The organism is Paraburkholderia eburnea, from assembly GCF_002917095.1.
GTDB lineage: Bacteria > Pseudomonadota > Gammaproteobacteria > Burkholderiales > Burkholderiaceae > Paraburkholderia > Paraburkholderia eburnea.
This window is the reverse complement of the sequence record NZ_PQGA01000008.1, coordinates 1-56,244: the sequence shown is the minus strand read 5'-3', so window position 1 is coordinate 56,244 and position 56,244 is coordinate 1. Positions and strand designations below refer to the sequence as shown.

Here is a 56,244-nt window from a genome sequence, read left to right as displayed (position 1 = left end):
TCTGGGCGCGCTGTTCTGGCTTGCTCAGGCTGCTACGCCTGCGTTCGTGAGGCAGAGGGGCGGGCGGTTGCTGGTGACGTCGTCGGTGACGGGGCCGCGTGTGGCTTATCCAGGGCTTGCGCATTATGCGGCTTCGAAGGCCGGTGTTAACGGGTTTATTCGTGCTGCTGCGCTGGAACTTGCGCCTCATCGCATTACCGTTAATGGCGTGGAGCCGGGGATGATCAGGACGCCCGCTATGGATAATCTTGGGGACGCAGCGCTGAATGCGCGGATTGCTGATGCGGTGCCGCTTGGAAGGTTGGGGGAGCCTGATGATATCGCTGCTGCTATGCTTTATCTTGCTTCGGCGGGGGCGGGTTATGTTACCGGGCAAACTATTGTCGTCGATGGTGGGGCTACTTTGCCTGAGGCTTCGGCAGCTTTTTTGGTTTGATTTAGGGTGGTTTTGCGTTTCCTTGTTTTCGTGTCGGTATGCAAGCGTTGCCCCTGTGCGGGGCGGCACCTACTTTCTTTGCGGCGGCAAAGAAAGTAGGCAAAGAAAGCCGCTCAAACCGCCAGTGCTTCGCGGTACACCACTCGCCTTATAGCGGAGTGGTGACTGGGCAGCGCCCGCATCACGCGCCGTACAACAGAGTGGAGACGCCCGCCCATCCGGGGGCGCTGCGCGCCCCGTGGGGCATAACAAAAAAACCGTGGTTTGCGGGTGTTCGCATTCTCTGAAAGGTTAGAAGTACTGTTGGTTTCCCATGCAGACCCGACCGCTGCGCGCGAAGCGAGCAGCGGGATGAATGAGTCCTTTGTCACTTCGTTGGGTGGTGCGGGATGCGAGCAATGCCCAGTCACCACTCCGCAAGAAGGTTAGTGGTGGACTGCGTCACATTGGCGGTGTGAGCGGCTTTCTTTGCCTACTTTCTTTGCCGCCGCAAAGAAAGTAGGTGCCGCCCCGCACAGGGGCAACACTGGCATACCGACACGATCACAAGGAAACGCCAAAGCAGCAAATCACGCGTTTAAACGCGTTCAAAAGCCAAAGTAGGCACATCAACAACAGAAGACCCACCATCGGCCACAATCGCCGCCCCCGTCACGATACTCGCGGCAGGCGAAGCAAGAAACCCACAAACCTGAGCGATCTCATCAGCACTCGCAGCCCGCCTCAAAGGCACATCAGCGCAAACACGCGCATAGGCCTCATCGAGCGTATCGCCATGGCGAGCAATGAGCGGCAGCATCTCCTCATCGGCCATCGGCGTACGAACCCAGCCAGGACAAACCGCATTCACCCGCACGCCCTGCGGCCCATAATCACGCGCAAGCGAACGCATAAGCCCTATCAACGCATGCTTGGCCGTGGTGTACCCACAAACCTCAGGCCCAGCGGCGAGCGACGCTATCGACGCGACGAGCACAATCGAGCCGCGCCGCTCGATCAATTGCGGCAAGCACGCGCGCGCGCTCACGAAAGCCGTATCCACATTCGCGCGCATCGCAGCAGCCCATGCATCATCGCCGGTTTGCAGCGCGCTGCCCGCACCCAGTCCACCCGCGCAGGCGATCAGACTGGCGACGCCACCTTCAGCCTCCAGCGCCGCAATAAACCGCTCCCAGTCAGCCGCGCTGGCCGCATCGCCTTCCAGCACGATGCCGCCTGTTTGCGCCGCAACGCGTTCGAGCGACGCGCGTCGGCGTCCGATCAGCGCGACGCGTGCGCCTTGCGCGGCGAAGTGCCTGGCGCAAGCCTCGCCGATGCCGGTACCCGCACCGGTAATGACGACGCAGCCCTGAGCGGGCGGGAAGGGAAATGTCATGTCGATGGCTCCTGAAATGGTTGCACCACATAGGTGTGCGGGGAGTCTAGGCGGCATGGCATCAGGCGGCCTATCGGGCAAAAGGATGACAAGGCGTGAATGGCCACGCTGCACATTTGCCAATTAGCGCTCACACCCCGCCACACAGCCTGTCTAGCATCGTCGATACACACCGTCCGAAATGAACCACGGAGACCGCTCATGCCCAGGGATGACTGCCGCGCCGCCGCGCTGCAAACAGCCGTCGCCACGCTCGCGAAGCTGGTGCGCCCCGGTGCGACCGTGTTCTACCGGATCGGCGCCAATCATCAACCTTCGGGCTTCGAGCTTTTCGGCCTCGCGCAGACTATGCATCGCACCTGGCTGCAGCGCTATCTCGTGCTGGACCCCATGCACCCGTCGCGCTACCTGCGCCAGCATCGCAATGTCCTCACGCTCACGGGCGAGTTGCCCGAGCCGCTGCGTGGCGAGTCGGTGTACTGGAGGCGCTTCCTGGAGCCGCATCGCGTGGTCGACGTCATGGAGGTGCTGCTGCGCGAAGAAGGCCGTGCCGTTGCGGCGTTTTCGCTATTGCGCTTCGCGCCCGATGCGCCGTTCGCGCAGCACGAAATCGACCACGCCGGTGCGTTGCAGCCTTTGCTCGAACTCGCGCTCGCACCGGTGCTGCGCAGCGAAAGCGTCATGCACGTCACCGCGACGGGTGACGCCTGCGCGCCGCGCCTTACGCACCGGGAGGAACAGATCGCGCGTCTCGTGCGCGACGGGCTCTCGAACAAGGCCATTGCGCGCGATCTGGCGCTTTCGCAGCCCACCGTCAAGACGCATCTGCTGCGTATGTTCCGCAAGCTGGGCGTGTCGAGCCGCACGGAGCTGATCGGCGCGCTGTTCCTTTGACATGCCATCGAACGAGGACTGCACGATGAACGCCCGCGCGCCCCTGCTGGACGACGATATCCCCGCTACGTATGAAGAAAGTGGCCTGCTGCTCTACGCGGTAGCAGCGGTAGCCGTCGAAGCCGATAACGAACAGGGCTGGTTTCGCCGCTGCGCGCACACGGGCGCGGCCGTGATCTCACGCGAGGAGGACGTGCCCGACGTGCTCCTGCGCCTGCCCGACTGCTGGAACATCGCCGACGCCGCGCGCTGTCGCGGTCTGCACGACGACCCCGACATCGTCGCCGTCGATCCGCGTTTCAGGCACGGCGCCGATGACACGGCCTTCGCCATCGTCGCGCACGACGACGGCCAGCGCCATGTGCTGCTGATGCAGGTCAACGCCGCCGAAGCCGTGCTGATGGCCGAGCGCCCGTTTCGCGAGCGCGATGGTTTCGAGCGCTGCGTGTGGCCATAGAAATAGCGCCATGAATTTGCGGTAAATGTGCAGTGAACGTTTACCCGCAAGCCATGGCGATCTGCCAATTTGCGCTAACGCCTGCTCGCGCGCGCCCCTAAAGTCGGCATCAGATGCCCGCGCCCGCCTGTGCCGTTGCGGCTCTGTGCGGGTTGATTGCCCACTGTGTGACAAGCGAGAGATTGAAATATGAGTAGCGATGCGAAGGTCAGGATCAACGACAGCGTGCGCGCGTTCATCGCGCGCGAACATGGCCTCTTCATCAACGGCGGCCCGCAGCCCGCGCAGGGCGCGAAGCGTCTCGACGTGTTCGATCCGTCCACGGGCGAGGTGATCGCCACCGTCCCCGACGCCGACGCCGCCGATGTCGAGCGCGCGGTCACCAACGCGCGCGAGGCGTTCGACGCGCGTGTCTGGAGCGGCCTGCGTCCCGCCGAGCGCGAGCGCATCCTGCTGCATCTCGCCGACCTGATCGAAGCCAACGCCGAGGATCTCGCGCAGCTCGAAACGCTGGAGCAGGGCAAGTCGATCAACATTTCGCGCGCGATCGAAGTGGGCGCGACGCTCGAATATGTGCGCTATATGGCCGGCTGGGCCACCAAGATTACGGGCGAGACGCTCGACGTGTCGATTCCGTTCCCGCCGGGCGCGCGTTACACGGCATACACGCGCAAGGAGCCGGTGGGCGTGGTCGCGGGCATCGTGCCGTGGAATTTCCCGCTCATGATCGCCGTGTGGAAGCTGATTCCGGCGCTCGCGGCAGGCTGCACGATCGTCATCAAGCCGTCACCCGAAACGCCACTCACGGCGCTGCGCCTGGCGGAAATCGCCGTGGAGGCGGGCATCCCGCCGGGCGTATTCAACGTCGTCACGGGCGGGCGCGAATGCGGCGCGGCATTGGCCTCGCATCCGCGCATCGCGAAGATTTCGTTCACGGGCTCGACGCCTACCGGCAAGCTGATCGGCACGGCAGCGGTGCAGAACATGACGCGCTTCTCGCTCGAACTGGGCGGCAAGAATCCGGCCGTGATGCTGGCGGATGTCGATGTCGATCAGGCCGTGCAGGGCGCGCTGGCAGGCGGCTTCCTGAATCAGGGGCAGGTGTGCGCGGCCGCTTCGCGCATCTATATCCATCGCAGCAAGTATCGGCAGATCGCCGACGGTCTCGCCGATGTCGCGCGCTCGATGACGCTCGGCGCCGGACTCGACCCCAACGCGCAGATCAACCCGCTGGTGTCCGCACAGCATCGCGAGCGCGTGGAGCAGCACATTGCGCGCGCGCATGCCGACGGCCTGCGTTTTCTCGCCGGCGGCACGCGCGTCGATCGACCGGGCTACTACGTCAATCCCGCTGTGATCGACAACGTGCCGCACGACGCCGCGCTCGTGCGCGACGAGGTATTCGGCCCGGTGCTCGCGCTGATCCCCTTCGATGATCCCGCCGAGGCGCTGCGCCAGGCCAACGATTCGCCCTACGGTCTTGCCGCGAGTCTGTGGAGCAATGACCTGCGCGCGGTCATGAACCTCGTGCCGCGCATCGAGGCGGGCACGGTCTGGGTCAACTGCCACGTGCCGCTCGATCCGTCAATGCCGTTCGGCGGCTACAAGCAATCGGGCATCGGCCGCGAGTTCGGCAAGTACGCGGTCGAAGGTTTCACCGAAACCAAATCCATCTGCATCGCGCACTAAGTGTGCAGATATAGTGTGCAAATCGAGGAAGACATCATGAACAAGCCCACTTCCGCTTTCTGGCATCCGATGATCCACCCCGCCGAGATGCAGCAGCGCACGCCGATCCGCATCGTGCGCGGCGACGGCTGCTTCGTGTTCGACGAGCACGGCAAGCAGCTTGTCGACGGCGTGGCGGGACTTTGGAACGTCAACATCGGCCACAACCGCCGCGAGGTCAAAGAGGCCATCACGGCGCAACTCGACGAGCTTGAATACTTCCAGTTGTTCGACGGCATTTCGCACCCGCGCGCCGAAGAGCTTTCGCGCCTCCTGATCGAGATGCTCGAACCGGAAGGCATGACGCGCGTGATGTATAGCTCGGGCGGCTCGGACGCCGTCGAGTCGGCGCTCAAGCTCGCGCGCCAATACTGGAAGGTCGAAGGTCAGGCCGATCGCACCAAGTTCATCTCGCTCAAACAGGGCTATCACGGCACGCATTTCGGCGGCGCGTCGGTCAACGGCAACACCGTGTTCCGTCGCAACTACGAGCCGAATCTGCCGGGTTGCTTCCATGTGGAAACGCCGTGGCTCTATCGCAATCCGTTCACGCAGGACCCGCAGGAACTGGGCCGTATCTGCGCTGAAATGCTCGAACGCGAGATCCTGTTCCAGAGTCCCGACACCGTGGCCGCTTTCATCGCCGAGCCGGTGCAGGGCGCGGGCGGCGTGATCGTGCCGCCGGAGAACTACTGGCCGCTGATCCGCGAAGTCTGCGATAAATATGGAGTCCTGCTGATTGCAGACGAGATCGTGACCGGGTTTGGCCGCACGGGCAGCATGTTCGGCAGTCGCGGCTGGGGCGTGAAGCCGGACATCATGTGCTTTGCGAAGGGCATTTCGTCGGGCTATATTCCGCTGGGCGCAACGGCCTTCAACGCGCGCATCGAGCAGGCTTTCATGAAGAACGCCGATTTCACGGGCGCGCTGATGCACGGCTATACCTACGCGGGCCATCCCGTGGCGTGCGCGGCCGCGCTTGCCAACCTCAAGATCGTCGCCGATGAAAACCTGCCGGCCAATGCAGCGGCCCAGGGCAAGCATCTGCTCGAAGCGCTGCAACCGTTCGCGAAGCGTTATGCCGCGGTGGGCGACGTGCGCGGCAAGGGCTTGATGGTCGCGCTCGATCTGGTGAAAGACAAGGCCACGCGCGAGCCGATCGATCCCACCGACGGCTACGCCAATCGCGTGGCTGAAGTCGCCCGCGAGCATGGCGCGCTGGTGCGGCCAGTCGGCACGAAGATCATCCTCTCGCCGCCGCTCGTGATCGAGACCGCGCAGATCGACGCTATCGTTCAGGCGCTGGCGGCGGGCTTCGAGCGGGCCTGATTCCGGCATCTGCTTCAGGTAAAGCCGCCCCCGAGTCGATTTAATTCGTCGATTTAAATTCATCGATTAAGATGCTGTTGATTCATGCAGGAGACAGCAGATGGATTTCAGGGTCAGCGCGCTTGCCGACGTGCATGATCATTCGCTCGCCGTGAACGGCTGGGAGCAGGTCTATCGTCAGATGACGCCGGGCCGCTTTGAGAGCCGCGTCGTACAGGCCACGTCGAGCGAATTTCATTTTTTCCGCGAGCAGACCAACCGCCGTGTCGTACAGGCGGGCGTCTCGCCTGCGGGCTTTGCCTCGCTCGCCGTGCCGCTCTACGCGCCTGTCGTGGGCACTTTCCAGGGCCAGAAGGTCGATGGCTACGCGCTCATGCAACTTGGCCCAGGCGAGGAATTCCGTTTCTATACGCCCGAGGCCATGCACTACGTGGGCGTGAGCCTGCCCGCCGAGACGATGTTCGAACTCGTCGCCGTGACCATCGGCGAAGAGGCCGCGCTCCAGTTACGCCGCAACGTGGTGCAGTTTCCGGGCGACGCTGCGCAGGTACTGCGTCTGCGCCTTGCCCCTTTTCTCGACGCCAGCGAGCGCGCCGCGTTTGCGGATTGCGCCTCGAATTCAGGCTCGAATGCCGCTTCCGTCAAACGCTTCCAGGACGAAGTGCTGAGCGTGCTGCTCGGCCTGCTCGAAAGCGCGACGGGCCTGCCCTCGCGCGACGTCACGCACGCCACCTATAGCGACATCGTCAAGCGTTGCGAACGTATCACCGAAGACAACACCCAGGAATCGCTCACCGTGCTCGATTTGTGCCGTATGTTGCGTTGCAGCCGCCGCACGCTACAGACGAGCTTCCAGCGCGTGGCGAACGTCACGCCGGTGGAGTATCTGCGCTCGATCCGTCTGAACGCCGTGCATCGCCTGCTGCGCTCGACCAGTGCGGATGAACTGCTGATCGGCGACGCCGCCGCGCGCTGGGGCTTCACGCACCTGAGCTATTTCGCGCGCGAGTATCGCGATCTGTTCGGCGAATTGCCTTCGCAGACGGTGCGCAAGGGCTGATTCTTTTCTCGGCGGTTTTTCGTTCCGCTTACATCGGCGCCGGTTGCGCGCACGATTCTTCTCCCGACTAACCCTGGTTCCGGCCCCGCGCCGCGCGGCTTGCCGATTTGTGCTGCCGGTCGGCAATTTTGGCTCTCTACAGTGGTTCCCGTCACCCGGCGCGTCATGCGCGCCGTGGCACGATTACTACTCATCGGAGCGAGATACATGAACGTCGCGGCAGAACCCACGCCCTCGACCGAACTACGCAAAGGCGCCCTTGGTTTGGGCTTCATCGTCTTTTTCGTCATTTCCGCCGCCGGGCCGCTCGTGGCCATCGCGGGCGGCTTTCCCATCGGCATCATGCTCGGCAACGGCGCGGGCACGCCGGCGCTGCTCGTCGCCACCGTCCTGATCCTGCTACTGTTCGCGGCGGGCTATACCGCGATGTCGCGCCACGTCACCAATGCCGGCGGCTTCTACGCGTTCACGGCGCGCGGGCTGGGCGGCACGGCCGGCGGCGCGGCTGCACTGCTCGCGCTGCTGGGCTACAACACGATGCAGATCGGCCTGTATGGCATGTTCGGCGCGGTGTCCTCGGGCTTTCTGCAGACTCACTTCGGCCTGAACGCGCCGTGGTGGGGGTGCTCGCTCGCCGCGATGGCGAGTATCGCCGTGCTTGGCTACCGGCAGATCGACCTGTCTGCCAAGGTGCTTTCGCTGCTCGTGCTGGGCGAGTACGTGGTCGTGCTGATCCTCGATCTCGCGATTCTCAGGAGCGGCGGCGCGCATGGCGTGAACGCCGTGTCGTTCACGCCGCGCGTGTTTATGGGCGGCACGCCCGCGCTCGGTTTCCTGTTCTGCTTCGCGAGCTTCATCGGCTTCGAGGCGACGACGATCTACAGCGAGGAAGCCAAAGACCCGCAGCGCACGGTGCCGCTCGCGACGTATATCTCAGTACTGCTGATTGGTGGGTTCTACGCGTTTTCGGTCTGGTGCATGGTGATTGGTGCGGGCGCGGACGATATCGTCAAAACGCTTAATGCGTTGCAGGATCCGACCACTTTCCTCTACACGCTTTCCGATCACTACGCGAACAGTACGCTCACCGCGGCAATGAGCGTGCTGTTCATCACGAGCGTCTACGCCGGTCTGCTCGCGTTCCACAATTCGGCGGCGCGTTATTTCTTCGCGAGCGGCCGTGAAGGATTGCTGCCGAAGTCGCTCGGCCACACACATGCTGTGCATTGCAGCCCGCATCGCGGATCGTTGTGGCAATCGGCGATCGCAGCCGTGGTGGTGCTGGTGTTTATCGTCGCTCATGCCGATCCGGTGCTGACGCTGTTCTCGTGGCTCACCAATGTCGCGACGCTGTGCATCATCGCGTTGATGACGCTGGCGTCGGCGGCGGTGTTCGTGTTCTTCCGGCGTCAGCGCGTGCGGGAGGAAGGCTCGCTGCGCGTCGTGTGGTTCCCGGTGATTTCGGGTGTCGCGCTGGCCGTGGTGCTCATGCTGGCGATCGCCAACTTTCCGCTGCTCACGGGTGCGGGCGCGACGCTCTCCTATGCGTTGACCGCGCTGCTGCCGGTGTTCGCCGTGATCGGCGTCTATCTTGCGCGCCGACTGAAACAGCGCGATCCCGTCGCTTACGCGCGGCTCGGCAATTCGAGGCTGTAGCACGCGCTTGTCGCTCTGTGTTGTGATGCGCGGCCCGTCGATGACGGGCCGCGCGGCGTTTACGGCATGGCAATTGCATCCGTTGGATTCTGTAACACTCAACGGCATTTGGCGGCATTCGATGGAACCAGCGATGCTTGGCGCTTCAACGATCGGCAACATTTTTTGGAGTCGCGCCGTGCAGCAACGTGACGCAGGCAGGCGCGCGTGGCCGACGGCAGTGTCAAAAAATGTGGGCCGCCGTATCGAATTCAGGGTCGCAGCGATACACTCGCGAAAACCTGTCGGCCAGCTACTGCCCGTCAGGTCTAGCTCGCGTATGCCGCAACAGCCATTCGAGGAAAATATGCCGGCTTTCATCGTTAAATACACCCATCGCCACGTGAACACCGCGACCGACATCGGTTCCGCGATCCGGGTCGACGCCGTTTCGGGCGACGCCGCCATCGATCAGGCCTGGGTTCTTCTCAAGCAGCGTCATCCCGGCGAATACATCGTGGTGACGGCGGCCATCAGGAAGTAGCTGCGTCCACGTGCGGCCGTGGAGGGTCAGTAAATTCCGAATTCGTGACACCGTGCGCGCAACCGCGTGAAGCATGTTGTACCGTCAAGGACACACGGGTTTCGATCGCCGGTCTCCTTGATCGGCGATCAGGAAGAAACCCGTCGTGCTCGCCGCCAGGGTTCGCAAGCGCTCGCAGCGTGCGTTCCCCAGCGGCGGATCGAAACGCTCGCCAACACGGTGGCCAATATGAAAACAATCCACTCTTTTCCCGCGCTCATCGCCGCCTTTTGCGTCACTGTCGCCAGCGCGCAACCGTTGCCGACCAGCGCGCAAAGCCCGGCGCAGCAGCAGGCCGCGTTGGCCAACCCCGCATCGGTCAACTGCATCCGCAACGGCGGCACCCTGCAGATCGTCCAGACGGCCGAAGGGCAGTCGGGTCTCTGCAAACTGCCGAACGGCCGGCAATGCGAAGAGTGGGCCTTGCTGCGCGGCGAATGCCAGTCGGCCGGACAATGAGCGCGCCGGCCGTGGAGCGCAACTACGTTAGCGACGCCGAGGTGCTCGCCCACGCGCTGTGCGCGCAAATCGATCACGCGGCTTCCATGCCGAAGGCGCAAACCTGGGTCGTGCATCTGCCCAACGTCGATCCGGACGCGACGCTGCTGTTGCGCTTTTCGCCGCCCGAGGCGGCGGGGAGGATCGTGGTGGAGAGCGTGCTTGCGCTCAATGGCGCGCCGGTGCGGGTTTCAGACTACCTCAGCGTCGATACCCTGCGCGCGTGCCGTTACCGGCGCTCGATTTCGCTGTCGCTGTCAAAGAAGGCGAGTCGTCTTGCGGAGGAAATCAAGGGGCGCCTGATGCCGGGCTACGTCGACGTGCTCGAACGGATTCGCGCCCAGCGTGGACACCAGGGGTCGGCTTATCCGTCGCGTGGGGCATATGCCCAGGGCGGCGTCGGTGGCTACGACATCGCCCAGCCCGCGCACGGCTTCACCATGCCCACGCTGCTTGCGAGCATCGGCCTGCACAGCCCGGAATGGGAGGGGCATCGCTGGGTGGTGCTGCCGCGCCTCGTGACGGGCGGGCCGCAGATCGAAGTGAAAGTCAACAGCGAGCAGCCCGGTACCGTGCATCTGTCGATCAGCGAACTACCGCTCGAACGCGCCAAGGCCGTGCTGCAACTGATCTGCGATGTGCGGTGAATGCAGGCGTGAGCGCTGCGGTGTCCTTGCTGAATGGATCGCAAACATCGTCCCGTCGCTCATGTGACAGGCATGTTTCAGGGCATTTCAGGATGGTATTTTTTCATGCTCGGGCATACTTCGCCTGACGAGGCAAAGACGGCGCAGCGTCGCCGCCTCGGCAACCAGCAACCCCCATAGGAGTCACGCAAATGAGTATCTTTGGCGATATCGTCAACAAGCTGTTTCACAAGGCCAAACCTGACCAGACGCCGCCGGCCGTCGAGCCGACGCCGGACCCCGCTGCCGCCCAGGCCGCTGCGCCCGACGCTGCGCCGGCTCCCGCGCCGCTGACCGACGTCGATGTTGCCGCCGTGATGGACCAGCTCGTGTCCGAAAGCGGCCAGACCCTGAACTGGCGCGTGTCGATCGTCGATACGATGAAGGCGCTCGGCGTGGACAGCAGCCTCGATCACCGCAAGCAACTCGCGCAGGAACTCAAGTACTCGGGCGACGTGAACGACTCCGCAAGCATGAACATCTGGCTGCACAAACAGGTGATGGCAGCGCTGGCCGCGAACGGCGGCAAGCTGCCGGCTGACCTGGCGGGCTGATTCGATTGACGCTCCGGTTTGCCCCTGATTGGGGCGCGCCCGGCGTGTGAAGGTAGCAAAGGCGAGCCGTGGGAGAGATTCCTGCGGCTCGCTTTTTTATGGTTCATCGGCGCTATCGGTACCGTGGTGCGTGGCGCGGACGCCTGCCGCGCCGCAAGGCTGAGGATGGACTGGTTCCACGCGGTCTTGCCGCCGCCCGCGCGCACGGTTGCTCATCACGTCGGACGGTTCCGGGCGAGTTTGCGCCGCCGTCGGCGACGCTGTCGGGAAATTAGTCCGGCCGCGGCGAATTGGCATCCACGTACACCCACGCCGACACGCCCGAAGCGAGCGTGACGCGATCGCGCCGGTAAGCCGCGACTTCATATGCGTCGGCCTGCGCGAGTTCTTCCGGCGTGATCGCAAACACCGCGCCACTGACACGATCGGCGGGATTGCCCGTCCACGCGACGACAGGGTGATGAGTCTTGCCGCTCGTCGCGACGACCTGCGGGTCCTCGATCTTCAGCATCGTGAGGGAGAAGCCGGGCATGTCGTCGGTCTGAGCGTCGAGCTTGCGGCCGAAGGTGGCGATCTGCACCTGTTCGAGCTGCAGGGTGCCATAGGAAAAAAGGCGCTCGGAGAATTGGGGATCGGTGGTCATGGTGCTTGAAGGGGCGAGGGGAGACGAGAGGAAGCGTGAAGCGCGGAATCGATCGTCATTATAGGGGCCGTTGTTTGCGAGCGCCGACGGGACGGCAACCGATAAAATACCGCTTGAGAATCCGCAAACAATGGAGACGCAACCCTCATGGAAGCTCCGCATCATCGACTCGACATCGTCCCCGACGCGCAACGCGAACATCATGTTCCGGGCAACGTCATGGCCCGTTTGCCCGCGCAGGGCGTGTCGGTCTTCACGGTGGACGACGACGCATCCGATACCGCCCAGTTCAGCGAGCGCTATGGCTTCGGTCTCGAAGACTGTGCGAATACGCTGGTGCTGCGCTATAAACGCGACGGCGCGGAGCATCATGCCGCCGTGGTGACACTCGGCTCGCGGCGCCTCGACGTCAACGGCGCGGTGAAAGCGCGGCTGGGCGCGCAACGTCTGTCGTTCGCGAAGCGCGAGCAGGCAGTCGAACTCACGGGCATGGAGTTCGGCGGCATCACGGCGTTCGGCGTGCCCGATGACTGGGTCGTGCTGGTCGATGCCGCTGTGATGACGCGCGAGCGCATCGTGATGGGTGCCGGTGTGCGGGCCGCCAAGCTGTTGCTGGCGCCCGCGCTGCTGGGGCAGTTGCCCAATGTCGATATCGCGCCGCTCGTTTTCGACGAAGAGGTCGTTGATAAGGAATGCTGATTAAGCGAAGTCGCTGGAGAGACGTTGGGAACAGGGTGCTTACAGGGCGTGCCGCGCCACGCGGTCGATTGCATCGACGATGGCCTGCGGCGCGTCGCGCTGCATGAAGTGTTCGCTCTGCGGCACGTGGATGAGTTCGGCGCGCGACGACAAGGCGAGGAAGCTCGCCTGCATGTTTTCCCATTGACGTTGCAGGTCGCCGCGTCGGTGTGCGGCGAAGAAAGGCGAGTGGCCGAACGAGTCCGCCGCGAGCACGGCCATGGGCAGATCGCCGAGCGTGCCGGGCGTGCCGATAGCTCGCGCTGCGCGAAAACTCGCGGGAAAGTCGATGCCTTCGGGCGTGGTGCGCGCATCGCGCCAGCCTTCACGCCAGAGCGCGCGCATCGACGTGAGCGCATGGGAATCGTCGGGCGCGGGCTCGACGAATGCCTGGCCGAACGCATCGAACTGCTCGTCATGCATGGCTTCGACGAGCACGAGGCCGCAGGTCTGCGTGCGAAAACGCCGGGCGAACAGCCGCATGAGCAGGCCGCCATACGAATGGCCGACCAGCAGCCAGGGCGCGGGCATCCGCGCGGCGTTCAACAGTTTGGCGAGATCGTCGACCATCGCGGCGGCGTCGCGTGGTCCGCTGGCGGGTTCGCTTGCGCCGCGTCCTGCGCGGTCGTAGCGAAACACGCGAAACCGCGCATCGATGGCGGCCTGCACGGGCTGCCAGTCGGCGCTTTCGGCGCCCAGCCCCGTTTCGAGCACGACGGTGGGCGAGCCGCTGCCCGACGACCACCAGGCAAGACGCCTGTCGTCGATATCGGCGAAATTCGGCGGGGAAACGGGGGCGGGGAATTGACCGGGCATGGCGCGCAGGACGTGGGCGGAAGCAACAGGGCCACTATAACCGCGTGGCCCTGCGCTTGCCGCGCGCGGGATTTACAGCGCGCGCAGCCCTTCGATATCGACGATGCGGATCAGCTTGCCCTGTGCGTCGATCAGATTGCGCTTCTGGAAACGCGACAGAATGCGGCTCACGGTTTCGAGCGTGATGCCCAGATAGCTGCCCATATCTTCTCGCGACATGCGCAGATGGAATTCGGCGTGCGAGTAGCCGCGCTGCCAGTTGCGCTCCGACACGTCGAGCAGGAAGTTCGCCACACGCTCCTCGGCGGACAGCGAACCCAGCACCATCATCTGCGAGGCTTCGCGGTTGAGCTGGTCGCCCATCAGGCGGTGCAGGCGATCCTGCATCGTCACGGTCTCGCGGCACAGGTTCTTGAGCGCGGTGTAGGGCAGCGTGCAGATCGAGCTGTCCTCCAGTGCGACGGCGCTGAACGCGTGGATATCGGTGGCGATGCCGTCGAGGCCGAGCGCCTCGCCCGCCAGTTGCAGCCCGGTGATCTGTTCGCGGCCATCGCGATGCACGATCAGCGTCTTGAGCGAACCGGAGCGCACGGCGTAGAGGTTGTCGAAGTGGTCGCCCGCGCGATAGAGCGCTTCGCCGCGGCGCACCTTGCGCACGCTGCAGATCAGGGCTTCGAGCTTGGGCACATCGTCGGAGGCGAGTCCTTGCGGCATGCAGAGATGGCGCATGGCGCAGGCGGAGCAGCGTGCCGCCGTCTGCCGGGCCGGCGCTGGTGCGAGGCTGGCCGGGTTGACGTGGCGCACGACGACTGGGGATACCGCGGTAGGGGACAGCATCGAAACACTCCTCTGATCGGTTCCGGATTATTGTCCCCTTACTGAGAAGGGTTATATAGGCGACAAAATGACGCGCATCGGGAGCCGTGTTGTTCGAGCCTTGTCAGACGGCGCTGTGCACGATCGTGCTAGTGCCTTCGTGCGTCGAAAACAACATTCGTAGCGCACCGGCAAGATCCTTCGCCGAAACTTCAGGCCGCTTCCGGCCACGGCAGGTCGGGCGAGGCCCAGTCCAGCTCGACTGCCAGCAGCACTTGCTGGTTGTCCACCTCGATCGCAATCGACGCAATCACGCACAGGCAACTCGTCAGCGGCGAGAGCATCGGGCCGGAGTAGACCGCCTGGCCGTTGTTGCGCGCCGCCCTCCAGAAGAACGCGCGATGATCCCAGCGTCCGCCGGCCGCGTCGCTGCCGTTGTGCAGGCTCAAGGGCGGCTCGGTGCGCGCCGCGCCGCGCGCCTCGAACAGCGTCGGCCGCCCGGTGGGGCCGAGCGCGAAGGCGCGCACGCATTGCGGCCCGGCCATCAGCCTCGCGAGCGATTCGCCGTACGGCACGCCCGCTTGCACCTGGCGGCTGGCTTCGGCGAGACCGGCGAGCCACGGACGGATCGCGCAATCGAAGCGGCTCATACGCGCCGCGCGGGCTTCGGCGGCGAGGTCGAAGGCGTGGTCGATGCGCGTGGGCGTGGTGTTGGCGGGCGCGAGCGACGCGTTGGGGCGCCCAAGCAGGAAGCCCTGGGCGATGTCGACCTTGGCTTCGACGGCCAGTACCAGTTCCTCGGTCGTCTCGACGCCCTCGACCACGACGACGATATCCGACTGATGCAGCAGCGTGACCAGATCGCGCAGCAAGGGGCGCCCCGAGCGGCGATTGCGTGCGCGGATCAGTTCGCCGTCGAGCTTCACGAGATCGGGCTGAATGCGCAGCAGGCGGTCGAGATTCGAATAGCGCGCGCCGAAGTCGTCGACGGCGATCAGGAAGCCGCAGTCGCGATAGCGGTTGGCCGCCAGCGACAGCGCATCCGGGCCCGCATCGTCGGATTCGAGCAGTTCCAGCACGATGTCGCCGGGCGCGAGGCCCGCCGCGTCGACCATGCCGGCGAGTTCGGCCTCGTAGCCGGGACAGATGAAGGTGGACGGCAGGATGTTGAGGAACAGGCGCGCGCCGTCGGGCAAGCGCCCCGCGGCGCTGTGCAGATGGCAGCGATGCGCGAGCACGTCCAGCTCGCGCAACTCGTCAGCCGACAGGCCGCCGAACAGCACGACGGGCGGCACCAGGCCGCCCTGGTCGTCCTCGCCGCGCAGCAGGGCTTCGACGCCGATGAGTTTTTCGCGCGGCAGACTCCAGAGCGGCTGGAAATGCGACACCAGCGTGACGTTGCGCCAGCGCATGCGCGGCATCTGGACGGGCGTGCTGATCTGCTGGACGGCGTTATTGGCGTCGTTGGCGTCATGTGCGGCCGTGTTGCGCACGGCCACCAGCGACGCGCCGCGTTCGAAGGCCACCTGATTGCGCCCGGCCTGCCTGGCGCGGAACAGCGCCTCGTCCGCGCGTTCGAGCAGCGCCGCGAGATCGTCCTCGCTGTCCTCGCCTTGCATGCGGGCCACGCCGATGCTCACGGTCACGAAACCGTCGGGCCGCGCGATCTGCGAGATCGCGTGGCGCAGCGACTGCGCGAGACCCGCGATGGGCGCGGGCGGCCGCTCTTCGACCAGCACGACGAATTCCTCGCCGCCCATGCGGGCGATCAGCGCGCCTTCGGGCGCGTGCTGCACGATCGTATCGGCGACGTTCTGCAACGCCTTGTCACCCGCGCCATGGCCGAACTGCTCGTTGATCGACTTGAACCGGTCGATGTCGACGAACAGCAGGGCGACGGGGCGGCTCGCTTTGCGGCGCGCGGCGATGAAGCGCTCGGCTTCATCGAGAAAGGCACGGCGGTTCATCACGCCGGTCAACGCGTCGGTAGCGGCGCGCGTCGTGAGCGCTTCTTCAAGCTGGAAATGACGGTAGCGGAAATGATAGAAGCCGAAGTGAAACACGATGGCCGTCATGAGCGCGATGACCAGCCAAACGCCGAAGATCGCAAGCCGCGCGACGTCGTGCGGCAGGCCCAGCACGAACGGCAGCGTCGATGCGTAGTAGCAAACGCTGCCCAGCGCGAAGTGGCGCGGCGTGAGCCACAGCGGCGCGGCGCAGAGCGTGATCGCCACGACGACGGGCGTCATCCAGACGAGCGGATCGTCGGTGCCGCGCGCCAGTGCGTTGGCGGCGAGCTGCATGATGACCACATAGGCCACGCCGATCAGGCCGAATTCCGCTGTGGAGCGCGTGCGCGGAATGGCGAGCACCAGTAGCACGAGGCCGAGGCCCGCGAGCGTGGCAATCCAGAGCGGAAAGGGTGCGTCGACAAGCAGCGCACGCGCCGCCACGAACAACGCATACGCGCCGATCGACAGCGCCATCGTGACGAACGAAAGCGGGCGCTGATGCTGAAGCGAGCGCGCGTGGAATCGATTTCGTTCGGCCGCGTTGGCCGGTGAAGGGAATACGGATGGCCGCATGACTCGCACTCCGGCGATTTGTCGGACGAAAAGGAGATGCCCAGTATAGCCGTCGAGAATGCTTTACGGATATGCGCGCCAAAAGACGTGGCGCCGTGTGCGGGAGCGCGGGCCGGAATCGGGGGAAGGTCCATATAGAATGGGCTCGAACTCAACCAGAGCCATACGATGCAATTACTCGACCATGTATCGATCGGCGTGTCCGATCTCGACGCGGCACGGCCGTTTTATGATGCGATCATGAGCGCGCTGGGCGCGCGCAAGGTCTACGACCGCCCCACGGCGCTCGGCTATGGGGAGCGCTGCAATGCGGCCGACACGGTATCGACGTGTCTTGCCGTGTATCTGGACGCGAGCGCGATTGTCGAAAACAAACGTCATTGGTGCTTCAAGGCATCGACACGCGCCCACGTCGATGCGTTCTTCGAGGCCGGGCTTGCGGCGGGTGGCCGCTCCGATGGCGAACCGGGTTTGCGGGCGCATTATCACCGCGACTACTACGCGGCTTTTCTGGTGGACCCGGCGGGCAATCGCGTCGAGGCCGTCTGCCACGCGGCCGAGGTTTAACCGGCCACGCGCTGCCACGGCGCGGCGCGTTCGCTGCGCGCGAAATGGGCAAGGCGCTCCTGCGCCTTGCGCACCGTGAAAACCGGCGCGCGCCGCAATTGACGCTCGTGCAGATCGAGCAGCCAGGTCGCGAGCGCCTTGTCATCTTCGCGCAGCGCGTAGAGATCGAGATCGGTATCGTGCGTCGTGTTGCCGATCATTCGTTCGACATCCTTAAAATCGGCGTGATCCGCGTGACAAACGCCTGCATCGCATAGGAACCACGTGAGATAGGCGGTCTCGATCAGCACAGCCAGTTGGTGGCCGTTGCCCTTGCCGGCCAGCAGCGCCGCGAGCGCGAGGTGAATGCGCAGCACACGATCCTGGACCGATGCGGGCGACCCGGGCAACAACATCGACTTACTGAGGGGTTTCTTGCCGTGCATGGTGCCGTTCGGTCGATGTCACTTCGTGACGTACCACAGGGCGCCGGTCCCCGTATTGCCCGTCGCCGGAGGTTGGAGTGCTGCCGGGGGCTTCGCGGAGGGCGTTTGCGCAACGGGCCACGTGGCGGGCTGCGCCGAGGATTGCGTGGCTTTATCGGCGGCGGGCGTTGGCGGCTGGGTTTGCGCTTGTACCTGAGCCTGCACCTGCGCACCCTGACGCGGCACCGAGAGATACCAGAGCGCGTCTGTCGATGGCGCAGATGCACCGCGCGTGCCAGTGGCTTTTTCCTTCGCATTTGCCGCAGTGCTATCCGGCGCAGCAGCGTTTTGCGCGCCAACCGGCAGAGGACGCCTTGTATCGCCATTGCCGGTCTTTTGCGCGCGCGCCTCCATCGTGCCGATCTGGAAAATCAGCGTCTGCTCCAGCGACGCAATCACGGCGTAGGGCGGCTGCGCTTCCCAGCGCAACAGCACGCGGCCGCGCGGCGTGTCCGCGAAAATCGCGGGCGGGCGCTTCATGTCGCTGAACTGGACGTAGATTTTCGCGCCGTCGTCGAACACCTGTACGGGCTTCACGTCGTCCGAGCCGGTCACGGTCCAGCCGAAGCTGTAAGCGCCGGGCGCCGCGCCCTGCGCGATCGCCGGCGAAGCTGGCAGGGCGGCCGGCGCTGCTTGAGCGGTGCGCGGCGCGTTCATGCGGACCTGCGTGACTTCGAGATTCGAAAACGGGTTGTAGCCGCCCGCGGGCGGCGTATAGGAGGGCGGGAGGATGGGCATGGGCGAGTCCGGCGAACGGGTGATGGATTGCGCGGTGGCGTAGACCTTCTGCGCATAGGCGAGCCGCTTGTCGGGCGACGCGGCGTTATACGCTCCGATCGCATTCCATGTCGGGCCGAACTGGCGGATGTTCTCCGCGAGAATCCAGGCCGCGACGTAAGCATTGGTGCAGGGATCGTAGAGGCTCTGCTCGGTGATGCCCGCCTGCGCGAGGCGCGGCAGCCATGAACTGTTGATCTGCATGAGGCCGATATCGACCGTGCCATTGCTGTTGCGGTTGACGACGTTGGTCTGGGTGCCGGATTCCACCTGCGCAATGGCGCGCATGAGGCTCACGTTGACGTGCTGGAACGCAGCCGCGTCGTCGATGCAATCGGCGAGGGCGAGGCCGGGCACGGCGGTCAGCAGCGCGGCGAGCGCGACGAACCGAGGCGGGACGGAGTGGACTGGGCGTAGCAAAGGCTTGGTTGGGCACTGCATGATTGGTCTGGTCTATGCGTGATATTCGCCGCTTGTTTCGTCGTTTTGTCGTCATTCGACGGCGATCGTTTTTCTTGTCAGTGATATTCCCCGGTTATGATGGTTTTTAATCCATGCCGGCCATTCAACTGTCAACTCATTGCAAACTTCGGTTTCGTCATTTTTTCCGGTTTGCCGCTGGCAGGTATTTTATGCTGATGTTTTTCTTTTCTCGCGGTGATATTGCGAGCGGTGCGGTATTTTAATTTAAATCCGGCGAATGATGATAGATGGCGAGGCGAATAATATGGGGAATGGATTTTAGTTGATGACGCGGCAAGGCGATGCGTTGTCAGGCCGATCCGGCGCAGTGTTTTAGCGCTGTCGAGCGCAGGCTTCGGTAAAAAATCCCTTTATATGCCATACGCATTAGGTTGCGGAATTTTTTTCACGATTTACCACCGTGGACTTCTGAGTCTTTAAATAAATTCAGATTCATCGGTCATGTATATAAACGTTCCGCAGCGCTTTCCTGATAAAAGGCGGGGAAAGCGCTTGCTGATCGCAGATCATCGACGCGCCCACGCACGCGTCAAGACGACGCAAAAAATGGCTTAGGACTAAACGCGCGCCGCGTTACCGTTGCAGTAACTCAACTCCGTGCGCGCGAACAGGCGCGCCATATGCGGCCTGATGTGGTCGAACGTGCGGCTCGCGGGCGCAATAGTCAGGAACGGCGCGATTCTAGCTGTTCAACGCACCTATCAAGGCGCATATTCAAGTGCGTCTCGATCAGGCAGCGTGGGTGAGGCAGCGGGCATCGCGGTAATGGCTACCTTGGCGACGCGGCTACCCTGACTACGCAACGGCGCAATCCCTAGCGCGCGTCGCTTCAGATTGACCGTTTTCGCCGATAAGCCGATGCGTTTAGCCAATTCGAAATCAGAAATCTTGCCGAACAGGCCAATCTCCTCCAGCGTCCATCTATGCCTGGCCGGCGCAATGCCCAATTCCGTGCGCTTTTTATACACGGTGGTGTTACTGCAGCCCATGTGCTCCGCGACCACCGAATCGCTCACCGTGCCGAGCATCGCAATCTGCTCGTCAGTCCATTGGCGGCGCGCGCGTACGGGCGGAAGGCCGCGTTTCACGCGCTCATAACGCACGGTGTTGTAGTTCTTGCCGAAGCGCCAGGCCAGCTCCAGATCGGGCACGACGCCGAGCAGCGCGAGGCCTTCCTCCTGCCAGTTGCCCGGCGGCTCGCCCCCATGCCTGAAAGGAGTCTGCGCTGCCGCCGGCGTGGTCCAGTTGCATTGCCGCTTGCGTTCACGGTCGGCCACCGCGGCGAAACCCAGCTTGCGGCGCTGCAGGCGCACCGACACCGTGGACACGCCGATGAGGCGTGCGACCTTCGCATCCGGCAGCGTGCCGAGAAGCTGCAGCTCCTCGGCGCTCCACTGATGCTGCGCACGACTGATCCCAAGCCGCCGGCGTTTCTTGTTCACGACCGTCTCGGACAGATCGAGAAGCCGCGCGACCTTGGCGTCGGACATCGTGCCGAGCAGGGCGATCTGGTCGTCGGTCCAGCAGTGAACGGATTTGCAGCAGGGAATGCCGCGCGCGAGACGCGCGCGCTGGATTACGCCCGTGCTTACGCCAGTCTGTTTCGCCAGCGAAGCATCGCTTTGCCTGCCGAGCAGGGCGAGCGTTTCCGGACTCAAGACGATAGCGCGCGCCATGGGGGCGATCCCGAGCTTCTGCCGCATGGCGCCGACCGTTTGCGGCACGACGCCGAAGCGCCGCGCCGCTTCCGTATCGGGGAGCTTGCCGAGCAGCGCGAGTTTTTCGGGCGTCCAGTGATGGCCGACGATGCCGCGCTCGCGCGCCGATTCGATGCCGAGCTGGCGCCGTTTGGCGCTGACCGTGGGCAGCGAGGCGCCCGTGATCTGCGCGACGCGCGCGTCGGTCATGGTGCCGAAGAGCGCGACGATTTCGGGCGGCCACTGATAGCGCGGTGGGCGTCCCCGGCCGTCGCGACGGTGGACGTGGCGCGCTGTGGATCGGGATTCTTCGATCGCCGCGCGGCGGTGTGAAGGCGTCTGGGGCGTGGGAGTTTTGGATGCGGTACGAGGCGCCGGGTCGTTGAGCAAGGGAAAGATGGACATTTAGTTTGTCATCCTTATGAATGAAGTGAGGCGAGGCTTCGATGTCTTTCGACTGATCGATCACCGTCGTGGTCTCATGCAAGGGATTTGCAGCAGCGATTCACACTCAAGGCGCTCACGTTGCCTGAAGTGCGGCGTCGCCGGTTTCGCTAGATTGGGCTAAATATCGCTTTGTAAATACGCGAATAATCCGAATTTCAGCGTTCGCCGGGGTGGCGGTGCGTTAAACGGTGACGATTTCACTATCGCTTGATCTTCGACAAGTTCTGTCAGGGCCGCAAATAAGCGGAGATCATTCCGGCATCGGTGCGCCAGACGGTGCGACCCTGTGATGCGTTTCGATTGGCGATTGGCGATTGGCGACTGGTGGCGCCGGGTCGGATCGTTGCTCATGAACGACTGGTTCAGGCACGCTGGCGCGAACGGGATTGAGCAGGCCCGCCACCTTTATTGCGCGGCATTACCACACAGCTTGCAATAAAGCCCGGCCCGCAAACGTTGTCGCCGCAACCATCTGACACCAGACTGAATCAAAGCATTCACGTTCGAAAATCATTATGCGAATGTAACGAAAATGACATAAAGAGTCTTTAGCGTGCTGATTTTCCTGTCCGACGAATCAGCTCGCCATGCATCCAGCGCTTGCGCAATTTCACCGTTCCGGTCCGACCGGAGGTCCACGTTGCGCCGGTGATCTGTGTCAGTCGGCGCCTGCCATCGACGCCTCGGATTCCAATTCGCGCGTGATGGAGGTGTTCTATTCGCGCCGCGATCTGATTAGTCTCGCTGTCATCGAAGGCGATCGTCCCATCGGCCTCATCAATCGCGATATTTTCCTGTCGCAGATGAGCAAGCCATTCCATCGCGAGCTTTACGACAAGAAAAGCTGTATCGCGTTCATGGACAAGGAACCGCTGATCGTCGATGCAGACATGAGCATCGAAGCGCTCACCTTCAAGACCGTCGAAGTCGGCGAAAAGGCTTTGGTTGACGGTTTCATTGTGACGCGCGAAGGCCGCTTTTCCGGCGTTGGCAACGGGCTGCAACTGCTGGGCGCGGTGGCAGAAACGCAGGCGGAAAGGAATCGCCAGATCATGCAGAGCATCGAATATGCGAGCGTGATCCAGCAGGCCATGCTGCGCGCCTCGCGCGAGGCGCTTTCGACCATGCTGCCCGACGCGGCGCTCGTGTGGGAACCGCGCGACGTGGTGGGCGGGGACTTCTATCACTTCGCGGCGTTCGCGGACGGCTGGTTCGGCGCCGTGGCGGACTGCACGGGCCACGGCGTGCCCGGCGCGTTCATGACGCTGCTGGCCTCCGCCTCGCTTTCGCAGGCGCTCGAACGCCTCGGCCCGCGTGATCCGTCCACGCTGCTGGCGGCGGTCAATCGCAACGTCAAAGGCCTGCTCGGGCAGGTCAAGGGCGCGGGCGATGCGCCGCAGTCGAACGACGGGCTGGACGCCGCGTTCTTCTGGTACGACGCCGCGCGGCAACAACTGCTGTTTGCCGGCGCGCGCGTCGCGCTGCACGTGCTGCGCCCCGACGCCCAGCAGTTCGAATCCATCGCTGGCGAGCGCGTGGGCGTGGGCTACGTCGACAGTCTCGCGGATTATGCGTGGCCGCTCCATGCCGTGGAGCTGCCCGAAGACAGCCTCCTGTTCGTTTCGACGGACGGGCTGACCGACCAGATCGGCGGCGCGCGCAAGATTGCCTTTGGCAAGCGCCGCTCGCTCGACCTGATTCTTGCGAATCGCGCGCAGACGCCTTCCGCCATATGCGCGCGCCTCGTGGAGGCACTGACCGAATGGCAAGGCGCCCAATCGCGCCGCGACGACGTCACCTTATTTTTTGCACGTGTTTAAGATTGCTGATCAAACTTATGTCTGAACTCCTGGAGCAGAACAGCGCCTTTCTAGAGCTTGCGCAACAGCGCAATCTGATTTTCTGGCACAAAGGCTACTTCTCCCAAAGCATCGTCGCGGCGATGAGCGAAGTCGTGAAGCTTCAGCTCGAAGTCGCGGGCGTCAACGGGTCCACGCGGCGCAAGCTCTTTTCGTCGTTTATCGAGCTTTCGCAGAATATCGTGCATTACTCGTCCGAAACGCTGCCGGCGGACCAGACGCAAGGCGGTATTCGCGAAGGCGCAATGTGTATCACAAGTGATGGCGAACGCCATCTGTTGGTGTGCATCAATCCGATCGCCACGAACGCCGTGGACGAACTGCGCGAGAAACTCGAACCGCTGCGCAGCATGTCGGTCGATGAGATCAAGCAGGCCTACAAGAATTCGTTGCGTGCCGAAACGCCCGCCGAAAGCAAGGGTGCGGGCATGGGGTTCCTCACGATGGCGCGCGACGCCAGCGCGCCGCTCGAATTCGCCTTTCATCCGCGTGATGACGATCCCGCGACCACGCTTTTTTGCCTGAAGACCATCATCTGATTGCCGTGACTGCCATGGAAAACCTACATATTGCCGCCACGGCGACTTCGCCGGAAATCGACTTCCAGTTCGATCAGAACGTACTTTCGCTGCGCGGCGAGTCCTACCCGGAAAACGCCGCCGCATTCTACGCACCCGTCATCGAACGGCTGGGCGCGTGGCTCGCGCAATGCGACGATGTCGCCATCACGGTGGACGTGACGCTCACGTATTTCAACAGCTCCAGCACGAAGATGCTGTTCAGTATTTTCGACGCCCTCGATCGTGCGGCTGCTGCCGGTAACCGCGTGCAAGTGAACTGGTATCGCGATGAGGAGGACGAAACGATCCAGGAATTCGGCGAGGAATTGCAAACCGACTTTACGGCGATCAATTTCACCGATTGCCCGGTGGCGATCTAAGGATAGCGATGGTGGTGACGACTTCCTCCGCGGACGCATCGGCGCCTGACGCGCCGGACCTGTTTCAGAGCGAGAGCGAGGCGCTGGAAAGGGCGCGCGCGATCCGTGCCGATGCCAATGCGGATGCGCAGTGTTACCGCCACGCGCTGGGCGAACTGATCGGCCACTACGAGCGCTTGATGCGCGAGACGCGCCGTCTGATCGGGCGCAGCGATCGCGCCGAGCGCGAGATGCACGCGCTCACGCAGCAACTGCAATATCGTGCGACCCACGACGCCCTGACCGATGTGTTCAATCGCAGCGCCGTGATCGAACGCGCAACCAAGGCGCTGCGCACCGATTGCGCGGTCATGGTGCTGCTCGACATCGACGAGTTCAAGAAGGTCAACGACGACTACGGCCATCCCGCCGGGGATAGGGTAATTCTGGGCATCGTCGATTGCCTGCGCCGCATCGTGGGCAGCAAGGGCATTATCGGGCGCGTGGGCGGCGAGGAGTTCACGGTGGTGCTGCCCGGCTACGGGCTGGCCGATGCACTGATACTGGCGGAAACCATGCGTTCCAGCATCGAAAGCCATGTATTCGGCGCGCCGGTGAACCGGCGCATCACGAGCAGCTTCGGCGTGAGCGCGAATGAGGTCGGCACGAGTTTCGACATGGCCTACGGGCTTGCGGATGCCGCGCTCTACAAGGCCAAGCGCAGCGGGCGCAACCGGGTGGAGCACAGCGGCGAACAAGTCGATCAATAAGCGCCGCTTCGCCAGGGACTCCATCCTGCCTCAATCGGACCGGATGTCAGGGATCTGCAGAGTGGCGCTGTGGGCATGCGCGATCAGCTTGCCGCGCGCTCGACGGGATGCTGGCCGAGCCACGCCACTTCGGCGTCGTCGTAGAGGCGCGAGCGGGTGAGAAAGCGCAGCCCGCTCGGACGTTCGAGCGAAAACATGCCGCCGTTGCCAGGCACCGCGTCGATGATGAGCTGGGTGTGCTGCCAGTATTCGAATTGCGATTCGCTCATATAGAACGGCACGCCGCCGATCTCGCCGAGTTTCACATCGACGCCGCCCACCATGAATTCGCCGGCGGGAAAGCACATCGGCGCACTGCCGTCGCAACATCCTCCCGATTGATGGAACAGCACCGCGCCATGTTCGGCCACGAGCTTGTCGATCAGCGCGAGCGCCGCGGGAGTCGCGACCACGCGCAGCACTTCGTCGGACATGATATGAACTCCTTATTTTATTCGAATCGCCCCTGATTCGCCTGCTGAAACGAATGCGCCTCGCCGGGCGGCGAGGCGCGTGCCGTGTCGGCTTGTTGTGTACCCGTCAGAAGAAACCGAGCGGCTTGTCGCTATAGCTCACGAGCATATTCTTGGTTTGCTGATAATGATCGAGCATCATCTTGTGCGTCTCGCGCCCGATGCCCGACTGCTTGTAACCACCGAACGCCGCATGTGCCGGATAGGCGTGATAGCAATTGGTCCACACACGCCCGGCCTGGATCGCGCGGCCAAAGCGATAGGCACGCGTGCCGTCGCGCGTCCAGATACCCGCACCCAGCCCGTAGAGCGTGTCGTTGGCGATCTGCAATGCCTCTTCTTCGTCCTTGAAAGTCGTCACCGATACCACCGGGCCGAAGATCTCTTCCTGGAACACGCGCATCTTGTTGTGACCACGGAAAACAGTTGGCTGTACGTAGTAACCGTTCTTGAGTTCGCCATCTAGCGCGTTGCGCGCGCCGCCTGTGAGACACTGCGCGCCTTCCTGTTTGCCGAGGTCAAGATACGAAAGGATCTTTTCCAGTTGCTCCTGCGAGGCCTGCGCGCCGATCATCGTCCTCGTATCGAGCGGATGGCCCTGAGTGATGGCTTCGACGCGTTTGAGCGCGCGTTCCATGAAGCGGTCGTAGATCTTTTCGTCGATGAGCGCACGCGACGGACAGGTACAGACCTCGCCCTGGTTGAGCGCGAACATCGTAAAGCCTTCCAGCGCCTTGTCGACGAAGCTGTCATCGTGATCCATGACATCGGCGAAGAAGATATTCGGGCTCTTGCCGCCCAGTTCGAGCGTGACGGGAATGAGATTCTGGCTCGCGTACTGCATGATGAGCCGACCTGTCGTGGTTTCGCCGGTGAAAGCAATCTTGGCGACGCGCTTGTTCGAGGCGAGCGGTTTGCCCGCTTCCAGCCCAAAACCGTTCACGACATTGACCACGCCCGCCGGCAGCAGGTCCTGGATCAGCTCCATCAGCACGAGGATGGAGGCGGGCGTTTGCTCAGCGGGTTTGAGCACCACGCAATTGCCGGCTGCCAGCGCGGGTGCGAGCTTCCAGGTGGCCATCAGGATCGGGAAATTCCACGGAATGATCTGGCCGACCACGCCTAGCGGCTCGTGAAAATGGTAGGCCACGGTGTCGTTGTCGATCTGCGAAATCGAGCCTTCCTGTGCGCGGATTGCACTGGCGAAATAGCGGAAATGATCGATCGCGAGCGGAATGTCGGCGGCGCAACTTTCGCGCAACGGCTTGCCGTTGTCGATCGTTTCGGCCACCGCGAGGCGCATGAGATTGGCTTCCATGCGATCGGCGATCTTGCTCAGCACGTTGGCGCGGTCGGTGGGCGAGGTCTTGCCCCATGCGTCCTTGGCCTTGTGCGCGGCGTCGAGCGCGAGTTCGATATCGGCTTCGCGCGAGCGCGCAATCGCCGTGAACGGTTCGCCCGTGATCGGCGAGATATTGTCGAAGTACTCGTTGCCCGCTGGCTTGACCCACTGTCCACCGATGAAGTTGTCGTACTGCTTGCGGTACGGATAGTCCGTGGTGAGGTACTGCAGCTCTGCGTGGTTCATGGACGTGCTCCTCGCAAATCGTCTCTGATCGTCGCGGTTGGACGTTGATGGACGCGGGTGGAAAGACAGGCAGGGAAGTCGGCTACTGCGATGTATCGCAAGGAATACTACGCCGGTCGGTGCCTGAAGTCCGAAGTTTTGATTTTGCGCTGCACAAGGCGCCTGGCCATCCACGCGGAGCGTGCGCCCGTTTCGGCGTAGGGTACGTATTTCGACCTGCGCGCGCTGGCGGGAGCGGCACGCGCGTCCCCACGTCGATCCCTTGGAGACATACATGAAAACGGCACCTTTGCGTTTCGTAACCGCTCTGACCCTTGGATTGTTCGCGGCTGGAGCAGCCTATGCCCAGTCCGACGACATGGCCGCCAGCATGCCGATGGCGTCGGGCGCCGCCATGGCCCCCGCGCACAACGGCCACGCGACGAAAGCCGATCGTGCGCTGGGCAAAGCGGTACGGCGCGCGCTGGACAAGACTCAGGGATTCGACGTATCGGGCGTGTTCGTGCGCGCGCGCGGCGGCGCCGTAACCTTGAGCGGCACCGTGCGCAGCGGCGATCAGATCCGTCAGGCCGAGGACGTGGCGCGTTCGGTCCAGGGCGTGACTTCGGTTACGAACCGGTTGACGCTGTTTCATGGCGGCAATGGCTGACCAGACACGCGGGCCCGGCGCCTATTGTTAGGGATGCTAGGGATCAGGCCTTGAGGTTCAGGGCTGGCGCGCCCTTGCGGCTGCTCGTCCAGCGTTTGCCCGGCCCGAGCCGGTCGACGTGACGCTGTAGATCCTGGCCCCACGCATGGCCGCTTGCCGCGCCCAGGTCACGCACGAGCTTGACGACCTTCACGCGCGTGCAGTGGGACAGCAGGCGGTCGAGCACCTTCGGCCGCAGATCGTGCAGCGTGGCCGTGATCGCCAGGGCTTCGTCGAGTGCCTGGCCCTTGCCGCCCCGCTTGCCGATATCGCTTGCGAGTTCGAGCAGGGCGCGCTCGGGCCGCGAAACGAGAATCGACGGATCGAGATTCGGCAGCGGCGCGACGGCGAGCTCGGGCGGTAAGGCGTCGTCGAAAAGACGCGTGGTTTGCAGCGTGTGGGGCAGGTGCGCGTCTGCCCAATCGGGCATGACATAGGGGCGCTGGGCCCAGAGCGCGAAACGCGTGTGCGCGTCGATGCTCAGCCGTCCGCCTTGCCAGTCGAGCGCCGTCTTGCCGCCGATATGCAGGCCGCTGACATGGCGGCCCAGATACGCAAGTACGCCGGCGCGCGTTGGCGCGTCGCCCGCAAGCAGATACGCGCCTTTGGACAGGCGTTGCAGCCAGCCGGCGCTGACGAAGTAGGTGGTCTGTTGGGCGCTGACGCCGCAATCGCGCAGCATCTGCGGGTCGAGCGGTTGCCCGCGCGGGACGCCTTCCATGAGGCGTAAAAGTGTCTTGCTGGCCATAGGCTCGATAAGGGATTTCTGGCGGACCGGCTGGCCAGAGGCACGGTCTCGTACATGATTTATTTTAATCGATCCCGATAAATTTTGTATTTGATACGAAAAAAGTATGGATCGGGGCGGCCTTGAATTCGGGCCTCAGGTGAGGTTCGGACCACCATCGGTGAGCAGGATTTCGCCGGTCAGATAGTCCGACGACACCAGCATTGCGACGGCCTGGGCGATGTCGTCGGGCGTGGCGGCGGCCAGATCTTCTACTCACGTTGCGATCGGGCGGTAGATGCAGTTCCGCGCCGCATGGGCCGACACGCGAGGGCATTGCTGGAGCATTCTGTTGACGCAGCAGGTTGCGATATTCCCGGCGTCGATCATTCTGTGGATCGTCAACAATGCCGCCACGCCTGCGCGGCAGCATGGCTTCGTAGGTGTCGAGGCCGCAGCGGGCGGCCTCGCAGGGTTGGTCCTGCTGTGCGTCAGCGCGACGTGCTCCGCATGGTTGTATCGGCGCTACGCGGGGGCGTTGCTCGCTTAGCCATGGGAACTGGATTCGGGCGAGGAATACCTGGCAGCCAGTATCGAATTTCGCGTTTTCGACGGCTGATTTAATCAATTTGTCCGCGCACTAACGTTTGCGTGAATTATTTCATACGCCATTCCGGTTAAATCGATTTAATCGGAAGCTAAATGGGTGCCGGAAAACGGCAAGAGCCGGTTGATAAAGCCGGCTCTTACAGGACGATGGGTGCGGACGTACGCTCCGGCGACGTTCAAGCCGCCACAATTCCGCGCAATTTGTTGAGCAGTTTGAGCCCGCGGCGCGCAATGGCGGAGTAGAGCTCGGCGCCCTTGAGCGCCGCGTCGAAATGGCGTTCGTAGGGCTGAACCTTGATCGGGAAATACGGCGAAAGCTTCTTCACGACTTCATCGAGCGGAATGTGCGTGTTGCTCTGGACCACGGCGAACAGGCCGTCGCTGTCCTTGGCGAAATGCTGCGCGGCGCTCCATTCTTCCATCTTGTCGGCGAACCACACGCTTTCGCTGGCGTGCAGTGCGCGCTGGCCTGGCTGCGGTCCCACGTGATACTGATCGAGCAAACCTTCGCGCTCGGCGTTAAGCCAGTACAGCGTGTATTCGGTCCAGTCGAGCGCGTAATTCGCAAGCAGCACGCGGCGCCAGTCGGTGCCGTGTAGGGCTTCGAGGCTTCGCTGCAGATTCACGCAAAGCGTGCGCGAGAGGACCGTCGGCGTCCACCAGACGCCGTCGCGATCCAGCCCCGGATCCACGTCGAGCAGCTTTGCGGAGGCCTTCCAGTAATACGGCTCGACATTGCGCGGCTGCAGATGCGTGAGCGCACGGCCACCGAGGATCAGCGTGTCCGCCGTGAAGGGGTGCGTGGCGAAGCAGTCCGGATCGAACACGAGGAAATACTCGGTTTCGATCCATTCCGGCGCATTCAGCTTGATGATTTGCTGGCGGTGCCAGTTGCGGATCTGATGGCGCTGCGAAAACTCCGCGAAGATGCCCATGTACAGCGATTCGTCGATCACCTCGATCGGGAAATCGGACCATGCCTTCGCGTAGCCTTTGACCTCGTCGACTTCTTCGTGCGGCACCACCAGCACGATGCGGTGAAAGGTCTCGGGCGTCGTGAAGTGGCGCAGCGACGAAAACAGGATGTCGCAGCGGCCGATGTTATCGGCGTAGTGCCGTCCCCGGGTTTTGATCGGCAAAATCGCGCTGATTTGGGCCATGGTATTCCGGTCTGTCGCCGGTAATTAGAAGAAGCGGTAGATGAAGTCGGGAATATAGCCGCGACGATGGGTGAGCACGAGGCCGACCAGGTGGCCGCCCGCGTCCTGCACCTGCGTTTTCAGGCCCAGCGCCACGGGCTTGCGCGTGGATTCGGCGCGCACGGCCAGAATCGTCGCGTCGGCCAGCGCCGCGTTTTCGATACCGGCGAACGACTGGCTCGCGGGCGGCGCGTGCAGCACGATGTAGTCGTGCGCTTCACGCAGGGCGTCGAAGAGCTGGCGGGTTTGCTGCCACGACGAGGGGAACATGCCGTTGCGCGTGCGCGCGACCACGATGTTGTGGCCGTCGACGCGCCCGTAGATAAGACCGTCCGCGCTCAAGGCGTCGGCGCCCGCATCCGTGGACGCGCTCGCGGCGTGCTCGCGCGCGGCGGCATGGCCCGGCCAGGGCAGCAGGCCTTGCGCGTCGGGCTGGCCATAAAGCGGTGGCGCATCCGGAGCCGACGCCATGTCGAGCACGAGCACGGGTTTCGCCGAACGGTGCTCCAGTTCGACGGCCAGCCCGCGAATCACGGCCTGCAAGCCATCGTTCTTGCCGAAGGACAGCGCCATCACCACCTTCGAATGGGCTTCGGTGCTGGCGTTGATCGCGGCGATCATGCGTCCATAGGCCAGACGCGCAGGGCGGCTGGCGGCGGGCGCTTCGACGCTCGCGACGCCCTGCATCAGGGGCGCGGCCAGCACCGGCAGCAGCAGCGAGCGCTCGGCCTGCTCCGGGCTCAGGAAGGTTTCGCGCATGCTGGCGAGCACGAGGACCACGAGCGCGGCAATCACCAGACCCGCAGCCACCGCAGCCGAGACGATCAGGCTGCCCGGTATGCTTCGCTCCGAAGGCGGAAACGGTGCCTGGATCACACGCACATTGGTGCTGTTGACTTGGCTGACCTGGCCTTGCTGGATCTTTGCCTGCTCGACCTGGCGCGAGCGGTCCTTGAAGCTGTCGGCGAGGATGTCGCGATTGGACAGCAACTGACGCATCTGGCTCGAAATGTCACTCAGGTTTTTCAGGCGCGTGCGTGCGTCCTTGATCTGCTCGTCGAGCGCATGCTGCAGCGCCAGTTCGCCGGCGATGCTCGCATTCAGCGTGGACAGCTTGCCCTGCACCACGTCGTAATAGTCGTTGTGGCCCTGACGCGTGGCCGTGGTCATTTCCTGTTTCTGGCGCGCGATATTGGCGCGCATGTCGTTGACCTGCTGGTCGAGCTGCTGCACGAACGGCGAGTTCGGCAGATAGCGCGCGGCGAAATCGGCACGTCGCGTCTCCAGTTGCATCAGCGAAAGCTGCATCGTGTCCAGCGCGTGAGCCGATTCCGAATCGTCGGTATAGATCGGAATGGTCGCGTGCACGCCCTTCGACGACGCCTGCATCGATTTCAGTTCGCCCCTGTCCTGCGCGAGTCGGGTGTCGTTCTCCAGCTTGTGCTGCACGAGCTGGCTTTCGAGCAGCACGGCGCGCGAGATCTGGTCGTCCACATCGACGATGCCGTGCATCTTCTGGAACGTAAGCAGATCGGCGTTGGCGCGGTCGAGCTGCGTTTTCACCGCGTCGCGCTCGCCGCTCAGGAAATCGACGCGGCCCGACGTGAAGATCGTCGCGCGGCGGCGAAAATATTTATCGAGCAGGCGCGCGAGCGCGTCGGCGGCAACCTTCGGGTCGGCGTCGGAGTAGTTCAGCAGGATCGTGTTGGCGAGATCGTTTTGTTCGATATGCAGACGATGCTCGAAATCCGCCAGTTGGGCGTTGATCTGGCGCTCGCTTGCGCTCGGCCCCAATTTCGAAATGATGACGTCTCGATGGAGTTCAGGGCTGCTGAGGATCTGTGCCTCGACGCTATCGAGTTGGCCAGCGGCGGGCTGCAGGCCGGCGGAACCATTGGTACTGTTGGACTGGTCGTAGTAACCCGCGAACAGCACGAGCAGCGTCGCTTGAGCACGATAGGGCATCGGTACCGCCAGCGCGATGACAACGCCGACTGTAACAATGGCAAGAAATACCGCTGCTGCAATCTTGCGGTAATAAAAAAACGTGTTGAGATAATCCCGGATCGTCAAATCGACAACTGCTGCTCTGCGCTCAGGCCTGGTCCTAGTTGTAATAACCATAAGGTTGTGGTTCCCGGCCCACAGGTTAGATACCGAAGGCGCATATAATACGTAAGAAAACATGCTTCAGCCGGTATTTCTATAAAATTCGCGCGGGCCCTGTCGTTCCCTGATGACACTTTGCAGACTTTATCGTTTGCGCCCCGGGAACGGGCAGTCAGCGCCATCAATTACACGCACTACACGCTCGATGAAGACAATTCGCCCGGCTTTTGTCCTGGTGCTGATGATGCTGACCGCCTGTACCCGCACCTGGGTGGCGCCGCAATACCAGCGACCGGCCAGCTTCGCCACATGGGTCGATTCGACCCCTTCCGTCTATCGCATTCAGGCCGGCGACGAACTCTCCGTCGTGCTGCCTTTCAATGGCGAACTCAACTATCGCGGCCCGGTTGCACCGGACGGCACGCTGACGATGCCGTTCGCAGGCACGCTGCCGGCGGCGGGGCTGTCGGTCGCGCAGTTGGGCGAGAGCATCAATAAGGCGCTCGCGGCCAACGGTGTCACGGGTAATGCGCACGCGGCGGTGGCGATTGCGCAGACGTCATCGCAAGTCTATGTGGGCGGCCAGGTGGGCAAGCCCGGCGAAGTCGCGTTGCGTCCGGGCATGAGCGTGCTGCAGGCCATCATCGCCGCGCAAGGTCTGCTCGACACGGCGCGCACCAACGAAGTTGTGCTGATTCGCCGCAGCCCGGATGGCCGCCCGATGCTGCACACGATCAATCTCGATTCGCTCACGCATCAGGGCGATTCGAACCAGGACGTCGTGCTGCAGTCCTCGGACACGATCTTCGTGCCGAAATCGTCGATTGCCGAAGTCGATCAGTGGGTCGAGCAGTACATCGACAAGGTGCTGCCGTTCAATCGGGGTCTCGACTACACCATCACGAACAGTTCCGTTGTGTACTAAAGGTGTGGCGCAGGGCGCGAACTCGCGCAGCACTTTCAGGCTGCATTTTCAGGCAGAACATTTTGTACGAGATGGAAACAGCCTCACCGACGGCCGCGCTTGCCCCTGTCTTTTCAGCCGAACCGGCGCGCGTGCGCGTCGTGCTTTGGCTGCTCGCGCTGCTGCCGCTGTTTGGCCAGACCTTTCACTACATCAGCGCGCTTGCGCCGCTGTGGGCGCTGTCGAAGGCGTTTCCGGTTCTTTCCCTGCCAGCGGTGTTGCGTCTCGCGGGCCAGCCGCGCTTTCCGGTCACCCGGCAAATTCTCATCAGCTTCGCGTGGCTCGTGTTGTTTCCGAGCTTCGCGGCGATGTTTTATTTCCACGAAGGCTTTTTCACCAGTATTACCGCCCAGGTGAAATTACTGCCTTTACTCTATTTTTTTTCTTTCCTCGCCTTACTGCTGGCGCTAGAGCCGACGCTGCACGAGCTTGAGCGCAGTTTCATCGTCGCGGGCATGATCGTGATCGTCGCGCTGATCGTGATGTGGGCCGTCGTGCCCGCAGGCTGGTACAAGAACGAATATGTGGTGGGGCAGGCGCCGTTTTTCACGAACGACAGTCGCGGCCACCGTATCCGCATGTCGATGTACTTTCCCATCATCCTGCTGTTCTTCTGTTATCGTCGCGCCGTCTTCGAGCGTCACGCGGGTTATCTGTTCGGCGCGATCGTCGCGTTCGCCGTGACATTGCTGATCGTCAAGACGCGGGCGATGATCATCGGCATCACGGGCGTGCTGGTCATCAATACGATTTTGTGGGCGCGGCCGCTCGCGCGCATCGTCTTGCTGCTATGCGCGCCGTTCGCGCTAATGGCGATGTTCTCGGCGGGCTATCTGGCGACGACCTTCAGCACGGGTGCGGAAAGCGGCTTCGACACGCGCCGCATTTCGATCGAAATCGCCACGCGTTTCCTGGGCAGCGAGCCGATGCGCTGGCTGTTCGGTGTGGGCACGATCAGCCCGACGAGCCATAACAGCCTGATCGCCTGGTTCCACCATTTCTTTTTTCTCGCCGATATTACCTGGCTGGGCATCGTGTTCGAGTACGGCCTGGTCGGCGCGACGATCCTGTTGTTTTTCCAGTTGCGTGGAATGTTCATCTACCGGCGCCTGCGCGCGAAGGTGGACGACGATTTCCTCGGCGCGCTGTTCGATTACCTCATCTATATCCTGCTGATTTCGTTTTTCTACCCACCCACGCTTACGCCTGGCGAGACTGCGGTAATCCTTGCGATCTTCGTCTATGTCTGGCGAGCGGGCGGTCTGGATGACGACCCCGATTCACGGAGCGATAATGCCGCGCACGCGACGTCCTAGAACATTCATCGCGCCGCTCGCGGCGGCGTTGCTGCTTTCGGGCACGGCGTCCTGCACCGAGGCGACGTCCAGCACGTCCGCGCCGGTGGCCATTAGCGTCGATGCCGCGGCCAACCGTCGCCCGATCAGCCCACTGATTTACGGCGTCAACTTTGGCACGACGGCGACGCTGCGCGATCTGCGCGTGCCGATCAACCGCTCGGGCGGCAATAGCGCGTCGGCCTATAACTGGCGGCTCGACGCACGCAATGCGGGCAAGGACTGGTATTTCGAAAGCATCGCCGTCAATCCGGCCGATATCAACGACCAGTTCGGCGATCGTTTCGTGACGCTGACGCAAGCCGCGGGCGCGACGCCCATCCTGACCATTCCGATGCTGGGCCGCGTAGCGAAGGTGGGGCCGCAGCGGCAAACGCTGGCGAGCTTTTCGATCGCCAAATACGGCCCGCAGCCCAATTTCGATGTCGATGGCACACGCGACGCGGGAAATGGCGTGGCAATGGGCGGCGCGTCGATCACGGGAAACGATCCGAACGACGCGAGCGTGCCCGACGATCCGCAGAACGAGCAGGCCCGTGTCGTTGCACTGGTCACGCAGTTTGGCGGCGCGAATGCAGGCGGCGTGCGGTATTACGCTATGGATAACGAACCCAGTCTGTGGCAATTGATCCATCGCGACGTGCATCCCACGGGTGCTCATGCGCGCGAAATCGCTGATAAGACGATCGCGTACTCGCGAGCCGTCAAGACGGCGGATCCACAGGCGAAGGTGATCGCGCCGGAAGAGTGGGGCTGGGCCGGCTATTTCCACAGCGGCTTCGACCAGCAGAACGCCGTTGCGCACGGTTACGACCACGCGCCCGACCGCGAAAACGAAACCCAGGGCATGGACTATGTGCCGTGGCTGCTATCGCAATGGAAGGCGGCGGGACATCCCGTCGATGTGTTCAGCCTGCACTTCTACCCTCAGGGCGGCGAATACGCGGAAAGCGGCGCAGCCGATACACCCGACATCGCGCTCAAGCGCAACCGCTCCACGCGCGATCTCTGGGACCCGCACTACACGGACCCCACGTGGATCAACAGCGTCGTGGCGCTGATTCCGCTGATGCGCCGTTGGGCCGATACGTACTACTATCCGGGCACGCCTATCGCGCTGACCGAATACAACTGGGGCGGCGAAACGCTGATGAACGGCGCGACCGCCCAGGCGGACCTGCTTGGCATCTTCGGGCGCGAGGGACTCGATATCGCCACGCGCTGGGGCACGATCGATCCGTCGATGCCTGTCTACAAGGCGATCAAGCTCTATCGCAACTACGACGGTAACGGCGGCGCGTTCGGCACGACCAGCGTGGCGGCGAACGTGCCTGATCCGGATACGGTCGCCGCATTCGCCGCGCTGCGCGACAGCGATCACGCGCTCACGCTCGTCGTCATCAACAAGCAGCTGGACCGCTCGGCCGAAACCGCTGTTTCGATCGCGAACTTCGCGGCACATGGCGTGGCGCAGACCTGGCAGCTCGCGAATAACCAGCTCGCGCGCGCGCAGGACGTGCATTACACGAACGGCGTGCTGCGCGCGACGCTGCCGCCGCAAAGCGTGACGCTGTTCGTGCTGCGCGGCCCGGCGTCCTGATCTCTTGCTTCGATCCTTGCCACCGGAAAAACGCACGTGAGCGACTCCCCCATCGCGCCCGCATCGAGCGGCGCTTCGATCGTCCGCGGCTCGCTGATCAGCCTCGGCGTGCGCCTGCTCGATCTGCCTAGTCGCTACGGTTTCCATCTGCTGATCGCAGCTGCGTTGGGCGTGGTCCAGACGGGCAACTTTTATATCGTGTTCAGCACGATGGCGGCGCTCGCGGGTTTCGGACGGCTGGGCATCGATCAGGCTCTCACGCGGCAGCTTGCCATGGACGTGGCTTCGGGCCGCTCCAGCGCCGTGCGTCCGACGATCCGGCGTGCGCTGGCGCTGGTCTCGCTGGCGTCCGTGACGGTGTCGGTTCTGCTTGCAGCGAGCGCCGTCATGCTCGCGCGGCATGTGCTGCACAAGCCTGAACTGGCGTGGCCGCTGGTGCTGGGAGCACTCGCATTCGTGCCGCAAAACGTTTGTGCCGCGTTTGCGGGCGCGCTGGCGGGGTTGCAGCGTGTGGGCTTGAGCCAGATGATCTATTCGTGGCTGTGGCCCGCCATCTTTTGTATTGCGGCGATTCCGCTTGAACTCGCGGGCGGCATGACCGTTGTGCGCGCACTGATATTGATTGCCGCAAGTTATGCGCTGACCGCGCTGGCAGGTGCGATTTTGCTCAGGCGTGCGCTCGACGCCATGCCCGAGGGCGCGACGTCAGCCACGGCAACGGAAGCACTGCGCCTGCTCAAACCCGGCTTGTCGCTGTTCGCACTGGAATTCACGAAGCTGCTGATTACCTCGGCGCCCGCGATCGTGCTGGGGATCGTCGCGACTTCGCGCGAAACAGGATTGTTCGCGCTGGCGTGGCGGCTCGCGCTGGTCGTCAACCTGTTGATCAGCGGCGTGACGGGTATGGCCGCGCCGCGTTTCGCGAGTCTCTACGCACGCCACGATAGGGAAGGCCTGCAACGCAGCGCGGCTCAAGCGGTCGGCATCGTCTTGTGTCTCGCTCTGCCTTTCACGGCCTGCATGCTGCTGTTCCCGGAACGGCTGCTCGCATTGTTCGGCGCAGGTTATGGCGCGGGCGCCAGCGCGCTGCGCGTGCTCGCGCTCGGTCAACTCGCAGCGGCCTGTTTTACCGCGATGCCCGAATTGCTCGGTATGACGGCGCATACGTCGGTGCTTTACCGCATCAACTTCTATTCGGTGACCGGGCTGCTGATCGGTCTTGCCGTGCTGGCTCCGCTGTGCGGAAGCGTCGGCGCGGCGGCTGCCGCATCGTTCGCGATAGTGGTCAATGGCGCGATCGCGGCGTGGGCCGCACATCGGCTGCTGGGCGTGGCGCCGCTTGCGGCGTTGTGGAGCGGGCTGACCGCGGGTGTCAGGCGTGGTGTGCGTGGTTGATCAGGATGCCGAATCAGTGACCGACTGGCCCTGTGCTTCGGCCTGCAACGTGGCTTGCCACGGCGTCCAGGCGAGACCGAATGCCTGTTCGGCACGGCGCGCGTCGAGCCGGATGTCCTGTTGCCAAAGACGCGCGAGCGAAGGCGGCACGGGCGGCGGAAGACGGCGCACGCCCACTTTGCGGCCTGCGATTTCGGCGATTTTCAGCGCAGGCGCCAGCACCCTGGTTTCGAACTTGAGCCGCCGCGCACCAATGCGCCCGACCGGCGTTGCGCCCAGCGCGCGTGCATAGGCGATGAAATATTCGTTCCAGCGCGGCGCATCGCTCATTGCGAGATTGTAGGCGCGGCCCGCCGCCGAAGGCGTGCGCAGCGCGGCAAGCACGACGCGCACGACATCATCGATATGCACGAGATTGCTACAGGCGTCGCCGGCCGCGCCAAGATCACCCAGGCGGCGCGCGTGCAGCAATTGCGCGATTCGCACGGACCATTGCGGACTGCCGCCGCCATAAATGCAGCCGGGGCGCAGCACAGTGACCGAAGGGCACGACGCCAGTATTTGCTCCGCTTCCGTCTTCGCGATGCCGTAGGCGCTTTCGCCGTTGAGCGCGGCCTCTTCGTCGATGTGTCCGACGGCCCCGCCATAAACGGCCATTGAGCTGAAATAGACGACCGGTATGGCCGCGTTACGTGCATCGAGTGCCGCACGCAGCGCGCGGGCATTGGCGACGATGGTGGCGGGTGCGCCTGCGACGCAGTTCACGAGGCCATCGACATCGGCAAGCGCCGCGCCCAGCGAAGCGGCGTCCGTGGCATCGACGGCGCGCACGCCTGCGGTGGCACGGCGGCCGGCGGCGATCGGTTCGGCCCAGTCGGTGGCGGCGAGCGCCTGAATCACGCGGCGGCCGACATAGCCGTTGGCGCCGAGTACGAGAATGCGGGTTTTCATCACACGGATTCAGACAGGGACGTTGCAGGGCAAGCAGTCGGCGCGGCGAATCGCGTGCCAGTTTGCACGCCGGGATTTGCCGCGCCGCGCAGATGCGCGGCGAGACGCAGCGCAAGCGCGACGATGCTCAAGGTGGGATTGGCCTGGCCCGAAGTGGGGAACACGGCGGCGCTGGCAATGTAGACGTTATCGACTTCGTGCAGACGGCAATTCGCATCGACCACGCTCGTGCGCGGATCGGCGCCCATGCGCGCGGTGCCGATGTGATGGCCGCCATACGCGCCGTAACGCGTCATTTCGGCTTCGACTTCATTGGGGTCGTAGATAAAGCGGCCCACGCCGCTGCGCCCGATTTCCTGAGCGAGCGCTTCAAGCGCGCGGCTCACGGTTGCGACGTCCTGCTGCGTATAGCGCCAGTCAATATGGATGCGTCTCTGCCCGAGCGCGTCGGTGTCATTGCCGAGCGTCACGCGACTCGCCGGATTCGGCTCCTGCTCCGCGTGAAAATCAAGGCTGAAACGCAGATTCGCGGGCCGCACGATGACCGAAGGAAACTTGCGATCCGCCAGCGTGCGTTTGCGCAGCCAGTGCCAGAGGAATTGCGCGGTGCCCGGCGCATCCGAAATTACGTTCTTTAAATGCGCGAGCGTGGAGCCGGCGTAACCATCGGGCGTGCCGTCGTAAAGGCGCTTCGCGTATTCGTAGGGCACGATGAAGCGCGCGAGATAAAGCGCGGACAAAATACCGTTGCCGTGACCGGCATCGGGAATGCGCGGGTGATGCAGCCGCGCGATGAAGTTGCCCGCACCCAGCGCGCGTTGCGCCTGCTCGCGCAGCGCAAGGCGACGGCGGCAATAAATGCCTTCTTCCGATACGTCATAGCCGTGCCAGACCGAAGATGCGGCCGCGAGATCGATTGTGCCGATCGTGCCTGCGAGATGGCTCATGTAATAGCGGCCGACCACGTCGTGCGCATTACCCAGTCCTCGCCCGCTGGGGCCGGGACTGTTGAGCAGCAGGCGTGGAACTTCGAGGCCGCCCGTCGCGAGCACATAGGCGCGTGCGGCCACGCCAAACGTCGCACCGCCCAGCACGCGCACCACGGCGTTGCCCACGCGTCGCGTGCAGCCGTCCTGCATCGGCAGCGTGCCAAGATTCGCGTGCTGCAGCACGCGCACGCGGCCATTCGTGAGGCGCGCACGATAGCGGCTGCCGAAATCGGTCGGACAACTGAAGCGCTCGAGCGTATCGGTCGTAAAGCGCTCGTGTGCGAGGCCGCCAATCATCGGCGGCAGCGTTTGCGCGAATTCGCGCGTGGTGTACGTGAAGTCGCCTGCCTCGCACAACGCATTGGCCTGCGGATAGAACGGCAGAAGATCGTCAAGCGTGATCGGCCAACCGCTATGGGCGATATGCTCGCGCGCCTTGAAGTCGAGCGCATCGAGCGGCATGCAGCGGCCGCCCCAGAGCGTGGTGGAGCCGCCGAAGCGGCGCACGCGGTAATTGTCCGCGGGCGGATGCAGGCGCGTATCGGCGACGGTGCCCGCGTAGAGTTGCTGCGTCTGAGGCTCGGCGTCGTCGCCGCCGCTTTCCAGCACGATCACGTCGAGCCCGCTGTCTTCGAGCGCGAGTGCAAGCGTGATGCCGGCAGCGCCGGCGCCCACGATGCACAGGTCCGTATGCAGCAGCGTGCCGGCAGGAATCTCACGGGCGTCGAGAATCATATTCAGGCGGTGATGGGCCGCGGGTGAAGCGCCCGTTGAAGAAAAAGCGGCGCATTATATTGCGCGCAAACGTTAGCGAGTTCGTCGGGTACCGTATTTTGCCTGCGAGCGGGAGATATTACCGAATTCATTCGCTGCTGCTGTTGCGCTTTAAATTCTGTCAATTGTCCGAGAGTTGCCGACACCCTATAAAAACTCCGTGGCCCGCGATCGCTGCGATGGTAGCCGATTTGCACTGCGAATACGACGTTTTTCGCGCGCTGGGGCGCTGTTACGCGGCCTCTCATCGCAATGCCTCTATTTCATCCGAAGAATTGAAATATGCTCCACCCCATGTGCCAAATAGTTTCTTTTCGAGTTTGTCGCTGAAAAAGCACGGCGACGTCCCCGCATTTTGAGATGCGCTGGTACTATTCGATTGCAGATTTTTTTGCGAATAAAACCATACGCATCTTGGCATTGCCAGGAGACCAAACAACATCACGTTGGACGAGTCACGCGCGCCCGTATTGCGGGCGCATGGGTGAGTCGCATCCGGGCGGGAAGTCGGGGTTACAAAAACAATGAGCTCTGCGCTCTATCAGACGGCGGCGCCAAAGGCGGCCGCACGGGCGGATTCTCTGCCCAGTATTGCGTTGTTCGGACTCGATATTGCCGCCGTGCCGTTTGATACCGCGCTAGACGTGCTCTGCGAAGCTGCGCTCAAACGCGACGGCCGGGCTCGCGTGGCGGTCACGCCGAACGTCGATCACCTTGTACGGCTCGACCGGCAGCCCGACCTTACAACGCTTTATCGCACCGCGGATTTTCTGTTCGCCGACGGCATGCCCGTCGTGTGGGCGAGCCGTCTGTTCGGCATGCCTTTGCCGGGCCGCGTGACGGGTGCGGACCTGTTGCCCGGACTGTGCGAGCGCGCGCGCGTAAACGGCTGGAAAGTCATCGTTGTAGGCGGCCAGCCCGGTCACGAGCAGGCGCTGATCGACGGCATCGCCGCGCATTATCCTGGGCTCGACATGGAAGTGATCGCGCCGTCCATGGGCTTCGATCCGACCGGCGCCGAAGGTGACGCAATCGCGGAGCGCGTGCGTGCCGCCGCGCCCGATATCGTGTTCGTGTGTGTCGGCATGCCGAAGCAGGAGCGCTGGGCATTGCGTCACGCGGGGTCGATGCCGGGCGGCCTGATGTTGTGCGCGGGCGCGGCGATTGAATTCGCCGCCGGTCTGCAAAAGCGCGCGCCGGTCTGGATGCAGCGTTCGGGCGTCGAATGGTGCTGGCGCATCATGCAGGACCCGGCGCGTTTGTGGCGTCGCTATCTGGTCGACGATCGCCGCTTTATCCGCATCTGCTGGCGTCAATGGCGTCTTCGCCGCATGTAACGAATTCGAGCGGCAAGACCCCGCGATAAAAAACGCCGGTGCCTTTTCAGGTGCCGGCGTTTTGCATTTGAGGCTTCATTGGAGGGCTTTAGATGGCGTTGCGTCCGGCGATGATTTCGGGGATCGTGCGCATCAGAATCTGCAGATCGAGCCACAGCGACCAGTGCGTAATGTAATAGCGGTCGTATTCGACGCGCCGCTGCATCTTGTCGGGCGTGTCGGTGATGCCGCGCAGGCCGTTGATCTGCGCCCAGCCGGTGATGCCGGGCTTCACGCTATGGCGCAGCATATAGCCTGGAATCAGGCGTCGATAGAGTTCGTTGTGTTCGGCTGCATGTGGGCGCGGGCCGACGAGACTCATCGAACCGCCCAGTACATTGAGGAACTGCGGCAGTTCGTCGAGCGAGCTACGGCGCAGAAACCTGCCGATCGACGTGATGCGGTCGTCGCCGGCGACCGCCTGACGCACGGTGCCCTTGTTGGCGGCTTCTTCTTCGCGCGTGACGACGCGCATCGAGCGGAACTTGTGCACGACGATCGGCTCGCCGCGCTCGCCATAGCGCAGTTGGCGGAACAGGATCGGGCCCGGCGAATCGAGCCGGATCACGACCGCGATGGTAATCATGATCGGCGAAAGCAACACCAGCATCACACTCGCACCGACGATGTCGACGGTGCGCTTGAGCGCGCGCGACAAGCCGAGGATCGGCATGTCGTGCAGGGCGAGCAGCGGCACGCCCGCGAGATCGGTGCTGTGAGTCGCGAGGTCTTCGACGAAGCGCGATTCGGGCACGAAATAGATGGCAGCCGTCGAATCGTAAAGATGCTGCACGATCTCGCTGGTCATGCTCTCGCCGTCGAGCTGGCCGGCGGCGATGAACACGACTTCGAAATCATTGGCCTGGATGCGGGCCGTGGCGTCGGCAAAGCGGCCGAGATAGGGCGGCAGCGTTTCGCCGGCGCGCGGCATGACGGGGGCATCGTTGTAATAGCCAATCACGCGTACACCGAGAATCGGCGAGCGGCGCAGACGCAGATTCAGCTTGCGCGCTTCGCTGCCCATGCCGAAGAACACGGCGTCGCGCTGATTGCCGGGCGCATTGTTGATGCTGTGCGCCACGCCGCGCAGTACCGCGAGACCGACGAGCTGCAACGGCAACGCAATCACGGCCCATTTGGCGAGCAGCGCAAGGCCGTTCTCGCCGCCCATGCGCGCGACGAGCGTCAGCAACGCCACGGCGATGAAAAGGCGCGCCCAGCGCCGCGCGCCGCGCCCAAGCATCCACCACAGATCGCGCGCGCTGGACAGCAGATGAAAGCGCGCGAACAGGATGAAAGCGGTGACGGCGAGCAGTCCAGCGAGCGCGCGCAGATAGAACAGCTCGACGCCCGAAACGTGTGGCGGCAGCAGTGCGAGAAAGGCGCCCGCGTTCAGGGTCGCGCTGAGGCCGCCGGCCAACGCCATGAAAAGGCGGTGATGGTGGCTAGACTGGGTCGACATGGCAGCTTCGGCTGGTTCGTGCAGCTAACGACTCGACAGCGTTCATCAGGCCCGGCAACGCGAAAGCGGCCGGGGCTCGGGTGGTGCATGGGGAGTGTGTCTGCGCGAAGCAGTCGCAAATTGGGCAGGGCGTTTCGCCAGCAAGACGAAGCCCGCGCCTGAACGACTGGCGATCGATTGCATACAGCGAAGGGGCGCACTCTTTTCGCTGGTGCGCCTTATGTCCGTGCATGCGGGCGGATGGCCGTTCCCCGATGGCCGATGGCGCATGTTGTTCGATCCGGCGGCACGAATGGTCTGGATTCGGGCCGTTATTCCGGAGCAGCACGCTGCCATCCGATATTCGCGCCCATCTTACCAGCGACTTATGTATTTTGCGTAGGTCAATGGGGGGCTGCGATAAAAAGTCCCGCATGTGTGGTCATTTCGTCACTGAAGCTGTTTTTCAGTGTATGGAAATCGATATCCGCGCGTGCCATTTTTTGAAAATGTTAAGGGCAATGTTAAGGCTGTTATGGATGCGCTATTTAGCCATTCGAGCATGCGCAAACGTTTTTATTCAACCGGAAGCGCTTTATTCCGACGAATGAATTTCGTGCCGGATTTCAGGTGCACTCGGCGCGTGCGCCGGTCGGGGCTCAAGGTACAATGCAGCGCGCCGCTATTCGCGCGATCAACCACCTCACGAACCCCGCGGCGCAACCATGCTGCCGCAGTTTTGACGGAGCCATAATTGAAGTGCATTGCACTGAGCCTCTGCGTGGCCGCCATGGCTTGCGCGTCATCGGCGGACGCGGCTGCACTCGGGACTGCCGCTGGTTGTTCGGGCAGTCTCGCGTTTCCAGATTGCATCGACGCATCCGCCAATAATTACACGGTGCAGCACTTCGGCAATACAACGCCGATCAACGAGAAACCGCCGATGACAGGCGGCCCTTCAGACCGGATTCCGACCACCGCTGGCAGTACGTCATTCGTTAGCGGCATGGCAGCGGACGGCGCCTCATGGAATGAGAGCGTGACCGATTACGGCAACGGCACACGCACGATTTCGGGTATGGATGGGAATGGCCTGGTTTATACGCACTATTGCACGGCGATGGGTTGTAACTAATCGCCGGGCCAGGCAGGCGAAGAAGGCCGGCGAAGCGATTGCGCTTCAATATAAATAAAGCCTGATTGAAATCGGGCGACGCGTTTATGGCAGCGATCGAATCGCTGCCATGAGGTCGTCGGTATGCACCATCAGATCGCGGACCTGGCCCAGCATTGGGTACTGATGCAGCACGGAGTGCCAATGCGGCGATTCCAGCAACGCCTGCCAGATCGGCACGAGCGCGTGCGGGTTAGCGGCGCGATGCTCAGCCAGTGCATTCGCGAACCCGACGCTGGGATGGGCCGATAAAAGCTGCATGCGGCTGGCGGCGCCCAACAGGCGCGGCGGCATTTCGGCGGGCGCATCGCAGCAATAGAGCACGGCATTGCGCAACGCGGCGTCGTCTGTCGATAGCGCGTGCAGCGACGCACCGTTGAGCTTCACGTGGCCCTGCTGCGTTTCGAATCCATAGACCCGGTCCACATCGGCGTGCGCGAGCAGGCGCAGACCGCGCAGCAGCCGGGGCAGATCGGTCGTCGCCGCATCAACGGACGCCTTGGCCTCCACCAGCAGGCGCACGTTCCAGACGTCGTCGCCATCATTGCCTTGCACGCGTTCGAGCAGCACGGCATCCCACTCGGTTTTCGCGCGTTCGTGGCTGCCGGGAATCGCGGAAGGCACGCGCATCGACGTCACGACGCGGTATGGCGGGCCTGCCGGGTCCGCATCGTTGAGCCGCTGGGCGAGCGCGTCGAGCGCCTGCATGGCGAGCATTTCGACCGCCGCGCCGCGCTGCTGCGAACGCGTGCCTTGCGCGATTGCTTGCGCGCTGCCAGGCCGGGGGCCGTTTCGCTCAAGCAAGGCGCGGTACTGGCGTACGCGCTCGTCCGCTGCGAGGGCGTCGATGCGAAGCAGGTGCGCGAGCGCGTTCTGGGAGGCGAGCTTCGCGATATCGCGCGCGAGCGCGGGCGAAGCGGCGATTTCAGGGCTTTCCTGCAGCCTGGTCAATATCTGCACGAGATCCGCCCATGACGCCGATGACGCAGCGGCCTGCAAGTGGGCGAGCGCATCGCGTTGCGCGCCTGGCGGCTGACGTTCCAGCTTCGCGGGATGGGCGATCGCGTTGACCGCCGCGTGTATCGCGCGCCGATCCTGGTCGGCGCTTGCGGCGAGTTCGGCGTATTCGCGGACCTGTGCCTCGCGATGACGCAGCACGGTGGCCTGCAGCATGGCGTCGCCGCCTTCTTCGCGCATCGCGTGGCGAATCATCTGCGCGAGCGCGTCGACGAACAGGCGCTCCAGCGCCGCGTCGGGCACGTGAGCGCTGGCGACGGCCTTGCGGGCCGCTTCGATCGCGACCGCAAGCACGGTTGCCGGGCTGTGGGCATCGGTCAGGGACGCGGGCGTGACAAGCGGCGGCAGGCGATAGCGCCGCTCGACGCGGCGCAGCGTTTGTGCGAGTAAGGCGGGCGGCGGAGGCAGCGGCATGCGGGAGCGGGCGTGAAATCCGGCGTTTCGAAGCCGACGGGTGGGGCCGGCGGGTCAGTCCGATTACGCAACGATGGTATAAGAATTGCAAGATTCAAGTGGCTGAATCTGCGCGCGCTTTCAAGGTTACCGCAGATGCGGCCATCGAGCCCCGCAGCCATTTCATCGATGTCGAACACCGCGAATCTGCCCGATCTGCTCAATCCTTGCGGTGGCCCTGTCGACGTGCGCGCGCATCGCGCTGTGGTCAGCGTCGACAAATTCCATGTGCTGGAGTCGGGCCTCGCTGGCGCGATCTGCAAGAACCTGCTGATCCGCTATCGGCAGGGGGCTTTATCCGCTCGTTGTCCTCGCAACCAAAATTTCAGGCGGTGTCGGCGGTGTTGCCCGGCATGGGTTACGGGTTGACGTATCCGAGCGTCCCGTTGCAGGCCGTCAACGATTCGATCGCCGAGCATCGGCGCGCGGCATTGACGTGGTTCGTCACCGCGTATTTCGTGGGAGCGTTGGGTTTTCCCGCGATCAGCGCCTCGGTGTGGCCGCAGCGTGAAGCAGCGGGCGGCGCGTGGCGCCGCCCGTTTCAGCGGTTATGCAACGGCGCTCGCGTGTGATTTGCTGGCGGCGCTGGCCTGATCGAGGCCGATCTCCGCGATGAGCATGCCCACCAGATCGTTCGCTTCTGCGGCGCTGCGCGCGGCGCCGAACACGTAGTAGTCCGGCCGTACGATCACGATCTTCGCGTCGTGCTGCGCGAAGAACTGCTGATACTTGCCGCTGACGTCGTAGAGCACGCGGTTCGCCACCACCTTCGACGCATCGTGCGTCACGCCGATCGTGTACGCGCCAAGCTGGTCGAGCGCGGCGAGTGCCGCATCGCTCAGGCACGCTTGCGGATCGACGTCGAGTCCGATCACCTGGAAGCCCGTCGGCACCGCCTCGTCGTAGCGCATCGTGCGGCCATGATTTTGCACTTGGCCATGCACGCTCAATTGTCCGGCGATGCCGCCGTCGGCACTATTCTGCGTGCGGACGATGAGGCCGTCGGTTAGTCCGGGGAAGGGCGGCAGCGGCGGCACGTCGCCGGCGAGATAGGCGGCGTCGCGCTCTGCAGCCTTGAGCGGGTCCGATGTGCAGACGACCTGACCCATCGCGATCGACGCATCGATCACGGCGCGCACCTGCGGGCGACGCTCCGGCGTGTAGCCGTCGAGCAGCGCGGGCGGGGCGACATCGCGCAGCACGAGATCGAAGCGCCACGCGAGGTTCCAGGCATCGCGCAGGCCGGAGCACATGCCCTGGCCCATGAACGGCGGCATCTGATGCGCCGCGTCGCCCGCGATCAGCACGCGCCCTTTGCGCCAGTTGTCCGCGATCAGCGAGCGGAAGGTGTAGAGCGCGTAACGCACGAGCGTTGCCTGTTCGGGGTCGACCCACGGCGAGAGCAACTCCCAGACTTTCTCGGGCCGCTGCATGTCCTCGCGCGTTTCGTGCGGCAGACGCATGAATTCCCAGCGCCGATAACCAGGGCCGCCCGGCACCATGGTGGTCGGGCGCTCGGGATTGCACCACTGGCCGATGTCGGGCACGTCGAGCTTCACGCCCTCGTGCGGCTTCAGGTCGATGACGAGCCAGTCCTCCTGGAAGCCCAGATCCTCGAACGCCATGCCGCAGGACTTGCGCACGAAGCTGTTCGCGCCGTCCGCGCCAATCACATATTTCGCCTTGACCGTCTGCGTTTCGCCGCTGCGTGTGACCTTGCCGTCCTGCATCGTCACGCGTTCGAGCTTCAGTTCGCAATGGTCGGCGCGCTCATGCAGTTCGATCGCTTCCCAGCCTTGGTGAACGGCGACGCACGGCAACGACTTTGCCTTGCGGTCGAGCAGCGCCTCCAGCGAAGGTTGATTGAACAGATAGCCGACCGGGCCATCGCTGATTGACTCCGAAGACCAGTCGATCTCGACCAGCGTTTTCCAGTCGGCATTGAACCATTGATAGGTTGCCGAAGGCTGGGAAATTGATTCGACATCCTGACCAATTCCCATCGCATGAAACACGCGACGGATTTCGTGATCGTGAAAGACCGCGCGCGGCAGCGGATAAAGCGACGGCCAGCGGTCGTAGACCGCGACCTGATAGCCCCGCTGCCCGAGCAGAATGGACAGTGTCTGCCCAACGGGTCCGTAACCGACGACAACGACATCGAGAATATTCTGGGAAGCCATGTTATTCACCTTCAAACGAGCGAGTGATGCCCTGGCCGCCGGCGGGGCCGGTAGCCATGAAACTGTGTCTTATGGGTTTGCTACGAGCCGCTATGCGGTCGCTTCGGTGTTGCGGATGAAGTTCTCGGGGACAGCCGGTCCCCAGAGATAGAGCGAATCTTCGGGATCGTAGTCGCCTGCCGGCCACTGCGAGCCCGCCGAAACGAAGTCGATATCGGCGGAATACTCGCAGAACGAGCCCCACGGATCTTCGATGTAGTGGAAGTAATTCGAGCCGAGCACGTGACGGCCGGTGCCCCAGCCCTTCGTATAACCGGCAGCCGCCATCTGCGAAGCGCCTTCGCCGACCATGTTGACGTTATCTACGTCCCATGCGGCGTGATGCCAGCCGCGCGCCTCGCTCTTTGCGAACGCGACGAGATGATGGTCGCTGCCATGCGGCGCGTGCGTGAAAGCGATGAGGTTGCGTGACTTGTCCGAGAGGCGCAGCCCGAGCGCGGCGTGATAGAAGCCGAGCGCGCGCAGCACATCGGGCGTGAAAAGCAACACGTGCGAGAGGCGGCGCGGATGCACGGTCAGCGCCTGCGAGCGCGTATGCGAGCCGCGCGTATCGGCCGCGCTGCCGTCGAGGTGGAACGGCGTCTTGACCGACGGACTGGTCTTGCGGCCGACCTTTACCTGCACGAGATTGCCGTCCGGATCGTCAAACCAGAAACCTTCGCTGCCGCGATCGTCCCGCACCGTACAGCCGGTTGCGGCGACCTGGGCGCGCAGCGCATCGAGATCGGCCGCGTAGCAGTTGAAGGCGAGATACGCGAGCGACTTGTGATCGCAGGCCAGGATGCGCGCCCAGCGATGCCCGTCTGCCGCGTACAGCGCGAGTTCCGGCGAGGGGCCGCTTTCGCGTTCGACCCGCAAGCCGAAGCTGTCGAAGAAGCGCGCGGCCTCGTCAAGAGAGGGCACGTTGAGCGCGAAATGATCGATGGAATGAATGCTCGCGTGGCCGCGATGCGCGTTGCTTTCAGGCATGACTGTCTCCTGGAGGTGGCCCGCACGGACGGCGGGCTATCTCTTGACCTGTTTGCGGTTTGGCTTTGAAACCACGTTAAAACCGCTTTAAAACTTAGTTAACCGATTCGTCCGCGATGACGTTGCGCAGCGTGCCGATCTTTTCGACGCTGACTTCGCAGACGTCGCCGGCCTTCATCAAGAGCTTCGGTTCGCGCGCCCAGCCAATGCCCGAAGGCGTGCCCGACACGATCACGTCACCAGCTTCGAGCGTGATGGCTTCGCTGATGATGCTGATGAGGCTTTCGACATCGAAGACCATCTCGTCGGTGCTCGCCGATTGCACCACCTGGCCGTTGAGGCGCGTTTCGAGGCGCAGGCCTTTTGCGCCCGGCGGCAATTCGTCGGCGGTGACGAGATCGGGCCCGAACGCGCCGGTGCCGTCGAAGTTCTTGCCGACCGTCCATTGCGGCGTCTTGAACTGATATTCACGCACCGATCCATCGTTGAAGAGCGAATAGCCCGCGACGTGCGAGAGGGCGGCGCTGCGCTCGATATGACGGCCGCCCTTGCCGATCACCACGGCGATTTCGCCCTCGTAATCGAGGCCCGCCGAATCCGTCACGCGCGGGCGGATCATCGGCTGGTCGTGGGCGATCAGGCTCGTCGCGACGCGGAAAAACAGCGTGGGGTAATCCGGCTGCGCGTAATTGCTCTCGGACGTGTGATCGGAAAAATTCAGGCCGACGCAAATGATCTTGGGCGGGCGCGAAAGCGGGGGAAGCAGCTTGACGTCGGCGATGGCGACACGTTCGTCCGTGGCGTGCTGGCGGGCGTACTCGACCAGATCCACGCCGCGCGCGAGTACCGACTCCAGCGTTTGCTCGCCGATGATCGTGATGTGATCGGCCTCGCGAATACCGAGTGTCGCCTTGCCATTTCGCTCAAAAGTTACCAGTCGCATGTGTGTCTCCAGACGTTGCTAGGGGTCGATTGGAGTTCGGTTGGAATCCGATTTCCGTTGAATTGACGATTGTGTCATTTTGTATACTAGACGTTGTGACAAAATCGTCAACTAGATTCGATTCAGGACAAACCCTAGAATGGCGGGAGACAATCAACCCCTGATCGGCCTGCAAACCGCCGTGAACTGGACGCCAATGGATGCTTCGGAAGAGAACTATCAGAGCCGCGTGGGCGCCGCCCGCCGGGAGAAAACGCGCAATCGTCTGATCGAGACGGCGCTGGGCGTATTCGCCGAGAAGGGGCCGGACCTGCCGGTCATCGACGACTTCATCGCTGCTGCCGGGGTCGCGCGCGGGACGTTTTACAACTACTTCCGCACGACGGGTGAACTGCTGGTGGCGGTGGCGGGCGAGAGCAGCGATCAGGTGCTGGGCATGATCGATCCGCTCGTGCTGGCCGAGGCCGATCCCGTGCGGCGCCTGGTGGTGGGCTCGCGGCTTTATATGACGATGGCGGCGCGTTATCCGCTGTGGGGCGCGTTCATCACGCGGGTGGGGACGCGGCGCGGATCGCGCGGCCGTTTGCTCGACGAATATCTGACGCGCGATCTGCAGTTGGCGATCGACGCGGGGACGTTTCGCGTCAGCCATGTGAGCGTGGCGCGCGATATTTCTCTGGGCGCCATCATGTACGGGATCGAGACTTTGCTTTCGGGTGAAGCGCCTGCGGGTTACACCGAAGAAGTGATGTTCACGCTATTGCTGGGCTTTGGCGTGAACGAGGACCAAGCGCATGCGCTGGCTTTCGCGCCAATCGCGGATTGCGGCGAGCCGCAAGGCGCGATCTTTGAGAAGGACCCGATGCATGGGCTGGGAGAGGCGGAGGCGGAAGATGATTAGGACGCCGATTCGTTGCGCGTAGTCGCCTGGTGAGTCGTAATCGTCTGCGTAAGCGTGGAAACAAAGCGCGCAGTACGCTCATCGCGCGGATGGGAAAACAACGCACTCGACGGGCCGGCCTCCACGATCACGCCATCTTTAAGAAACACGGCATCGTGCGCAATCGATGCCGCGAGGCGCAGATCGTGCGTTGCCATCAGCATCGTCGTGCCTTCCTGCGCCAGTTGCCGCAGCACATCGACCACTTCCGCGGACAGTTCGGGGTCGAGCGCCGAAGTCGGCTCATCGCACAACAACACCTGAGGCGAGGGTGCAAGCGCGCGCGCGATCGCCACGCGCTGCTGCTGACCGCCCGAGAGTGTCGATGGCCATGCATCGGCCTTATGGGCAATGCCAACCTTGTCCAGCAGTGCCGCCGCGCGTTCTCGTGCGCGCGCCCGGTCCCACTTGAGCACGGTGACCAGCCCCTCCATCACGTTTTCGATGACGGTGAGGTGCGCAAAGAGCTGAAAATTCTGAAACACCATGCCCGTATGGCGACGCACGGCGGTGATCTCAGCTTGTGTCACACGGTGGCCCGGCGCGAAGTCGATACCCGCGTCGCCAATGCGCAGCGAGCCTTCGTCCGGTATTTCCAGCAGATTGACACAGCGTAGCAGCGTGCTTTTGCCGCTGCCGGAAGGTCCGATCAACGCCGTTACGCTGCCGGCCGCGAGCGTAAGGTCGATGGCGTTCAGCACACGATGGTCGCCGAACGACTTGCCGAGATGTTCGAGCCGGATCATCAGCGCCCCGCGGAAAACAATGCATGACGGCCAAACCGCGCTTCGAGCCGCCCTTGCGCATGCGAGAGCACGGAACTGAAAGCCAGGTAGATCAAGGCGGCCTCGGAATAAAGAATCAGCGGCTCGTAGGTGACCGCCGCAATGCGCTGCGCGGCCTGAAAAATCTCGGGTACCGTGAGCACCGCCGCAAGCGACGTGTCCTTCACGAGCGAGATAAACGAGTTCGAGAGCGCAGGCAGCGCAACGCGCGTCGCCTGCGGAAGAATGACGCGGCGCAGGGCTTGCGCGCGCGTCATGTTCATCGAATAAGCGGCTTCCCATTGCCCGCGCGGTATCGATTCGATCACGCCCCGGATCACCTCGGCGTTATACGCACCGACATTGAGCGAAAAACCGATGATGGCGGCGGTAAGCGGATCGAGCACGATGCCGACGTTCGGCAGTCCGTAGAATATGACGAATAGCTGCACGAGCAGCGGCGAGCCGCGAAACAGCCAGATGTAGAAACGCACGGCCGCCACGGCCCAGCGTGGCCCGAACAGCCGCACGAGTGCCGCGCAGAACGCCAGCACGATGCCGAGCGCGAACGATGCCAGTGTGAGCGGGACGGTGAAGACGAGTCCCGCGTAGAGCAGGGGCCAAAGCGATTGCCCCATCAGATGCAGCCATGCCGGCATCGTTCAACCCGCCTTATTGGGAAACGTCTTTGCCAAAATACTTCTGCGAAATGCGCGCATAGGTGCCGTCGGCCTTGATGTCAGCGAGCGCCTTGTCGATGGCCTCGCGCAGCGCCGGGCTGCCCTTGCGGATCAGGACGCCGGACTGGTCGTCGGCGGTGCTGGTGTCGCTGGCGGCGATCTTCAGCTTCGCGTCGGGCTTGTGTTTCTGGAAGTCGAGGAACGAGAGCGAGTCGTTCACCGTGGCGTCGACGCGGCCCGAGGTCAGCAGGTCGATCGACTCGTTGAAGCCTTGCACCGGCACGACATCGGCGCCGTGCGAAGCGGCGAGCTTGCCGAAATTGCTGGTCAGCGTATTCGCCGATTTCTTGCCTTTCAGGTCGTCGAAGGAATGAATCGTCGTGTTGTCCGAGCGCACGATCAAGACTGCGTGCGTGGCGATATACGGCGTCGAGAAATCGTATTTGGCCTTGCGGGCATCCGTGATCGAGACTTCGTTGATGACGGCGTCGTAGCGGTTCACGTCGAGACCCGCGATCAGGCCGTCCCACTTGCCTTCGACGAATTGCGGCTTGACACCCAGGCGTTGCGCGATGGCGGACGCAATATCGACGTCGAAACCGGTGAGCTTGCCCGTCTCGTCGTGATAGGTGAACGGTGCGTAAGTGCCTTCTGTGCCGACACGGAACACGCCGGAGGACTTGATCTGCGCGAGTTCGTCGGCGGCGAATGCGGGCGCGGCGGCAACCGCCGACAGGAGGGCGGCGAGCAGTACTGAGCGAATGGCTTTCATGGTCGAAACTCGCGAGTGGGTGGTCATTAATGTTGGGCTCGTCTAACGAGTCGACAGATTCTACTGACCGCGCGTCCATGCACAAAAGCGATGATTCGCTATAGATATACCCCGGTGGAATATAACGGCGAAAACGGCGCCACCGCGAAGGGCGCCGTTCTACGTATTTTCGATGAAAGCAACGTAATGATGGACCGCGACATGCTGATAGATGCCTTCGTGACAGATCTCGAAAACGTGTGGGCTGTGACTTCACGTGAACGGGCCGCCCTTGCCGGGCTACTGCGCGCTTTGCGGCCGCTTCAAGGCGCGTCAGGACGTTTGACGAAAGCGTTCACGAACGTATGCACGGCCGCTTCCACCCAGCGGTCGATCTGCGCATCCGAGGGGCGAGCGTTCGGATGCGTGAGGCATTCCAGTTGCGCTTCGCCACGCACGATGCTGATGAAGAGATTGGCCGCGGTCGTGTAACCCACGGCCTGTACGTCGATCTGGCCGCGCGCGGCGGCGCGTTCGAGAAATTGGCCGACGATGCTCGCCACGACCTCGGGCCCGGCTGCAAAGAAAGTGCGTCCCAGCTCGGGAAAACGCGGGGCTTCCGCGACGATCACGCGATAGAGCGCGAGCCCCGTCGGCGAAACCACGAGGCCCAGATACGCGCGCGCCAGCCTGATGAGCGAGGGCGTGATGTCCTCGGACTCGAACTCCATGTGGCGCAGCGAATTCGCGAACTGGCCGCATTCGCGCTGGATCACGGCGGCGAACAGCGCTTCTTTCGTCGGCCACGTGGCGTAGACGGTGGACTTGGACACACGCGCCTCACGCTGGATCATGTCCGTCGTGGCGGCGCTGAAGCCGTGCGCCAGAAATACCGAGCGGGCCGCGTTCAGAATGGTGTCCGCGCGGGTTGGGGCGGGGTGGGGTTCGCCGTCACGAGCGATGTCGCGAGCGCGGCGCGCCGGTGCGCCGGATTCCTTGAGCGTCGCCATGTCTTTCTATTGGATTGCAATAACGGTGTCGCGGGATCGTAACACAGCGCGACGGGGCGTTTGCTTGACTTACACGCAGCTACGTGCGTCAGTACCGATCGGTTTGATTTCGGTTGACTCGGCAGAAATACGCTTATATTATCCGGTACCGATCGGTACTTTCCATCCGGTTTGATCTTCCCCTTATTGGCAGGACGCCGCTATGCGAGTACATGCGGCCCGCCCTTGCGCCCGTCCGTGGCCGGGCGCAAGGGCCGTGTCACGTGAATACGTACATCAAGTTAATCAGGATTGCAAAATGACTATGGACCAGCGAACGATCCTCTTCCGGGGTAGACGATGAGCCTGCCGTCCGCGGCCAATGCTCCGCCGCTTACCGGTGGCAAGCTCGCGCTCGGCACGCTTGCCGTCGCGCTCGCGACTTTCATGAACGTGCTCGATTCGTCGATTGCGAACGTCGCCATTCCCACCTTGTCGGGCAGCCTGGGCGTGTCGGTGGACGAGGGCACGTGGGTGATTACGGTCTTCGCCGCGGCCAACGCCGTGTCGATTCCGCTGACCGGCTGGCTCACGCAGCGGCTCGGCCAGATTCGCCTGTTTGTCGGCGCGATCGTGTTGTTCACCATTGCCTCCTGGCTGTGCGGCATGGCGCCGAATCTGCCGGTGCTGCTGGCGGCGCGCGTGTTTCAGGGCTTGACGGCGGGGCCGCTCATTCCGATGTCGCAGGCGATCCTGCTCAGCTCCTGGCCGAAGCAGAAGTCGTCGACGGCACTGGCGCTCTGGGCGATGACCGCCACCGTCGGCCCGATCGCGGGGCCATCGCTCGGCGGCTGGATTACCGACAGCTATAGCTGGACGTGGATCTTCTATATCAACATTCCCGTGGGTATTTTCGCGGCCGTGGCGACGTGGATGATCTACCGTTCGCGCGAAACGCCTACGCGCAAGCCGCCAATCGATCTGGTCGGGCTGGGCTTGCTCGTCGCCTGGGTGGGGACCTTGCAGGTCATGCTCGACAAGGGCAAGGATCTCGACTGGTTCCATTCGCCCGTGATCGTTGGGCTGACGATCGCCGCGGCGGTCAGCTTCACGGCCTTCGTGATCTGGGAGCTGACCGAGGAGCATCCAATCGTCGATCTGCGGCTCTTTGGCCAGCGCAATTTTCTGGGCGGCACGATTGCGATTTCGATTGCCTATGGCGTGTTCTTCGGCAACCTCGTGCTGCTGCCGCAATGGATGCAGGAGTATCTGGGCTATCGCGCCGTGGATGCCGGCCTCGTTATCGCGCCGATCGGGATTTTCACGGTGCTGCTTTCCCCCGTGATTGCGAAGGTGCTGCCGCGTTCGGATGCGCGCCTGATCGCGACGCTGGCGTTTATCGGCTTTGCGCTGGTGTTCTGGATGCGCTCGAATTACATCGTCGATATCGACACGTATCACCTCGTCGTGCCGACCCTGCTGCAAGGCATCCCGATGGCGATGTTCTTCGTGCCGCTCACTGCGATCATTCTCGCGGGGCAGCCGCCGCAACGGATTCCGGCAGCGGCGGGCCTTTCGAACTTCGTACGGGTGTTCTGCGGAGCGGTGGGGACATCGCTGGGCGCGAACGAATGGTATGACCGCACCGTCGTGCATCACGCGCGACTCACCGAGCAGGCCACGCCCGGGAACCCCGCTTTCACGCAATTTCTCGACTTTCTTGCGAAAGCGGCGCATCTCGATACGTCGGCGTCTCGTACGGTGTTTGGGCAACTCGTCGATACCCAGGCGGCGATGCTGGGGCTGAACGACGTGTTCTGGATTTCGGCGGTGATTTTCATCGCAATCATTCCGCTTATCTGGATCACCCGAGCGGGCAAGTCAGAGGGTGGCGCCGCCGATTCGGCCGCGCATTGATCGACCACGCCCCAGCATCATCAGGATCATCAGGAAAACATGACTAGCGTTTCAATCCTTCGCCCGCGTGCGACGCCTCGCGCGTTGGCCGTTTTAGTTGCTGGCGCAACGGTCGCGTTGATGGCTGGCTGTGCGAATTACGCGGGCATCAAAAGCGACCAGACCCTCGCCCAGCCGCAACAGTTCGAAACCTCGCAGAGCATTCCCGCGCAGGGTGGCCAGTGGCCCACGCTCGACTGGGCGCAGCAGTTTGGCGACCCGCAACTGCCGAAGCTGATCGACGAAGCGCTCGAAGGCAATCCCAGCATCGC

The 56,244-nt window shown here is 63.3% G+C and carries 52 protein-coding genes and 2 pseudogenes (1 of these 54 only partly in view); 29 read left to right on the top strand and 25 right to left on the bottom strand.

The features are described from left to right. A protein-coding gene (locus B0G62_RS16335) for an SDR family oxidoreductase (protein WP_103705258.1) crosses the window boundary here: on the top strand, positions 1-436 show its 3' portion. The gene continues 347 nt to the left of window position 1, outside the view; only the last 436 of its 783 coding nucleotides appear in the window; its start codon lies off the left edge, out of view; the stop codon is at positions 434-436. A 577-nt stretch (positions 437-1,013) separates the two neighbouring features. Here the strand turns inward: B0G62_RS16335 and B0G62_RS16330 are convergent. Next, entirely contained in the window at positions 1,014-1,811 is a 798-nt protein-coding gene (locus B0G62_RS16330) for an SDR family NAD(P)-dependent oxidoreductase (protein WP_103705257.1), read from the bottom strand. A 201-nt stretch (positions 1,812-2,012) separates the two neighbouring features. On the opposite strand from B0G62_RS16330, the gene B0G62_RS16325 reads away from it, so the two are divergent. The 10 genes from B0G62_RS16325 to B0G62_RS16280 all read left to right on the top strand — a co-directional run bounded on the left by B0G62_RS16325 (position 2,013) and on the right by B0G62_RS16280 (position 11,235). After that, positions 2,013-2,705 (top strand): helix-turn-helix transcriptional regulator, encoded by a 693-nt coding sequence (locus B0G62_RS16325; RefSeq protein ID WP_103705256.1) that lies wholly within the window; start codon positions 2,013-2,015, stop codon positions 2,703-2,705. A 25-nt stretch (positions 2,706-2,730) separates the two neighbouring features. Beyond that, complete coding sequence (locus B0G62_RS16320; RefSeq protein WP_146055311.1) at positions 2,731-3,162, top strand: hypothetical protein; 432 nt, start codon at positions 2,731-2,733, stop codon at positions 3,160-3,162. A 189-nt stretch (positions 3,163-3,351) separates the two neighbouring features. Next, positions 3,352-4,851, top strand: coding sequence for an aldehyde dehydrogenase family protein (locus tag B0G62_RS16315; RefSeq protein ID WP_103705254.1), 1,500 nt, complete (start codon positions 3,352-3,354; stop codon positions 4,849-4,851). A 36-nt stretch (positions 4,852-4,887) separates the two neighbouring features. Then, entirely contained in the window at positions 4,888-6,219 is a 1,332-nt protein-coding gene (locus B0G62_RS16310; protein ID WP_103705253.1) for an aspartate aminotransferase family protein, read from the top strand. A gap of 100 nt (positions 6,220-6,319) precedes the next feature. Further along, a complete protein-coding gene (locus B0G62_RS16305) occupies positions 6,320-7,279 on the top strand; it encodes a helix-turn-helix domain-containing protein (protein ID WP_103705252.1) in 960 nt (319 codons plus the stop codon). A 207-nt stretch (positions 7,280-7,486) separates the two neighbouring features. After that, positions 7,487-8,935, top strand: a complete 1,449-nt coding sequence (locus tag B0G62_RS16300; RefSeq protein ID WP_103705251.1) for an APC family permease — start codon at positions 7,487-7,489, stop codon at positions 8,933-8,935. 7 nt (positions 8,936-8,942) lie between these two features. Continuing rightward, complete coding sequence (locus B0G62_RS31315) at positions 8,943-9,458, top strand: hypothetical protein (RefSeq protein ID WP_146055310.1); 516 nt, start codon at positions 8,943-8,945, stop codon at positions 9,456-9,458. 117 nt (positions 9,459-9,575) lie between these two features. Further along, positions 9,576-9,956, top strand: coding sequence for a putative hemolysin (locus B0G62_RS16290; RefSeq protein ID WP_227473078.1), 381 nt, complete (start codon positions 9,576-9,578; stop codon positions 9,954-9,956). Continuing rightward, entirely contained in the window at positions 9,953-10,642 is a 690-nt protein-coding gene (locus B0G62_RS16285) for a hypothetical protein (protein ID WP_103705249.1), read from the top strand. Before B0G62_RS16290 ends, B0G62_RS16285 begins: the two co-directional genes overlap by 4 nt. Positions 10,643-10,833: 191 nt before the next feature. Beyond that, positions 10,834-11,235 carry a DUF3597 domain-containing protein gene (locus B0G62_RS16280; RefSeq protein WP_103705248.1) on the top strand — a complete coding sequence of 134 codons (402 nt, stop codon included), beginning with the start codon at positions 10,834-10,836 and terminating at the stop codon, positions 11,233-11,235. Positions 11,236-11,506: 271 nt separating this feature from the next. On the opposite strand, the gene B0G62_RS16275 is transcribed toward B0G62_RS16280, so the two are convergent. Continuing rightward, on the bottom strand, positions 11,507-11,878 hold the full coding sequence (locus B0G62_RS16275; RefSeq protein ID WP_103705247.1) for a gamma-glutamylcyclotransferase family protein: 372 nt from the start codon (positions 11,876-11,878) through the stop codon (positions 11,507-11,509). A 147-nt stretch (positions 11,879-12,025) separates the two neighbouring features. Between B0G62_RS16275 and B0G62_RS16270 the strand changes: the two genes are divergently transcribed. Continuing rightward, the gene (locus B0G62_RS16270; protein ID WP_103705246.1) at positions 12,026-12,577 is read left to right on the top strand and encodes a YbaK/EbsC family protein; all 552 of its coding nucleotides are present in this window, start codon (positions 12,026-12,028) and stop codon (positions 12,575-12,577) included. A 39-nt stretch (positions 12,578-12,616) separates the two neighbouring features. On the opposite strand, the gene B0G62_RS16265 is transcribed toward B0G62_RS16270, so the two are convergent. The 3 genes from B0G62_RS16265 to B0G62_RS16255 form a co-directional block, all read right to left on the bottom strand. Then, complete coding sequence (locus tag B0G62_RS16265) at positions 12,617-13,432, bottom strand: alpha/beta fold hydrolase (RefSeq protein ID WP_103705245.1); 816 nt, start codon at positions 13,430-13,432, stop codon at positions 12,617-12,619. 72 nt (positions 13,433-13,504) lie between these two features. Further along, entirely contained in the window at positions 13,505-14,269 is a 765-nt protein-coding gene (locus B0G62_RS16260; RefSeq protein ID WP_103705244.1) for a helix-turn-helix domain-containing protein, read from the bottom strand. A gap of 191 nt (positions 14,270-14,460) precedes the next feature. Continuing rightward, positions 14,461-16,833 carry a bifunctional diguanylate cyclase/phosphodiesterase gene (locus B0G62_RS16255; protein WP_103705243.1) on the bottom strand — a complete coding sequence of 791 codons (2,373 nt, stop codon included), beginning with the start codon at positions 16,831-16,833 and terminating at the stop codon, positions 14,461-14,463. A gap of 168 nt (positions 16,834-17,001) precedes the next feature. On the opposite strand from B0G62_RS16255, the gene B0G62_RS16250 reads away from it, so the two are divergent. Beyond that, positions 17,002-17,400: a VOC family protein gene (locus B0G62_RS16250; RefSeq protein ID WP_103705242.1), complete on the top strand. Its 399-nt coding sequence runs from the start codon at positions 17,002-17,004 to the stop codon at positions 17,398-17,400. On the opposite strand, the gene B0G62_RS16245 is transcribed toward B0G62_RS16250, so the two are convergent. From B0G62_RS16245 to B0G62_RS16235, 3 genes are all read right to left on the bottom strand, one after another. Further along, positions 17,397-17,825, bottom strand: a complete 429-nt coding sequence (locus tag B0G62_RS16245) for a hypothetical protein (RefSeq protein ID WP_103705241.1) — start codon at positions 17,823-17,825, stop codon at positions 17,397-17,399. The genes B0G62_RS16250 and B0G62_RS16245 overlap by 4 nt on opposite strands. An 18-nt stretch (positions 17,826-17,843) precedes the next feature. Beyond that, complete coding sequence (locus B0G62_RS16240) at positions 17,844-19,082, bottom strand: lytic transglycosylase domain-containing protein (protein WP_103705240.1); 1,239 nt, start codon at positions 19,080-19,082, stop codon at positions 17,844-17,846. Between the two features lie 743 nt (positions 19,083-19,825). Continuing rightward, a complete protein-coding gene (locus tag B0G62_RS16235) occupies positions 19,826-21,226 on the bottom strand; it encodes a hypothetical protein (RefSeq protein WP_103705239.1) in 1,401 nt (466 codons plus the stop codon). A 629-nt stretch (positions 21,227-21,855) separates the two neighbouring features. On the opposite strand from B0G62_RS16235, the gene B0G62_RS16230 reads away from it, so the two are divergent. From B0G62_RS16230 to B0G62_RS16215, 4 genes are read left to right on the top strand one after another with little or no spacing between them, the layout of a single operon-like run. Continuing rightward, the gene (locus tag B0G62_RS16230; RefSeq protein ID WP_181315596.1) at positions 21,856-23,088 is read left to right on the top strand and encodes a SpoIIE family protein phosphatase; all 1,233 of its coding nucleotides are present in this window, start codon (positions 21,856-21,858) and stop codon (positions 23,086-23,088) included. A 17-nt stretch (positions 23,089-23,105) separates the two neighbouring features. Then, a complete protein-coding gene (locus B0G62_RS16225) occupies positions 23,106-23,666 on the top strand; it encodes a SiaB family protein kinase (protein ID WP_103705428.1) in 561 nt (186 codons plus the stop codon). A gap of 14 nt (positions 23,667-23,680) precedes the next feature. Then, the gene (locus B0G62_RS16220; protein WP_103705238.1) at positions 23,681-24,067 is read left to right on the top strand and encodes a DUF1987 domain-containing protein; all 387 of its coding nucleotides are present in this window, start codon (positions 23,681-23,683) and stop codon (positions 24,065-24,067) included. Between the two features lie 11 nt (positions 24,068-24,078). Next, positions 24,079-24,816 (top strand): GGDEF domain-containing protein, encoded by a 738-nt coding sequence (locus tag B0G62_RS16215; RefSeq protein WP_103705427.1) that lies wholly within the window; start codon positions 24,079-24,081, stop codon positions 24,814-24,816. An 83-nt stretch (positions 24,817-24,899) separates the two neighbouring features. Here the strand turns inward: B0G62_RS16215 and B0G62_RS16210 are convergent, their stop codons facing one another. Both B0G62_RS16210 and adh read right to left on the bottom strand, forming a co-directional pair. Then, positions 24,900-25,289 carry a DUF779 domain-containing protein gene (locus B0G62_RS16210; protein ID WP_103705237.1) on the bottom strand — a complete coding sequence of 130 codons (390 nt, stop codon included), beginning with the start codon at positions 25,287-25,289 and terminating at the stop codon, positions 24,900-24,902. Positions 25,290-25,395: 106 nt separating this feature from the next. Beyond that, positions 25,396-26,916 carry an aldehyde dehydrogenase gene (adh, locus tag B0G62_RS16205; RefSeq protein WP_103705236.1) on the bottom strand — a complete coding sequence of 507 codons (1,521 nt, stop codon included), beginning with the start codon at positions 26,914-26,916 and terminating at the stop codon, positions 25,396-25,398. Between the two features lie 274 nt (positions 26,917-27,190). Between adh and B0G62_RS16200 the strand changes: the two genes are divergently transcribed. After that, the gene (locus B0G62_RS16200) at positions 27,191-27,565 is read left to right on the top strand and encodes a BON domain-containing protein (RefSeq protein WP_103705235.1); all 375 of its coding nucleotides are present in this window, start codon (positions 27,191-27,193) and stop codon (positions 27,563-27,565) included. A gap of 43 nt (positions 27,566-27,608) precedes the next feature. Here B0G62_RS16200 and B0G62_RS16195 read toward each other — a convergent pair whose 3' ends face one another. Both B0G62_RS16195 and B0G62_RS32205 read right to left on the bottom strand, forming a co-directional pair. Beyond that, on the bottom strand, positions 27,609-28,352 hold the full coding sequence (locus B0G62_RS16195) for a type IV toxin-antitoxin system AbiEi family antitoxin domain-containing protein (RefSeq protein WP_103705234.1): 744 nt from the start codon (positions 28,350-28,352) through the stop codon (positions 27,609-27,611). A gap of 135 nt (positions 28,353-28,487) precedes the next feature. Next, positions 28,488-28,592, bottom strand: a pseudogene (locus B0G62_RS32205) (short-chain dehydrogenase); the annotation flags it as partial. A gap of 91 nt (positions 28,593-28,683) precedes the next feature. Between B0G62_RS32205 and B0G62_RS16185 the strand changes: the two are divergent. Next, entirely contained in the window at positions 28,684-28,881 is a 198-nt protein-coding gene (locus B0G62_RS16185; protein WP_103705233.1) for a hypothetical protein, read from the top strand. 235 nt (positions 28,882-29,116) lie between these two features. On the opposite strand, the gene B0G62_RS16180 is transcribed toward B0G62_RS16185, so the two are convergent. Together B0G62_RS16180 and B0G62_RS16175 are read right to left on the bottom strand one after the other, a co-directional pair. Then, a complete protein-coding gene (locus B0G62_RS16180) occupies positions 29,117-30,100 on the bottom strand; it encodes a DUF6492 family protein (RefSeq protein ID WP_103705232.1) in 984 nt (327 codons plus the stop codon). 24 nt (positions 30,101-30,124) lie between these two features. Next, positions 30,125-32,104: a GumC family protein gene (locus B0G62_RS16175; protein WP_167401283.1), complete on the bottom strand. Its 1,980-nt coding sequence runs from the start codon at positions 32,102-32,104 to the stop codon at positions 30,125-30,127. Between the two features lie 349 nt (positions 32,105-32,453). On the opposite strand from B0G62_RS16175, the gene B0G62_RS16170 reads away from it, so the two are divergent. The 4 genes from B0G62_RS16170 to B0G62_RS16155 all read left to right on the top strand — a co-directional run bounded on the left by B0G62_RS16170 (position 32,454) and on the right by B0G62_RS16155 (position 37,562). Beyond that, entirely contained in the window at positions 32,454-33,173 is a 720-nt protein-coding gene (locus B0G62_RS16170) for a polysaccharide biosynthesis/export family protein (RefSeq protein WP_167401282.1), read from the top strand. Between the two features lie 131 nt (positions 33,174-33,304). Further along, positions 33,305-34,528 (top strand): hypothetical protein, encoded by a 1,224-nt coding sequence (locus B0G62_RS16165; protein ID WP_167401281.1) that lies wholly within the window; start codon positions 33,305-33,307, stop codon positions 34,526-34,528. Continuing rightward, the gene (locus B0G62_RS16160) at positions 34,506-36,167 is read left to right on the top strand and encodes a glycoside hydrolase family 44 protein (protein WP_103705228.1); all 1,662 of its coding nucleotides are present in this window, start codon (positions 34,506-34,508) and stop codon (positions 36,165-36,167) included. Before B0G62_RS16165 ends, B0G62_RS16160 begins: the two co-directional genes overlap by 23 nt. A 36-nt stretch (positions 36,168-36,203) precedes the next feature. Next, on the top strand, positions 36,204-37,562 hold the full coding sequence (locus B0G62_RS16155; protein ID WP_244193273.1) for an oligosaccharide flippase family protein: 1,359 nt from the start codon (positions 36,204-36,206) through the stop codon (positions 37,560-37,562). On the opposite strand, the gene B0G62_RS16150 is transcribed toward B0G62_RS16155, so the two are convergent. Then, positions 37,563-38,513, bottom strand: coding sequence for an NAD-dependent epimerase/dehydratase family protein (locus B0G62_RS16150; protein WP_103705227.1), 951 nt, complete (start codon positions 38,511-38,513; stop codon positions 37,563-37,565). Beyond that, positions 38,513-40,237: an FAD-dependent oxidoreductase gene (locus B0G62_RS16145; RefSeq protein ID WP_103705226.1), complete on the bottom strand. Its 1,725-nt coding sequence runs from the start codon at positions 40,235-40,237 to the stop codon at positions 38,513-38,515. The genes B0G62_RS16150 and B0G62_RS16145 overlap by 1 nt, the downstream gene beginning before the upstream one ends. 563 nt (positions 40,238-40,800) lie before the next feature. Here B0G62_RS16145 and B0G62_RS16140 point away from each other — a divergent pair. Beyond that, positions 40,801-41,613, top strand: a complete 813-nt coding sequence (locus tag B0G62_RS16140; RefSeq protein ID WP_103705225.1) for a WecB/TagA/CpsF family glycosyltransferase — start codon at positions 40,801-40,803, stop codon at positions 41,611-41,613. Between the two features lie 88 nt (positions 41,614-41,701). Here the strand turns inward: B0G62_RS16140 and B0G62_RS16135 are convergent, their stop codons facing one another. Continuing rightward, the gene (locus B0G62_RS16135) at positions 41,702-43,114 is read right to left on the bottom strand and encodes an undecaprenyl-phosphate glucose phosphotransferase (protein ID WP_227473080.1); all 1,413 of its coding nucleotides are present in this window, start codon (positions 43,112-43,114) and stop codon (positions 41,702-41,704) included. A gap of 733 nt (positions 43,115-43,847) precedes the next feature. Here B0G62_RS16135 and B0G62_RS31310 point away from each other — a divergent pair. Further along, on the top strand, positions 43,848-44,228 hold the full coding sequence (locus B0G62_RS31310; protein ID WP_143886668.1) for a hypothetical protein: 381 nt from the start codon (positions 43,848-43,850) through the stop codon (positions 44,226-44,228). Between the two features lie 84 nt (positions 44,229-44,312). Here B0G62_RS31310 and B0G62_RS16130 read toward each other — a convergent pair whose 3' ends face one another. Then, entirely contained in the window at positions 44,313-45,698 is a 1,386-nt protein-coding gene (locus tag B0G62_RS16130) for an alpha-crystallin domain-containing protein (protein ID WP_103705224.1), read from the bottom strand. Between the two features lie 98 nt (positions 45,699-45,796). Here B0G62_RS16130 and B0G62_RS32715 point away from each other — a divergent pair, with 98 nt between their 5' ends. Beyond that, positions 45,797-46,309: a hypothetical protein gene (locus B0G62_RS32715; protein WP_208624233.1), complete on the top strand. Its 513-nt coding sequence runs from the start codon at positions 45,797-45,799 to the stop codon at positions 46,307-46,309. Here the strand turns inward: B0G62_RS32715 and mhpA are convergent. The 3 genes from mhpA to B0G62_RS16110 form a co-directional block, all read right to left on the bottom strand. Next, a complete protein-coding gene (gene mhpA, locus B0G62_RS16120) occupies positions 46,286-47,920 on the bottom strand; it encodes a bifunctional 3-(3-hydroxy-phenyl)propionate/3-hydroxycinnamic acid hydroxylase MhpA (protein WP_103705223.1) in 1,635 nt (544 codons plus the stop codon). The two genes, B0G62_RS32715 and mhpA, sit on opposite strands and share 24 nt — an antisense overlap. Before the next feature lie 90 nt (positions 47,921-48,010). After that, positions 48,011-48,949 carry a VOC family protein gene (locus B0G62_RS16115; RefSeq protein ID WP_103705222.1) on the bottom strand — a complete coding sequence of 313 codons (939 nt, stop codon included), beginning with the start codon at positions 48,947-48,949 and terminating at the stop codon, positions 48,011-48,013. Positions 48,950-49,043: 94 nt separating this feature from the next. Then, the gene (locus tag B0G62_RS16110; protein WP_103705221.1) at positions 49,044-49,892 is read right to left on the bottom strand and encodes a fumarylacetoacetate hydrolase family protein; all 849 of its coding nucleotides are present in this window, start codon (positions 49,890-49,892) and stop codon (positions 49,044-49,046) included. 139 nt (positions 49,893-50,031) lie between these two features. Here B0G62_RS16110 and B0G62_RS16105 point away from each other — a divergent pair, with 139 nt between their 5' ends. Further along, the gene (locus tag B0G62_RS16105; RefSeq protein WP_244193272.1) at positions 50,032-50,793 is read left to right on the top strand and encodes a TetR/AcrR family transcriptional regulator; all 762 of its coding nucleotides are present in this window, start codon (positions 50,032-50,034) and stop codon (positions 50,791-50,793) included. Here the strand turns inward: B0G62_RS16105 and B0G62_RS16100 are convergent. The 4 genes from B0G62_RS16100 to B0G62_RS16085 form a co-directional block, all read right to left on the bottom strand. Further along, positions 50,790-51,578, bottom strand: coding sequence for an amino acid ABC transporter ATP-binding protein (locus B0G62_RS16100; RefSeq protein ID WP_103705220.1), 789 nt, complete (start codon positions 51,576-51,578; stop codon positions 50,790-50,792). The two genes, B0G62_RS16105 and B0G62_RS16100, sit on opposite strands and share 4 nt — an antisense overlap. Further along, positions 51,578-52,255, bottom strand: coding sequence for an amino acid ABC transporter permease (locus B0G62_RS16095; protein ID WP_103705219.1), 678 nt, complete (start codon positions 52,253-52,255; stop codon positions 51,578-51,580). The genes B0G62_RS16100 and B0G62_RS16095 overlap by 1 nt, the downstream gene beginning before the upstream one ends. A gap of 13 nt (positions 52,256-52,268) precedes the next feature. Further along, on the bottom strand, positions 52,269-53,048 hold the full coding sequence (locus B0G62_RS16090; protein WP_103705218.1) for an amino acid ABC transporter substrate-binding protein: 780 nt from the start codon (positions 53,046-53,048) through the stop codon (positions 52,269-52,271). A 302-nt stretch (positions 53,049-53,350) separates the two neighbouring features. Then, positions 53,351-54,037: a TetR/AcrR family transcriptional regulator gene (locus B0G62_RS16085; protein ID WP_103705217.1), complete on the bottom strand. Its 687-nt coding sequence runs from the start codon at positions 54,035-54,037 to the stop codon at positions 53,351-53,353. A 339-nt stretch (positions 54,038-54,376) separates the two neighbouring features. On the opposite strand from B0G62_RS16085, the gene B0G62_RS16080 reads away from it, so the two are divergent. Continuing rightward, positions 54,377-55,933: a DHA2 family efflux MFS transporter permease subunit gene (locus B0G62_RS16080; protein WP_103705216.1), complete on the top strand. Its 1,557-nt coding sequence runs from the start codon at positions 54,377-54,379 to the stop codon at positions 55,931-55,933. 39 nt (positions 55,934-55,972) lie between these two features. After that, positions 55,973-56,244 (top strand): annotated as a pseudogene (locus B0G62_RS16075) (efflux transporter outer membrane subunit); the annotation flags it as partial.

What these genes read in the sequence shown, in the direction of transcription:
- B0G62_RS16315 (WP_103705254.1), top strand. Translation starts at nt 3,352, where the DNA reads ATGAGTAGCGATGCGAAGGTCAGGATCAACGACAGCGTGCGCGCGTTC.
- B0G62_RS16200 (WP_103705235.1), top strand. Translation starts at nt 27,191, where the DNA reads ATGAAAACGGCACCTTTGCGTTTCGTAACCGCTCTGACCCTTGGATTG.
- B0G62_RS16320 (WP_146055311.1), top strand. Translation starts at nt 2,731, where the DNA reads ATGAACGCCCGCGCGCCCCTGCTGGACGACGATATCCCCGCTACGTAT.
- B0G62_RS16230 (WP_181315596.1), top strand. Translation starts at nt 21,856, where the DNA reads ATGCATCCAGCGCTTGCGCAATTTCACCGTTCCGGTCCGACCGGAGGT.
- B0G62_RS16095 (WP_103705219.1), bottom strand. Translation starts at nt 52,255, where the DNA reads ATGCCGGCATGGCTGCATCTGATGGGGCAATCGCTTTGGCCCCTGCTC.
- B0G62_RS16130 (WP_103705224.1), bottom strand. Translation starts at nt 45,698, where the DNA reads ATGCCGCTGCCTCCGCCGCCCGCCTTACTCGCACAAACGCTGCGCCGC.
- B0G62_RS16325 (WP_103705256.1), top strand. Translation starts at nt 2,013, where the DNA reads ATGCCCAGGGATGACTGCCGCGCCGCCGCGCTGCAAACAGCCGTCGCC.
- B0G62_RS16170 (WP_167401282.1), top strand. Translation starts at nt 32,454, where the DNA reads ATGAAGACAATTCGCCCGGCTTTTGTCCTGGTGCTGATGATGCTGACC.
- adh (WP_103705236.1), bottom strand. Translation starts at nt 26,916, where the DNA reads ATGAACCACGCAGAGCTGCAGTACCTCACCACGGACTATCCGTACCGC.
- B0G62_RS16090 (WP_103705218.1), bottom strand. Translation starts at nt 53,048, where the DNA reads ATGAAAGCCATTCGCTCAGTACTGCTCGCCGCCCTCCTGTCGGCGGTT.
- B0G62_RS16285 (WP_103705249.1), top strand. Translation starts at nt 9,953, where the DNA reads ATGAGCGCGCCGGCCGTGGAGCGCAACTACGTTAGCGACGCCGAGGTG.
- B0G62_RS16085 (WP_103705217.1), bottom strand. Translation starts at nt 54,037, where the DNA reads ATGGCGACGCTCAAGGAATCCGGCGCACCGGCGCGCCGCGCTCGCGAC.
- B0G62_RS16210 (WP_103705237.1), bottom strand. Translation starts at nt 25,289, where the DNA reads ATGTCCGACGAAGTGCTGCGCGTGGTCGCGACTCCCGCGGCGCTCGCG.
- B0G62_RS16080 (WP_103705216.1), top strand. Translation starts at nt 54,377, where the DNA reads ATGAGCCTGCCGTCCGCGGCCAATGCTCCGCCGCTTACCGGTGGCAAG.
- B0G62_RS16220 (WP_103705238.1), top strand. Translation starts at nt 23,681, where the DNA reads ATGGAAAACCTACATATTGCCGCCACGGCGACTTCGCCGGAAATCGAC.
- B0G62_RS16240 (WP_103705240.1), bottom strand. Translation starts at nt 19,082, where the DNA reads ATGCAGTGCCCAACCAAGCCTTTGCTACGCCCAGTCCACTCCGTCCCG.
- mhpA (WP_103705223.1), bottom strand. Translation starts at nt 47,920, where the DNA reads ATGGCTTCCCAGAATATTCTCGATGTCGTTGTCGTCGGTTACGGACCC.
- B0G62_RS16225 (WP_103705428.1), top strand. Translation starts at nt 23,106, where the DNA reads ATGTCTGAACTCCTGGAGCAGAACAGCGCCTTTCTAGAGCTTGCGCAA.
- B0G62_RS16110 (WP_103705221.1), bottom strand. Translation starts at nt 49,892, where the DNA reads ATGCGACTGGTAACTTTTGAGCGAAATGGCAAGGCGACACTCGGTATT.
- B0G62_RS16140 (WP_103705225.1), top strand. Translation starts at nt 40,801, where the DNA reads ATGAGCTCTGCGCTCTATCAGACGGCGGCGCCAAAGGCGGCCGCACGG.
- B0G62_RS16180 (WP_103705232.1), bottom strand. Translation starts at nt 30,100, where the DNA reads ATGGCCCAAATCAGCGCGATTTTGCCGATCAAAACCCGGGGACGGCAC.
- B0G62_RS16305 (WP_103705252.1), top strand. Translation starts at nt 6,320, where the DNA reads ATGGATTTCAGGGTCAGCGCGCTTGCCGACGTGCATGATCATTCGCTC.
- B0G62_RS16265 (WP_103705245.1), bottom strand. Translation starts at nt 13,432, where the DNA reads ATGCCCGGTCAATTCCCCGCCCCCGTTTCCCCGCCGAATTTCGCCGAT.
- B0G62_RS16135 (WP_227473080.1), bottom strand. Translation starts at nt 43,114, where the DNA reads ATGTCGACCCAGTCTAGCCACCATCACCGCCTTTTCATGGCGTTGGCC.
- B0G62_RS16270 (WP_103705246.1), top strand. Translation starts at nt 12,026, where the DNA reads ATGGAAGCTCCGCATCATCGACTCGACATCGTCCCCGACGCGCAACGC.
- B0G62_RS16310 (WP_103705253.1), top strand. Translation starts at nt 4,888, where the DNA reads ATGAACAAGCCCACTTCCGCTTTCTGGCATCCGATGATCCACCCCGCC.
- B0G62_RS16300 (WP_103705251.1), top strand. Translation starts at nt 7,487, where the DNA reads ATGAACGTCGCGGCAGAACCCACGCCCTCGACCGAACTACGCAAAGGC.
- B0G62_RS16255 (WP_103705243.1), bottom strand. Translation starts at nt 16,833, where the DNA reads ATGCGGCCATCCGTATTCCCTTCACCGGCCAACGCGGCCGAACGAAAT.
- B0G62_RS16235 (WP_103705239.1), bottom strand. Translation starts at nt 21,226, where the DNA reads ATGTCCATCTTTCCCTTGCTCAACGACCCGGCGCCTCGTACCGCATCC.
- B0G62_RS16250 (WP_103705242.1), top strand. Translation starts at nt 17,002, where the DNA reads ATGCAATTACTCGACCATGTATCGATCGGCGTGTCCGATCTCGACGCG.
- B0G62_RS16115 (WP_103705222.1), bottom strand. Translation starts at nt 48,949, where the DNA reads ATGCCTGAAAGCAACGCGCATCGCGGCCACGCGAGCATTCATTCCATC.
- B0G62_RS16195 (WP_103705234.1), bottom strand. Translation starts at nt 28,352, where the DNA reads ATGGCCAGCAAGACACTTTTACGCCTCATGGAAGGCGTCCCGCGCGGG.
- B0G62_RS16175 (WP_167401283.1), bottom strand. Translation starts at nt 32,104, where the DNA reads ATGCCCTATCGTGCTCAAGCGACGCTGCTCGTGCTGTTCGCGGGTTAC.
- B0G62_RS16100 (WP_103705220.1), bottom strand. Translation starts at nt 51,578, where the DNA reads ATGATCCGGCTCGAACATCTCGGCAAGTCGTTCGGCGACCATCGTGTG.
- B0G62_RS16160 (WP_103705228.1), top strand. Translation starts at nt 34,506, where the DNA reads ATGCCGCGCACGCGACGTCCTAGAACATTCATCGCGCCGCTCGCGGCG.
- B0G62_RS16275 (WP_103705247.1), bottom strand. Translation starts at nt 11,878, where the DNA reads ATGACCACCGATCCCCAATTCTCCGAGCGCCTTTTTTCCTATGGCACC.
- B0G62_RS16260 (WP_103705244.1), bottom strand. Translation starts at nt 14,269, where the DNA reads ATGCTGTCCCCTACCGCGGTATCCCCAGTCGTCGTGCGCCACGTCAAC.
- B0G62_RS16280 (WP_103705248.1), top strand. Translation starts at nt 10,834, where the DNA reads ATGAGTATCTTTGGCGATATCGTCAACAAGCTGTTTCACAAGGCCAAA.
- B0G62_RS16150 (WP_103705227.1), bottom strand. Translation starts at nt 38,513, where the DNA reads ATGAAAACCCGCATTCTCGTACTCGGCGCCAACGGCTATGTCGGCCGC.
- B0G62_RS16330 (WP_103705257.1), bottom strand. Translation starts at nt 1,811, where the DNA reads ATGACATTTCCCTTCCCGCCCGCTCAGGGCTGCGTCGTCATTACCGGT.
- B0G62_RS16145 (WP_103705226.1), bottom strand. Translation starts at nt 40,237, where the DNA reads ATGATTCTCGACGCCCGTGAGATTCCTGCCGGCACGCTGCTGCATACG.
- B0G62_RS16105 (WP_244193272.1), top strand. Translation starts at nt 50,032, where the DNA reads ATGGCGGGAGACAATCAACCCCTGATCGGCCTGCAAACCGCCGTGAAC.
- B0G62_RS16245 (WP_103705241.1), bottom strand. Translation starts at nt 17,825, where the DNA reads ATGCACGGCAAGAAACCCCTCAGTAAGTCGATGTTGTTGCCCGGGTCG.